This is a genomic window from Caulobacter radicis, assembly GCF_003094615.1.
Classification (GTDB): Bacteria; Pseudomonadota; Alphaproteobacteria; order Caulobacterales; family Caulobacteraceae; genus Caulobacter; species Caulobacter radicis.
Window position 1 is genome coordinate 447,345 of sequence record NZ_QDKO01000009.1, and the last position, 57,671, is coordinate 505,015.

The following is a 57,671-nucleotide window of genomic DNA, read 5'->3' on the forward strand; positions in this document are numbered from 1 at the left end:
AAGAAGACGGCCGGCAAGCAGCAGGTCGATACGCCGAAAGAGATGTTCGCCAGCGTGGTCAGCCTCAAGCGCGGACCGTTCTCGGCCTCGCTGCAGGGCAAGTACACCGGTCGCCGCTACTACACCTACACCAACGACCAGAGCTTCGGCGGCTACACGACCTTCGACCTGGGCGTCAGCTACGCCTTCGGCGAGGTCGGCTTCATGAAGGGGGCCAAGGCCTCGCTGAACGTCACCAACCTGACCGACAAGCGCTACGCCTCGAACTTCGACAGCAGCGTGTTCGCGCCCGACGACGCGGCGGGCTCGATCCTGGTGTTCCACTCGTCGGCGCCGCGGCAGATCTTCGCCACGATCGGCTTCGACTTCTAGGGAAGGCGATCGACGGTCACCCGGCCGCTCTACTCAAACCCGTCCTTCCCCGCGAAGGCGGGGACCCAAGCGGAGTCTGCGGTGGTTTCACCGCCGCGCCGACTCCTGAAAGGCAGCTTGGATCCCCGCCTTCGCGGGGAGGCTCGGTGAAAAAGGCCGATACTTCCGAGTGTCGATCTGTCTGGCGTGCGTGGAGAACCGGAGCGGGGCGGCGGACGTTGATGCCCCGCGACCGGCTCCGCTTGGGCCGGGCCCCCGGGAGCCCGCCGTGACATATGTGACCCGCGCCGTCTTCGCCGGCGCCAGCCTGCTGCTGATGCTGGCGGCCATGAGCCTGGTGGCCCTGGGGGTCAACGAGGCGATCGCCGGCCTGCGCAATCCCGAGCAGTCGGGCGCCGAGGCGGTGCTGGACGTGCTGGGCTACATCATCGTGGCGATCGCCGTGTTCGACGTGGCCAAGTACCTGTTCGAGGACGAGGTGCGGCGCGACAGCGAAAGGCGCAGCGCCGCCGAGGCCCGGCGCAGCCTGACCAAGTTCCTGTCGACCATCGTCATCGCCCTGTTCCTCGAGGCGCTGGTGGTGGTGTTCAAGACCGCGCGCGGCGATGTCTCCCAGCTTGTCTATCCGACCATGCTGCTGGCCGCCTCGGTGCTGGTCTTGGTGGGGCTGGGCGCCTACCAGCGCTTCTCGGCCGCGGTCGAGGAGAAGGTCGGCGAAGACGACGACGCCGAGGACCGCAAAGACAAAAGCCGCCGACGCGGAAGCGCCGGCGGCTGAAGGGAGGGGCCTTGCCGTCTTCTAGTTCACGTCCAGCCGGTCGGCGTTCATGACCTTGTTCCAGGCCGCCACGAAGTCGGTGACGAACTTGTCCTGGGCGTCGGCCGAGCCGTAGACCTCGGCCAGGGCCCGAAGTTCGGCGTGGGAGCCGAAGATCAGGTCGACGCGGGTGGCGGTCCAGCGGGGATCGCCGCCGGCCCGGGGGGCGCCGGCGAAGGCGTTGACCGCCGTCGGGTTCCAGGTCGTGCCCATGTCGAGCAGGTTGACGAAGAAGTCGGTGCTCAGCACGCCCGGATGCTCGGTGAACACCCCGGCCTTGGAGCCGCCGGCGTTGGCGCCGAGCACCCGCAGGCCGCCGACCAGGACGGTCATCTCGGGCGCGGACAGCCGCAGAAGTTGGGCGCGGTCGACCAGGGCCTCTTCGGGGGCCATGAACTGGGTCCCCTCGCGGCGATAGTTGCGGAAGCCGTCGGACAGCGGCTCCAGCGGGTCGAAGCTGTCGGCGTCGGTCTGTTCGGCCGAGGCGTCGGCGCGGCCGGGGACGAAGGGCACGCTGATCCGCGAGCCGGCGGCCTTGGCGCCTTCCTCGACGGCCGTGGCGCCGCCCAGCACGATCAGGTCGGCCAGCGAGATCTTCTTGCCGCCGTCAGCGCCGGCGTCGAACTTGGCCTTGATGCCTTCCAGTACGCCGAGGACCTTGGCCAGGGTGGGCGGGTCGTTGACCTCCCAGTCCTTCTGCGGGGCCAGGCGGATGCGGGCGCCGTTGGCCCCGCCGCGCTTGTCGGAGCCTCTGTAGGTCGAGGCCGAGGCCCAGGCGACCGAGACCAGCTCGGAGATCGACAGGCCCGAGGCCAGGATCTGGCGCTTGAGCTCGGCGACGTCGGCGCCGTCGACCAGCGGGTGGTCGACGTCCGGGATCGGGTCCTGCCAGATCAGGGTTTCTTCCGGCACGAGCGGACCCAGGTAGCGCTGCTTGGGACCCATGTCGCGGTGGGTGAGCTTGAACCAGGCGCGGGCGAAGGCGTCGGCGAACTGGTCGGGGTTCTCCAGGAAACGGCGCGAGATCTTCTCGTATTCGGGGTCGAAGCGCAGCGCGAGGTCGGTGGTCAGCATCCGCGGCACGTGCGTCTTGGACGCGTCATAGGCGTCGGGGATGTCGGCCGGGGCGTCCTTGGCCCGCCACTGCTTGGCGCCGGCGGGGCTTTCGTGCAGCTCCCACTCGAACTTGAAGAGGTTCTCGAAGAAGAGGTTGCTCCACTTGGTCGGGGTCTGGGTCCAGATCACTTCCGGCCCGCCGGTGATGGCGTCGGCGCCGATCCCGGTGCCGTGCTTGCTGGACCAGCCCAGGCCTTGCGCTTCGATCTCGCCGCCCTCGGGCTCGACGCCGACGAAGGACGGGTCGCCCGCGCCGTGGGTCTTGCCGAAGCTGTGGCCGCCGGCGATCAGGGCGACGGTCTCCTCGTCGTTCATGGCCATGCGGGCGAAGGTGTCGCGGATGTCGCGCGCGGCGGCCTTCGGGTCGGGATTGCCGTTGGGGCCTTCGGGATTGACGTAGATCAGGCCCATCTGCACCGCGCCCAGGGACGGATGCAGCTGGCGCTCGCCGCTGTAGCGCTCGTCGCCGAGCCAGCTGCCTTCAGGACCCCAGTAGAGCTCCTCGGGCTCCCACTGGTCGGCGCGGCCGCCGCCGAAGCCGAAGGTCTTGAAGCCCATGGACTCCAGGGCGACGTTGCCGACCAGCACGTAGAGGTCGGCCCACGAGAGCTTGGCGCCGTACTTCTGCTTGATCGGCCAGAGCAGGCGGCGGGCCTTGTCGAGATTGGCGTTGTCGGGCCAGCTGTTGAGCGGGGCGAAGCGCTGCTGGCCGCCGCCGGCGCCGCCGCGGCCGTCGCTGGTGCGATAGGTGCCGGCGCTGTGCCAGGCCAGGCGGATGAACAGGCCGCCATAGTGGCCGAAGTCGGCGGGCCACCAGTCCTGGCTGTCGGTCATCAGCGCGTGCAGGTCGGCGATCACCGCGTTGAGGTCGAGGCTGTGGAAGGCCTGCGCGTAGTCGAAGGACGCGCCGAGCGGATTGGAGCGTGGATTGTGCTGGTTCAGGCTTTCGAGGCTGAGGTGCTGGGGCCACCAGTCGCGGTTCGCTCGTCCGCGGCCATGGCCGACCGGGCACTGGCCCTGCGCTTTAGGATCGACGTTCCCATCCATTGTCGGCTTCCTCCGGTTGGCTTGTTGCGTTCGCCATTTCCCCCGTCGGGCCTAGTCAACGCGCCCTTGCCGCCATTGGTACAATTGATTGTTCCTATCGCTTCGATAGACGCGGCCAACCCTCCGCGATCGCTTCGTCCGCCGTCGGCCGATCTTCAGGCCGCGTCGGCGGCGGTGCTCTCGGTATATCCCCGCAGGCGGCGGGCGATGACCTCGCCCACGGCCTCGGCGGCGGGACGCTGGGGGAACTGGGCGCGCCAGACGATGCGGATGGTGCGGCCCGTCCAGGTGGAAAGCGGCCGCAGCACGATGCCGGCGTCCTGGGCCGCGCCGGCCGCCAGGCCCGGGATCAAGGTGGTGCCATAGCCGGCGGCGACCATGTTGAGCAGGGTGGTCAGGCTGGAGGCGCGCAGCGAGGCGCCCAGGGCCGTGGTCTGGCCGCAGGCCTCCAGCGCCTGGTCGCGCAGGCAGTGGCCGTCCGACAGGACGAGGATGTCGCGGGCCAGGTCGGTCTCGGCCACCGCCTCGCGGGCGGCCAGCGGATGGTCGGGCGGCAGGGCGGCCAGGAACGGCTCGGCGAACAGCGGCGCGCCCATCAGGTCGGGCGCGGTCTCGTCGGTGGCCAGCAGCACGGCGTCCAGCTCGTGGGCGCGCAGGCGTTCGAGCAGGGCGGCGGTCTGGTCTTCCCACGGCTCCAGCTCCAGCGCGGGCAGGGCCTCGCGCAGCGGGCCGAACACCAGCGGCAGCAGGTAAGGCGCGAGCGTGGGGATGACGCCCAGGCGGAAGCGGCCGGCCAGCGGGTCGCGCAGGCTGCGGGCGGTGGCCAGCACGGCCTCGGCCGCCGTCACCGCCGCACGGGCGTGGTCGAGCAGCTGTCGGCAGGCGGCGGTCGGGGTGGCGGTCTTGCCGCCGCGCTCGAAGAGCACGACGCCCAGCAGGTCTTCCAGCTTGCGGATCTGCACCGACAGGGTGGGCTGGCTGACGCCGCAGGCCCGGGCGGCGCGGCCGAAGTGCTCGTGCTCGGCCACGGCCAGCAGATAGCGGAGATCGCGCAGGTTCATGCCGCCGGTTCCCGGTTCTCGATAGTTGGAGCCTATCGCGATCATTGATCTTTGAAACTTCTTTTCCACGGCCCGTTGCGCCAAGCTCGCCGCGATACGGACGCGAGGAAGAGGTCGCGACGCGCAAACGATCGTGACCGTCCTTCGCCCCCGGGAGGACGCCTGTCGATGCCCCATGCCGTGGACGCCGTCCTGCAGGACGAGCTGCGTCGCGCGGGCCTGCCTTGCCGCGGCCCGACCTCGCGCCTGCTGGCGCTGCTGCGCGCCTCCGAGGAGACGCACCTGACCGCGCCCGAGATCGCCGAGCTGGCGGCCGAGGCGGGCCTGGCCATGCCGCCGGCCGAGATCGCCCGCCAGGTCGAGGCCTTCGCCGACCACGGCCTCCTGGGACGGCTGCCGACCACCACGGCCGAGCCGGTGTTCGACACGCAGCCCGAGCCGCACTTTCACCTGATCTACGAGGACACCGCGCGGATCGTCGACCTGCACGTCTCGCCCGAGACCCTGCTGGCCATGCTGCGCGACGCCCTGGCCAGGCGTCCGGGCGGGGTGGAGGTGGTGGTGGTCATGCGCCGCGAGAACGGGCCGGCGACCGGGGGATAAACCAGCGTATGGGTGTCGGGCGCGGGGGCGGTGGTCTAATCCAGTCCCCGTCAGCGTCCATGTACCGGGCGTGCTTAGAGAAACGCCATGTCCCGCCGGCGCGCCATCGCCGTCATCGACGACGACGCCCTTGTCCGCTCGGGCCTCGCGCGACTGATCCGCTCGTTCGGGCTGGAGGTCGGCGTCTTCGGCTCGGCGGCCAGCTTCCTGGCCTCGGGCCCGGAGGCCTGGGGCTGCGTGGTCACCGACATCCACATGCCGGAGATCTCGGGCCTGGACCTGCTGCGCCGCCTGCAGGCCAGCCACCCGGACCTGCCGGTGGTGGTGGTCACCGCCTTTCCGGACATGCGCGACCAGGCGATGGGCGCCGGGGCGCGGGATTTTCTCGAAAAGCCCTGTGCGCCCGACCGGATCGAGGCGACCCTGAGGCGGATGCTCGACGAGACGTGAAGCGCGGGGGGCGCGTCGCTGGTGGAAGGGGGAGTGGGTATGCCGGGCAAGGCCGAGAGCAGGAACGACGAGGCGGTGCAGACCGTGCTTATCGTCGACGACAACGAGATGTTCCGCGGCTCGATGGACAAGCTGTTCCGGTCGGTGGGCCTGCGCACGGCGCTCTACGGCTCGGCCGGAGAGCTGCTCGACGCGGCCCTGCCCGACACCCCGTGCTGCATCCTGGTGGACGTGCGCATGCCCAAGATGAGCGGCCTCGACCTGCAGGAGACCCTGGCCGCGCGTGGCGTGCGGGCCCCGGTGATCGTGATGACCGGCCATGCCGACGTGCCGATGACGGTGCGGGCGATGAAGGCCGGGGCGGTCGACTTTCTCGCCAAGCCCTTCCGCGACCAGGACATGATCGACGCGGTGACCGCCGCCCTCGCCAAGGACGGAAAGCGCCGCGCGCTGGCCCGCGACGTCGCGCAGGTGAAGGCCCGCTTCGACGGCCTGACCCCGCGCGAGCAGCAGGTCATGACCCTGGTCACCGCCGGCCTGCTCAACAAGCAGGTGGCCGGCGAGCTGGGCCTGCAGGAGATCACCGTCAAGCTGCACCGCGGCAGCCTGATGAAGAAGATGCGCGCGGGATCCTTCGCCGAACTGGTGCGCATGGCCGAGGCGCTGGAGCGGGATCGGGCGGGCGGTTAGGCCCCGCCCGTCGTCAGGTCTTGGGCGGGCCGGTCAGGTACTGGGCGTCGGTGACATGCTCCATCCAGGTCACGGGCGAGCCGTTCAGCGCCTCCTGGATGGCGATGTGTGTCATCGAGGTGGTCGGCGTGGCGCCGTGCCAGTGGCGGTGGCCGGGCGGGCAGACGACGACGTCGCCGGCGCGGATCTCGACGATGTCCTCACCCTCGCATTGGGTCCAGCCGCAGCCGGCGGTGACCACCAGGATCTGGCCCAGCGGGTGGGTGTGCCAGGCCGTGCGGGCGCCGGGCTCGAAGGTGACGCTGGCCGCCGAGACACGGGCCGGGGCCTGGGCGGTGTGCAGCGGGTCGAGGCGCACCTGGCCGGTGAACCAGTCGGCGGAGCCCTTCTGCGACGGCTGGCTGCCCGCGCGCTTGAGGATCATGGCTTTCTCCCTTGAGGATGTCGGGCCGCTCGATGCGCTCGCCAGGCCCGGCAGCAGGTTCCAGCACAGGGCGCCGAGGCCGAGGGCCGAAACGGTTCGCCTGTCCGGCATGAGGCTCTCCGAGCGGTGAAATCGTCCGGGTAATCTAGCAGTGGGTAGGCGGGGCGATTAGCGGCGCGGCGCTCCATGGGGTGATGAGCCAGGCTCATCGATGGCGAGCCGTCAGGTCACCGCCGGCAGGCGCACCTCGATCCGCGCGCCGCTCTCGCCCGCCGCCGGCGGCAGGAGCGCGATGCGGCCGTCGTGGGCGGCCACGGCCGAGCGGCAGATGGCCAGGCCCAGGCCCATGCCGCCGGGCTTGGTGGTGAAGAAGGTCTCGAAGGCGCGGTCGGCGGCGTCGGGCGGGAAGCCGGGGCCGGTGTCGGCGATCTCGATCACGGCCTCGCCGCCTTCGCGGCGCGAGCGGACGTGCAGGCGGCGGGTCTCGGCGGGGACGGCGCTCATGGCCTGGACGCCGTTGAGCATCAGGTTGACCAGCGCCTGTTGCAGCACGACGCGGTCGCCGTGGACCACGGTGTCGGGCGCCTGCGGGTCGAGGATCAGCTCGACGCCGTGCTCGGCGATCTCGCGCCGGACGAAACCGGCCGAGGCGGCCAGCAGGCCGTCGAGCGGCAGGGGCGCGCGGTCGGCGGGGGTCTGGGCGATCAGGCCGCGGATGCCGCGCACCACCTCGGCGGCGTGGGCGGCGGCGTGGACGACGTCGGCGACGGCCTCCTTGGCTTCGTCGAGGTCGGGCGTCTCGCGGTCGAGCCAGCGCTGGGCCGCGCCGGCGGCGTTGGAGATGGCGGCCAGCGGCTGGTTGACCTCGTGGGCGATCGAGGCCGACAGCACCCCCAGCGTGGCCGCGCGCAGGGCGTGCTCAAGCTCGGCGCGGGCGCGGTCGAGGCGCTCCTGCATCCGCCGCTGCTCGGTCAGGTCGACGATCGAGGCCTGGACGCGGTCGAGGCCCTGGGCGTCGGACGGAAAGTTCAGGGCGACCATGACCGGGATCATCTCGCCGGTGCGGCTGCGCACAGTGGTCTCGGTCTCGAAGCGCGGCGCGCCGGCTTCGAAGGCGATCAGGAACTGGGCGAAGCTGTCGTCGGTCTCGGGCAGGAGCTCGTCCAGGCGCTGGAAGAAGCCGGCCTTGTCGGCGACGCCCATCATCTTCAGGGCCGTGGCGTTGACGTCGGTGATGCCGACCCTGGTCTTGATCTCGCGGGCGACCTCGGGATTGCGGGCCAGGTGCTCGGCCAGATCCGTGACGCCCTGGGCGCGCAACTCGTCCAGCGCGGCCTTCACCGGCCGGAAGTCGTGCTCCCAGATCGACACCGCCAGGGTGTTGAAGATGGTGCGGTAGCGGGCCTCGCTGCGGCGCAGGGCCTCGTCGACGCGGCGCAGGTCGGAGATGTCGGTGTTGCTCTCCAGCAGGGCGTGGGCGCCGGTCTCGTCACGCTCCAGGATCCACTCGCTGAGCACCACCAGGGGCGCGCCGTCCTTGCGACGCTGGCTGACCTCGCCCTGCCAGGCGCCGTCGCGGGCCACCAGGGCGGCGATGTCCTCGGAGGGGGCGGGGAGGGCGGTCGCCAGCAGGCGGTGGGCGTCCTGGCCCAGCGCCTCGTCGCGGCTCCAGCCGTAGAGCCGTTCGGCGCCCCGGTTCCAGAAGGTGACGCGGCCCTGCGCGTCGCGGATGAAGATGGCGTCGGAGGTGACGTCGAGCAGCCGGGCCTGGGCTTGAAGGATCTCGCGGGCCGCCAGGTTGCGGCTGGTCAGGAAGGCGGCCACGCCCAGCGCAGCCAGGCTGACCATCAGGCGCAGGGTGGGGGCCAGCTCGACGTCTTCCCCATGCGCGAAAGCGAAGCTGGTGGTGGCCATGGCCGCGCAGGCCAGGGTGACGACCCAGAGCCGGCGGCCGGGCAGCTCCTCGCCGACCAGCAGCAGCACCAGCACGTAGAGCACCGCCACCGCGCTGGAGAGCGGGGTGAAGGTATCGATGACGAACACGGCCGCCGCGATCAGGGCCGCGCCGGCCAGGCGCAGGCGACGGCCGACCGCCGAGGGGCGCGACGAGGGGAAGGGCGAAAAGCGCATCAGGCGATTCATAGCGCAAGCCTGGCCCTGGCCGGGACCCCCTACCAAGGTCTGGGGCGGGCCAACCAAGTCGATACGCCCGGTCAACGTCCGTTCGGTGTGTCGGATGGGCGACCCTCGCTAGGGTTGCGGTCATTCGAGGCGGCAGGAGGCCGGAGCCATGTTGCAATCCATCGACACCCAGGCGGCCCGTCCGCTTCCCAACGCGCCCCAGGCGATCTGGCTGGTCGAGCAGGCCCGCGCCGCCCTCGAGGCCGACCTTGGCTCGGCCCGCGAGATGCTCGACCGGCTGGCGGTGGTGCTGAACACCGCCGTCCAGCGCGAGGAGCGCAGTTTCCTGCCCGGCTCGCGGGTGCGGTCCTCGGGCCCGGCGCGCGGCGGCCTGGCCGGCTGGCAGATCCGGGCCGTGGCGGCCCATGTCGAGGCCCATATCGGCTCGACCGTCTCGGTCGCCGTGCTGGCCGGCCGCGTGGGCCTTTCGGCCAGCTATTTCTGCCGCGCCTTCAAGGTCAGCACCGACGAGACGCCGCACGCCTACATCATGCGCCGCCGTCTGGAGCACGCCCAGGCGATGATGCTGGAGACCGACGAGAGCCTGGCCCACATCGCCGCCGTCTGCGGCCTGGCCGACCAGGCCCACCTGACGCGCCTGTTCCGCCGCCACACCGGCCAGACCCCCAATGTCTGGCGGCGCGAGAACCGCCCCTGGGGCCGGGCCCTGGTGATGGGCTCGCTTCGCCGGGCCTGAGCCGAGCGTGACGGCGCCGACGTTCAAGCCGGCGCGCCTCGCGCCAAGAGCGTTCGCCCTTTCCGGCGCAAGGATGATCTCAACGGCGCGGCGCTGGCCCCGCCTTCGAAGGAGACGACCATGGACATCGAAACCGCCCGCGCCCGCCGCCTCGCCCCGCTGACCACGCCCACGGGCCTGGGCGAGGCCGCCGCCAAGGATATTTCCTCGGCCCTGACCGCGCTGCTGGCCGACGTCTTCGCGCTCTACATCAAGACCAAGAACTTCCACTGGCACGTCTCGGGCCCGCACTTCCGCGACTACCACCTGATGTTCGACGAGCAGGGCGACGAGCTCTACGCCATGACCGACCCGATCGCCGAGCGCGTGCGCAAGCTGGGCGGTACGACCCTGCGCTCGATCGGCCACATCGCCCGCGCCCAGCGGGTGCTCGACAACGACGCCGACTACGTGGAGCCGCACGACATGCTGGCCGAGCTGCGCGACGACAACGGCGGCCTGGCCGCGGCCATGCGGGCCGTGCACGCGGCCTGCGACGAGCACGGCGACATCGCCACCGCCAGCCTGCTGGAGAACTGGATCGACGAGACCGAAAAGCGCGTCTGGTTCCTGTTCGAGGCCGGTCGCCGCGACCGCGCCTGACGCCCCTCGGGGTCTTGGAACCTCTCCCCCCAGGCCAAGACCCTGAAAAGGCCCCGCCCGCCGCACCTCCCCCCGGCGGCCGGCGGGGCCGCCTCCTTTTCCGACCAAGGGGCGTTGCTCGTGAACGGCTTCCAGAAACTGGCGCTCAGCGCCGCGACCGCCGCGCTCCTGGCGCTGACGGCCTTCGCCGCGGTGGCGCCGCGCGGCGCGCCTGATCGCGCCGCGGCTTCCGTTCAAGACATCGCCTCGCGGCGTTCCGTGAACTAGGGTTCGAAGGACCGCCAGGAGGCCCGCCGTGACCGATATCATCGCCACCAAGCCGCTCGCCCCCGACGACCCCTACGCCCGCACCGCCCAGATCTTTCCCGTGCTGTCGCCCGAGATGGCCGAGCGCCTCGCCGGCTACGGCGTCGAGGAGCCGATCGCGAAAGGCCAGGTGCTGTTCCGGCGCGGCGACCGGCGCGCCGACTTCTTCCTGGTGCTGGACGGGCAGGTGGGCATCACCCGCACCGGCGAGGAGGGCGACGACGAGATCCTGACCATCCACCGGGCCGGCCAGTTCAGCGGCGAGCTGGACCAGATCAACGCCCGCGCCCTGCTGGTCGGGGCCCGGGCCCTGACCGACGGCCGGGTGGTGCGGGTGGCCAACAGGGACGTGCCGCGGATGATGGCGGCCGAGCCCGACATCGGCGAGATCGTCATGCGGGCCTTCATCCTGCGACGGATGGGCTTCCTGCATCACGGCGAGGCGGGGATCGTGCTGATCGGCCGGCCCGATGATCCCGAAACCCTGCGCATCGAGCGCTTCGCCGTGCGCAACGGCTATCCGCTGCGGCTGGTCGACGTGGAGAGCGACGAGGCCGCCTCCGGCTGCATGGGCCGCCATGGCCTGGACGTCGCCGACCTGCCGGCGGTGGTGCTGCCCGACCGCAGCCTGCTGCTCAATCCCGACACCATGGCCCTGGCCGACCGCCTGGGCATGACCGAGCGTTTCGACCCGCAGGCGGTGTTCGACGTGGCGGTGGTGGGGGCTGGGCCGGCGGGCCTGTCGGCGGCGACCTATGCCGCGTCCGAGGGGCTGGCGACGGTGATCCTGGAGGGCTTGGCGCCCGGCGGCCAGGCCGGCGCCAGCTCGAAGATCGAGAACTATCTGGGCTTTCCCACCGGCATATCGGGCCAGGCCCTGGCCGGCCGCGCCCAGGTGCAGGCCCAGAAGTTCGGCGCGCGGCTGGCGGTGTCGCGGGCCGTGGTCGGGGTCGAGTGCGACAAGCGCCCCTACCGCCTGAAGCTGGAGGACGGCCAGACCCTGCTGGCGCGGGTGGTGGTGATCGCCTCGGGCGCCCGCTATCGCAAGCTGGACGTCGAGGGCTACGACCGCTTCGACGGCCAGGCCATCCACTACGCCGCCACGGCCATGGAGTCTGATCTCTGCCGGGGCCAGGCGGTGGTGGTGGTCGGCGGCGGCAACTCGGCCGGCCAGGCGGCGATGTTCCTGTCGCGCACCGTCGGCCACGTGCACATGCTGGTGCGCGGCGAGGGGCTGGCGGCGACCATGTCGGACTATCTGGTCCAGCGCATCGAGGGCTCGGCCCGCATCACCCTCTATCCATTCAGCGAGGTCTCGCGCCTGGAGGGCGAGCGCACCCTGAGGCGGATCGGCTGGACCGACCATCGCAGCGGCGAGGAGACCGTGGTCGACGCCGGGGCGCTGTTCGTGATGATCGGCGCCGAGCCCAACACCGACTGGCTGCGCGGCTGCATCGACCTGGACGAGCGCGGCTTCGTGCTGACCGGCGAGAGCGGCCAGGTCCCCGGCGCCCGCTCGGCCTACGAGACCGAACGGCAGGGCGTCTATGCGGTCGGCGACGTGCGCTCGGGCTCGATCAAGCGGGTGGCGGCCGGGGTCGGCGAGGGCTCGGTGGTGGTCTCGGCCATTCACCGCGACCTGGAGGCGCTGCGGGCGGTGTAGAGCTTTCGTTTTGACGCATTTTCTGACGGTGAACCGGAATCCGCTTCGTCGGAAAACGCTCTAGAACCGTGCGATCAGGGTAGCTTCGAGCCGGCGCTTCAGCGGGTCGTCGTCCGACCACCGGTCGAGCAGGTTGCGCACGCCCAGCCGCAGCTCGGTCTCGGACGCGCCGGGCGCACGGGGAAGCTCGAAGGCCAGGGACAGGTCGATCGTGGTGTTGTCGGGCAGCGCCATCGCGAGGTCGGCGTCGACATAGCGGACGGTGGCCGAGGCGGCGAAGCGCCGGCTCGACCAGCGGGCTCCGATCGCGCCGCGCCATTTCGGCGGTGCGCCATGGGGCGCGCGCTTGTAGGCGGTGCTGGCCGGCGGAATATAGTTCAGCAGGGTCGGCTGCCAGGTCAGGGCGGCGCTGAGCCCGAGGCGTCCGCCCGCCAGGTCCAGGTCGTGCTCGGCGACCATGTCCACCGACTGCATCAGGCTGGAGCCGGTGTTCTCGTTGAGGTCGCGCACCTGGATGATCCGGCCGCCCGTATAGCCCTTGGCGCGGTCGGAGTCGGTGAGCGGCGCGCGGACGACGGCGCCGGGATAGAGATCCTCGTTGAGGATGTAGAGGTCGACGCCCCTCTGCACGGTGACCATCAGGTCGTAGCCCTCGATGCGGGTGTAGTCGATCGACAGGCGCGTGCGCGGGATCAGCGGCGAGGTCAGCACGGCGCCCGCCGAGTAGGTCCGCGTCTGGTCCGGGCGCAGGTCGGCCGGGGCGCCCCAGACGATGGGAAACCATCCTTCGGCATAGACGGGCTGGCGGGGATCGCGCTTGGGGTCGATCACGCCGCTGGTGGTCAGGCTGGTGGTGGCCGTGAGCAGGTAGGGCTCGGGCAGTTGCGCGCCCTGGGCGTAGGACGCGCGCAGGATCAGGCCGGGTCTGGGCTCGGCCTTGGCGCCGAGCAGGAACAGATCGGCGGACTTCTCTATCGGCTTGGCGGGCGATCCCTCGGAGATCAGGATCCGGCCGACCTGGCGCCGCGCCGCCGCCTGCAGTTCGAGGCCCCTGACGCCGAGCACCCCTTCCAGCGGCGCGCGCAGTTCGGCGAAGACCGATCGCGTACGGCTCGAGAGGTGGTTGGTGCGGTTGGGCGGGAAGGTCGGCATGGCCTCCCACAACTGCTGGGCGGTCAGCGACAGCGTCAGGTCGCGGTCTCCGATGCGGGCGATCGGCCCGGAGGCGCGCACCGAGATGTCCTCGAGCCGCGAGGAGGCGTGGGGGTCGCTTCCCGCCCAGGGCGCCTTGTAGCGCGCGAGGTCGGCCAGGAATCCGGCCTGGCCGCCGAACGGGTTGGGGACCGGCCTGCCGTCGGCGGGCGCGACCCCGCTGGCGACGGTCGACCAGGCCAGGGCCTCGTAGCCCATGTCGTCGACGACCTGATTGGCGCGCACGCTGCCCACGGCGTAGTCGACGCCGCCCCGCCAGCGCGCGGGCAGGTCGAACACCAGGCCCCCGGTGAAACGGCGCGAGATCATCCGGGCGGACTGGGTTCCCAGGACGAAGGGGGTGGGCGCGACGAGTTCGATCGGGCTCGAGCCCGAGAGCATCCAAGCCGTCCCCTGGCCCGGCGTCAGCGTGGTGTAGAACGCGCCGGTGGCGGTAGGGAAAGTGTCGAGGCTGGCCAGGTAGATGTAGTCCAGATAGGCCTCGGCGCCGCGCCACAGCTTCTGGCGCAGATTGATCAGCACGGCGTCGGTGCGGCTGTCGTTGGACAGCGGGCGGGCGCTGTGGGCCGGGGCCAGCCCCGGGGCCGCCTTGCCGGCGTTCTGGATCAGCACCGTCTCGATCGGCGTCGAGCCGTCGTAGTCGGCCGGGATGTAGGTCTGCGACATCGAGACGCCGCCGACCGTGAACGGACCGTTGACCCCGAACAGGGTGATGCCGTTCCCCGGCGACCGGCTGTAGCTCTGGCCGACCTTGAGCGACGATCCGTCGAGCGGCGCGTAGGCTTCCGGCCGGTCGCCGATCGCGACGCCGTTGAAGCGCTTCTGGCCGTAGCGGACCATCACCGCCGTGTTTCCGTCGTCAGTGCTGTAGCCGAGGCGGGCGTCGAAGCGGCCATACCCGCCGTCGCCGCCCTTGCTGGCGCCGGCGGTGACGGCGACCTCGGCGCCGCGATAGTCGCGGTCGAGCACCAGGTTGACCACGCCGTTGACCGCGCCCAGGCCGTAGAGGGCGCCGCTGCTGGAGGCCAGGGTCTCGATACGGCCGATCGCCGCCAGCGGGATCGGTCCTACGTCGGCCTGCGCCAGCCGGTTGTAGTTGGGGATGGCGGGCATCCGCCGCCCGTCGACCAGCACCAGGGTCTTTTCCTGGGCGCTGGAGTCGCGAAAGGCGAAGTTGGAGCGCGACGGCGGAATGCCGCGGCCGGGGCGCGGGATGGATTGGCGACTGTCGCCGTTGCTGGTCAGCCAGGTTTGCAGGAAGTCGTCGGCCGAGAGGGCCTGGGCGGTGCGCAGCGTGCTGCGCTCGAAGACGCGATAGGGTTGGATGTCGTCGGGATCGCGCCGCTGGTCGACATTCTGGGTGCGTACGCCCACCACCAGCAGTTCGGGCAGGGCGACGGGCCCCTCGGCTTCGGGCGGCGCGCCGCGCCGGGCGCGCACGACATAGGCGCCGGACTCGACGGCCTGGTATTCGAGGCCCGATCCCGCCAGCAGCCGGTCCAGGGCCTCGCTGGGCGTCAGGCGGCCGCGCAGCGGCGGGGCGCGCCGGTCGCCGACCACGGCGGCCGAGACCAGGATGTCGACCCGCGCCTGGCGGCCAAGCTCGGCCAGGGCCTGGTTCAGCGGCTGGGCGGGCAAGGCCAGGGTGGCCATGCGCTCGGCCGCCACGGCCGGCGCGGCCAGCGCCCAGGCGCAGGCGGCGGCCGTCAGGCCACGGAGCAGGTCTTGTCGTTCTCTAGAGGTCACCCCGACCCGCCCTGATGTCTCCCGCCGGCCCATGGACGAGAGTCGTGAAGATCATTCGGGCAGTAGAGCGAACGGCGTTTTACGGACAACACCCGATCGGGTAGCGTTACCCCTCGACCCACCGCTTGATCGGGCGCGGGTGGGGCGTCTTGTAGGCGGTAAGGTCGAACATCACCTCGTCGACATAGCACCAGCCCCAGCCCTCGGGCGGGTCGTAGCCTTCGATGATCGGGTGCTGGGTGGCGGCGAAATGGGCGCTGGCGTGGCGGCTGGGCGACTGGTCGCAGCAGCCGACGTGGCCGCAGGCGCGGCACAGGCGCAGGTGCACCCACCAGCCGCCGGTCTTGAGGCATTCCTCGCAGCCGTCGGCGCTGGGCGTCACGACGACGATGGTCGAGAGGTGGCTGCAGCTCATCGGGTGGGCCTTCCTCCTGGCGTCCGGACAGTCTGGGCGATCATGCCGCCAAACCGTCCGGAGCGCTTGCGCGTCTCGACCCTTTCTTGGTCGGCCGGGGCTACTTCTTCGGCTTGCGGGCGGCCTGGACCTCGATCTCGACCAGCATGCCGTCGGCGACCAGGGCGGTGACCTGGCTCGTGATGCGCGAGGGCTTGTTGGGCTGCTCGGCCGTGCCGAAGAAGGTCTTGTAGCCCTCCATCATGCCGGCGAAGTCCATCTTGCCGTCCTTGGCCGGGTCGCCGACCAGCAGGACGCGCATCATCACCACGTCCGACAGGCTGGCGCCCTGGCTCTTGAGCGCGTCCTCCAGGCGCTTGATGACGCCGATGGTCTGGGTCTTGGTGTCGCCGAACTTGGCCACGCCCGTGGCGTTGGCGTCGACCACCGGCGGGGTCATGCCGCTGACATAGATCGTGTCGTAGCCGGCCGGCACGGTGACGACGCTGGCGATCGCCGACTTGGGATCGCCGCCGCGGACGATCTCCTGGGCGAAGGCGGGGGCGGCGACGGCGGCGGTCGCCACGAGGGCGAGGGCGAGGCGTTTCATTGGGCGTTTCTCTCCTGGGGAACTCAACTTGGACCGAAACCCTCGTCCTTCGACAGGCTCGGGAAGAGGATTTCTACTGCGGCGTCGAAGTCGCCCTCATCCTGAGCTTGTCGAAGGACGAGGGCGTAGACCTAGTGGGCCTGCAGGCCGCGGGCCTTGGCCCCGGCCTTGGACTGGGCGCGGGCGCTGGAGACGTCGGCGAAGCTGACCGGCTTGCCCTTGTTGCCCCAGGCGGTGCGGACGTAGTTCAGCAGGCCCGTCAGCTCGGCGTCGGACAGGTCGTCCTTGAAGGCGGGCATGCCGGCCCGGCCGTTGAGCACGACGCCGGCCATGGTCTTGCCGTCGCCCTGCACCAGCGGCGAGCCGGCCAGGGCCGGGAAGGCGCCCTTGACGCCCTTGCCGGTGACCTGGTGGCAGGCCGAGCAGTTGTCGGCGTAGAGGGTCTGGCCGGGCGGGGCGGCGAGGGCGGACGAGGCGGCGGTCGAGGCGAGCGCGAGCGTGGCGAGCGCCGGGAAGGCGTGGCGAAGCATCAGGTCTCCGAGGGTCTGGATGGGGGTCGTCACGCGGCGCGGACGCGGGCGTGCAGCTTGGCGATCTGCTGCCAGGCGGACTCGATGGCCCCGGCCTGCCAGCCGCCGAGATAGCTGAGGTGCTCGCCGGCCAGGTAGAGGCGGCCGTCGGGTTCGCACAGCACCGGATAGGCGGTCTTGCGGCCTTCCTCGCCCCACTCGGCCCAGCCGCCCAGATTGTGCTCGGCCAGGTGCCAGCAGAACGAGAAGGCGTTCTCGTAACTGTCGGCGTATTCGGGGAACACCTTCTGGCCGCCGGCCACGGCGAAGGCGGCGCGCTCGGCCGGGCTCTTGGCGCTGATCCTCGCGGCCTCGCCGCCGAACGAGTAGTAGCCCAGCAGCACGCCCTTCTGGCTCTGCCAGCCGGTCGAGGGCAGGCTGATCGTGCCGATGCCGGGCATGTCGTTGTAGATGTGGCCGCCGTAGATGAAGTGGTCCTCTTCCCAGAAGCGGCGCTTCATCTGCAGGCCGATCTTGTTGACCGGGGCGTAGGCCACGCCCTCCATCGCCGCCTTGAACGGCTTGGAGGCCTGCAGGTCGACGTTGCGCAGCACGCTGAGCGGGATGGTGCAGATGCAGTAGTCGGCGACGACCTCGGCTTTCTTTCCGGCGGCGTCGCGGTAGCCGATCTTCACGCCCTTGGCGTCCTGGCCGATGGTCTCGACGACGCAGGAATAGCTGATCTTGTCAGCCACCTTGCGCTCGAAGGCCTTGGCCAGCTGGTCCATGCCGCCGATCGGCTGGAGCATGGTGCGCTGCTGCTCGTAGCCGGCGACCGAGGTCAGGGTGCGCCAGGCGCCCGAGTGCAGCACGTCGGCCATGCTGCGCGGGGTCGAAGGCTTGCCGGGGCCGGGCGAGACGCCGGCGCCGGGATGGACGTCGAAGCCGCGGCCGTCGGTGCCGGTATAGGCCAGGTCCGTCGGCGACAGGCGACCTTCATTGACCATGTAGGCGACGAAGAGGTCGCGGTCCTGCGTGGTGAAGGCGCCGTCGAGGCCGCCCTTGGACGCGACCTTGGCCATCAGCTCGGCGGCGTGGCCGCGGGCGTCGGCGGCGATCTCGCCCTTGCGCACGGGCTTGCCCTTCAGCGGGCCCTCGCCCTTCTCGAAATAGACATAGGCCGCGTCGTTGTCGTTGACGAAGCTCTCCAGCGGCACGCCCAGGAGCTTGGTGTAGTGCAGGGTCGAGCGGTGGTGGTACGGGATCCGCCAGGGGCCGTGGTTGATGTAGAGGCCTTCGTCGAACTGGCAGGTCTGGTCGTTGCCCAGGAGGTCGACGTGGCGGAAGCCCTTGCGGGCGGTCTGGCAGCGGCCGCCAGCGAAGTCGCGGGCTTCCAGCACCTGCACCTCGTAGCCGTGCTTGGTCAGCTCATAGGCGGCGGTCAGGCCCGCCAGGCCGGCGCCCAGCACCACCACCTTGACGCCCTTGCCGCCGCCTTCCAGCGGGGGCGGGGCGGCCTGGGCCGAGGCGAAGCCGTAGCCCAGGGCGTCCATGCCGGCCATGGCCAGCGACACCCCGCCATAGGCCGCAAGGCTTTCGAAAAACCGTCGGCGCGTCAGAACCGCGCCAGATGCCGAAGTCGCTCGACCGTCCATACGCCACCCCGTGTTCTTGTCCGCCTGCCGGATGTTTCGGCGGCGCGACCATCTCGAAATCCCCGTCTCGGCGGGGCAATCCCTTTAAGCCGGGCAGGGCGGCCAGCCCGTCGCGGAACGGCGTTGTGCCGCCTGCTTGGGCGCCCTGATCGCGGCTTGTGCGAAGTTGGGGCGCGGCGAGCGCGTCCCGTTGAATCGCCTTCGGAAAAGGGAGCCGGACGGACGCCCGACTCCCTGGTTGCCGATGCGGTGGAAGGGCGGCCTAGAAGCTGTAGGTCAGGCGCCCGTAGTAGTAGCCGCCGTTGATCCCGAACGGCGAGAACGCCGGGTACTGGGTCACGCAGCCGCCGCCGGAGGCGACGCAGGCCGACTGGAACGCCGCCGAGAACTTGTCCGGATACTCGTTGAACAGGTTGTTGGCGCCGATCGCGGCGACCACCCCGACCGGGAACTTGTAGGAGATCTCCAGGTCGGTGAGGGCGGTGGCGCTGACCACGGTGTCGAGCAGCGGACCGGTGCCCGGGTCGGCCAGGGCCGAGGCCTTGCCATAGAAGGTTTCGGTCAGGCTGACCGTGACCGGGCCGAAGCTGTAGAGGCCGTTGATGCCGATCTTGTACTTGGGCGCGGCGGTCTCGAGCAGCGAGGCGGCGTTGCCGGCGAACAGCACCTGGCCGGTCGGGAAGGCGGTGCTGGTCACGCCCAGCGCCGCCGGGGCCGACTTCACCCTGGTGATCTTGGTCTTGTTGTAGTTGCCGCTCAGCGTCCAGTCGATGCGGCCCCAGTCGCCCAGGTCGGTCGGGTAGGAGACCACCACGTCGACGCCCGTGGTGCGGGTGTCCAGGCCGTTGGAGAAGATGTTGATGCCGGTGCTGGTGACGGTGTTGTCGAGGATGTTGCCGTTGGCGGCGATGGCGGCGTTGACGTTCGGGTTCACCACCACGCCGTTGCGCAGGCCGTAGACCGAGCTGGAGCCGAAGATGCGGTCTTCCAGCTTGATGCGGTAGGCGTCGATCGTGGCCGTCAGTTTCGGGATCGGGTGGGCCACGACGCCGAAGCTGTAGTTGGTCGACTTCTCGGGCTTCAGCTTCTCGATGCCCAGCAGGGCGGCGGCCGCCGAGTTCGGGGCCAGCTGCACGAAGGCCGAGGTCGGCGAGACGTTGGTGGCCGAGTAGAACGACTCCGCCAGGGTCGGAGCGCGGAAGCCGGTGCTGACCGTGCCGCGGATGGCGAACATCTCGTTGAAGTCGTAGCGGCTGGTCAGCTTGCCGACGGTCGTGTCGCCGAAGTCGCTGAAGTCCTCGTAGCGCAGGGCCACGTCGACCTTCCAGGGCGTGACCGGCGAGACGGCCAGATCGGTGTAGAGCGCCCAGCTGGTGCGGCTGTGGCCGCCGGCGTCGGTCTTGGAGAAGCCTGGATAGGACTGCGAGCCTTCCTTGTAGGTCGAGGCCGCGTCGCCCGCGCCGATCGCGTAGGTGTCACGGCGCTGCTCGATCCCCAGGGCGACATCCAGCGGCGTGGCCAGGCCCACGTCGAAGCCGCGGGAGAGATCCAGGTTGTTGGTCCACTGGGTGGTCTGCCAGCTGCCGGCGTGGAACGAGGTGGGGGTGAAGCCCTTGGTCGTGAGCGTCGAGGTGTCGGTGTAGAGGCTGGCGTTGGCCGAGTCCTCGACGCGGACCTCGATGTCGTCCTTGCCGTAGGTTGCGCTGAGGTCGAGGTTCCAGCCGGCGACCACGCCCGACAGGCCCAGGGTCAGGGCGTAGTCGTCCTCGATGATCCGTTCGCGCGGGCTGAAGCCGTTGGGGAAGGGCCGGTCGGCCGCGCCCATCCTGCCCTGGATGCGGTTGTAGCGGCGGTAGTTCTCGTAGGCCGAGGCGTCCTTGTGGCCGTAGGTGCCGAACGAATAGACCTCGAAGTCGCCGGGCAGCTCGACCCCGCCGTTGAAGGCCAGGACGTGCATCCGGTACTCGGCGTCGCCCGAGATCAGGTTCAGGTTCGGATAACCCTTGATCTGGCTCTCGACGGCGTTGTTGGCGGCCGAGTAGCTGGGGCTGGCGGGGTTGTAGACCCGCTGGTCGGGCAGGCCGCGGTTGGAGAAGCCGTGATATTTGCTCTCGACCGTGAAGTTCAGATAGCTGTTCTCGGTCGGGGCCGTGCCCAGGTTGGCCGAGAACGAGGCGGTCTTGCCGCCGCCGTCGAAATACTCGCCGCCGGTGACCGAGACCGCGCCGCCCGACTCCGACTTCTTGAGGATGATGTTGACGACGCCGGCGATGGCGTCGGTGCCGTACTGGGCCGCGGCGCCGTCGGTCAGCACCTCGATGCGGCCGATCGAGGCCATCGGGATGAAGCCGAGGTCGGCGGCGGCGGCGCCCTGGTAGGGGCCCGACAGCACGGCGAAGTTGCCGGTGGTGTGGCGGCGCTTGCCGTTGATCAGCACCAGGGCCTGGTTCGGCGACAGGCCGCGCAGGCGCGCCGACAGGGTCAGGTTGGCGGTGTCGCCGCCGAAGGCCTGGGCGTTGAACGACGGGACCAGGTTGGCCAGGCCCAGGCGCAGGTCGACCTGGCCGGTGCGCTCGAGGGTGGCGGTGTCGACCACCTGGACGGGGGCCGGGCTGTCGGCGACCCGCAGGCCGGTCTGGCGCGTGCCGGTGACGATGACGGTGTCGAGTTCGACGGAAGGATCAGGCGCGGGCTCGGCCGCATGTGCGATGGTCGAAGTACCGATGGCGATCGACAGAGTCGAAATGCTCGCGGTCAAGATTTTTTTGAGATTATTGTTCACTAGTGCCCCTCTCCGCATAGTCAATGCATGACTGATGGCTCCTTCGTGGGGTCCGCCCTAATCGTGTTCTTATTGTTGGAACGCGAATACTAGACTGAACAGCGGTTTTGGCCGCGGTTCAGCGTTGATCAGGTGGGCGGGTTCGGCAATGGGGGAGGGGGCGAGGAAGGGCTTTGCGGGCCTTCTTCGTATACGGCCGCCACATTTCAGGGCGCCGACCGGAGGTTTCCCGATTGTGCTGATCATCACACCGGCAACTCGGATAACGCCGTTTGATTTTACGCGCACGGCGACGCCGACAGACGGTTCCCCGGTCCGGGCGCCAAGGCCGCCGCGACGGTGAAATCGCGGCGGAGCCCTGTCGGCGCTGGATTTCGGCCTGAACGGCGTGTGGTGAAAATTGCCGTTCCAACCCATTTTTTGACGCGTCGGCGGCAAACTTGGTCGCAAGCGGTTCAGAAAAACTCGAATTCAATTCCCATCGATTCAGTGGGAATTGACCGGGGCCGGCAATGATCCGGCACGACCTGTTCGTTTCGTCAGCATCGGGACGACGCGCCGGCATTTCCTGAAATGTGGATTGCGGGCGCGCTCGTGCGGCGGGGAGCGTCGGGTCGCAGTTCTGGAGGGGATACCATGAACACTCGCCTACGCGTCGCCCTGTTGGCGACCACGACTCTCTGCGCCGCCGTCCTGGCCGCGCACGCCAACGCCCAGGAGGGCCAGGCCGCGACCGTCGAGGAGATCACCGTCGTCGGCTCGCAGATCAAGGGCGCCAAGGTCACCGCCGCCCTGCCGGTGACGGTGGTCGGGGAGGACCAGATCCAGGCCACCGCCGCCGTCTCGGGCGACGACCTGTTCCGCGCCATCCCGCAGATGGGCGACGTCAACTTCAACTCGCAGTACCTGCCGGGGACCAGCAACAGCGCCCGCGGCGACGTCGGCTCGGTGAACCTGCGCAACCTGGGCATCGGCAACACCCTGGTGCTGCTGAACGGCCGCCGGGTGGTGACCCACCCTACCAGCCAGGCCAACGACAACCTGGTGCCGGTGCTGACCTACAACTCCAACGCCATTCCGGTGACGGGTCTGCGCCGGCTGGAAGTGCTGCGCGACGGCGCGGCGGCCATCTACGGCGCCGACGCGGTGGCCGGCGTGGTCAACACCGTGCTGCGCGACGACCTGGAGGGGCTGAACGTCGCGGCCCAGTACGGCTTCGCCGAGGGCACGAACCTCAAGGAGTACAATTTCAACGCCTATGGCGGCCACAACTTCGCCGAGGGCCGCGGCAACATCAGCGCCTTCTTCTCCTATGACGCGCGCACGCACCTGCGCTCGCACGAGCAGGCCTTCACCGCCTCGGCCGACCGCCGCTCGCTGTTCGCCGACACCCGCTTCGCCGGCGCCACCAGCCTGGACGGCCGCAGCACGACCACGCCCTGGGCCTATCTGCAGACGCCGGCGAGCTTCGGCACGGTGCGCCAGGGGACGACGGCCCTGACCAGCAGCGCCGGCTATTTCCACATCCAGCCGACGACCTTCTCGGGCTGCCAGCTGAACATCGGCAACGGGCTGTGCATCGACGACGGGGCGCTGGCGACCGCGGGCGTCGACCGCGACCTGCGCTTCGACGCGGCCTCGCTGGGCACGGCGGTGGTTCCGTCGGTCAAGCGCGCCAACCTGTTCGCCACCGGCAAGTACGAGATCAACGACAGCGTCACGGCCTTCGGCGAGCTCGGCGTCTACCACGCCAAGACCAACGCCGGTCAGGCGCCGATCCAGACCCTGTCGTCGGGGGTGATCACCATCCCGGCCAGCAACTACTGGAACCCGTTCGGCCCGACCGTCTTCGCCAACGGCTCGGTCAATCCCAACCGGCTGCCCAACCTGAACGTCCCGGCCTCGGGCCTGGCGGTCACGCTGCGCGGCTACACCTTCGCCGATCTCGGCCTCACCCAGGTGGACGTCACCAACAAGCAGTACCGCGTGCTGGGCGGTCTGCGCGGCGAGAAGTTCGGCTTCGACTGGGAGTCGGCGGTCGTCTACTCCGAGGCCACCGCCGAGGACGTGGCCGACAACATCTCGACCACCAAGCTCTACGCCCAGCTCGCCCTGTCGACGCCCGACGCCTACAACGTCTTCAACGGCTCGGACCTCGCCTACACCAGCGGCCCCGACAGCACCCGCAACAGCCAGGCGGCCATCGACGCCATCCGGGTCAAGACCATCCGGCGCACCAAGAGCACCCTGGCCCTGTGGGACTTCAAGGTCTCGCGCCCGGATCTCCTGACCCTGCCGAGCGGCGACCTGGGCATCGCCTCGGGCGTGGAGTTCCGCCGCGAGACGCAGCTGGACGACCGCGACAGCCGCATCGACGGCACGACCACCTTCACCGACCCGGTCAGCGGGGCGGTGCTGAGCGACCTGATCAACTCCAGCATCAACCCCGACACCAAGGGTCACCGCACGGTGGGCTCGGCCTATCTGGAACTGGCCGTGCCGCTGGTCTCGCCGGAGATGTCGATCCCGCTGGTCCACCGCCTGGAAGGCCAGCTGGCCGGCCGCTACGAGCGCTACAGCGACTTCGGCGACACCGCCAAACCCAAGGTCGCCCTGGCCTGGGACGTGATCGACGGCGTGCGCTTCCGCGGCTCGTGGGCCCAGGGCTTCCGCGCCCCGAACCTGGAGCAGATCAACGCCTCGATCATCTCGCGCTCGAACACCCGCACCGACTACGCCTTCTGCGAGGCCGACCTGCGGGCGGGGCGGATCGGCGCCTTCTCGTCGTGCTCGCGCTCGCAGCTGACGACGGCGCGGCGGGCGGGCAATCCCGACCTGGAGCCCGAGGAGTCCGAAACCCTGTCGTACGGCGTGGTCTTCGAGCCGAAGTTCGTGCCCGAGGCCTTCGGCCGCCTGACCTTCACCGCCGACTACTGGAAGGTGAAGCAGACGGGCCTGATCGGCGTGTTCGGCGAGGGCAACGCCCTGATCCTCGACTACCTTCTGCGCCAGCAGGGCTCGAGCAATCCGAACGTGGTGCGCGCCGCGCCGACGGCCGACGACGTCGCCGCCTTCGCCGGCACCGGCCTGACGGCCGCCGGCCAGGTGCTGTACGTCAATGACAGGTACACCAACCTCCAGCCGCAGGTGGTCGAGGGGCTGGACTTCGGCTTCCTGTGGAAGCTGGGCACCGACCGGTTCGGCGACTTCGACCTGAACGTCAACGTCGCCCACCTGCTGAAATACTACCAGTCGCCGTCGCCGGGCATCGCCGAACTCTTGAAGGCGCGCTCGGACGGGGTGATCAACGCCGGCACCACCATCACCGGCGGCGGTGATTTGCTGCGCCAGAACGGCAAGCCGGAATGGAAGTGGTCGGCGGCCCTGACCTGGCGCTACGACCGCTTCACGGTCGGCGGCTTCACCCAGTACATCGGCGACTACGACGACACCGCGCTGATCGACTCCTCGGGCCAGCCCTGGGTGGTCGACTCGACCCTGACCGGCAACCTCTACGGCGAGGTCGACGTCGCCGAGATCGGGACCAAGGTGCGGCTGGGCGTGCGCAACATCTCCGACGAGCAGCCGCCGCTGAGCGCGGCCGGCTACGACGGCACGGTCTACACGCCGTACGGCCGCTACTGGTACTTCAACGTCAAGAAGCGGTTCTAGCCGCGCGAGCAAGCCCCGGGCCGCCGCGCGCGGCCCGGGCGTCTTTCTTCCATCAGTTAGGGGAAATCCCATGACATCGCGTTCCGCCCGCATCCTGCTCGGCGGCCTGTGCGCCGCGGCGCTGTCCACCTCGATCGCCGTCGCCCAGACCAGGCCGCTGGCGGTGGTCGACGCAGAGATTTTCGACGCCACCGGCGCCGCGCCCTATCGCGGGACGCTGGTGGTCAAGGACGGGCGGATCGTGGCCGTCGGCCCCAAGGTCAAGGCCCCGAAGGGCGCCAGCATCGTCGACGCCAAGGGCGCGGCGCTGATCCCGGGCCTGTTCGACGTCCACACCCACTGGACCCCGGCCGGCGCCCCGGCGATCACGCCCAAGATCGCCGACGCCTATCTGGCCTCGGGCGTGACGACGGTGAACGACTTCCACCAGCAGCCGGAAAGCTTCGCGCCCCGCCGAGCGTGGCTGGGAACCCTGACCGCGCCGCACGTCAATTTCGTCGCCCGGATGAGCACGCCGGGCGGCCACGGCGCCGACTGGGCCGACCAGGCCACCACCCGCTGGGTCGACACCCCCGAGAGCGCGCGCCTGGCGGTCGAGGAGATCGCCGCCTACAAGCCCGACGCCATCAAGGCCTTCACCGACGGCTGGCGCTACGGATCCGCGCCCGACAACACCAGCATGGACGCCTGGACGCTGAAGGCGCTGACCGAGGCGGCGCACAAGCACAACCTCAAGGTCCTGACCCACACCGTCACCGTCGAGCGCGGCAAGGTGGCGGCGACCAGCGGCGTCGACGTCATCGCCCACAGCCTGCAGGACGAGCCGGTCGACGCCGACACCATCGCGGCGATCAAGGCCTCGGGCCTGTTCTACGCCCCGACCCTGGCGGTCTATGAGCCGGTCAAGCCCGGCGCCAAGCCGCCGGTCGATCCCGACAGCCCCCGCAACGTGCAGGCGCGCCGCAAGTTCGGCTACGCCCTGGGCAATGTGAAGGCCCTGTTCGACGCCGGCGTGCCGGTGGCCTTGGGCACGGACGCCGGCATGCCCGGCACGCCGCACGGCCCCTCGACCCTGCGCGAGCTGGAACTGCTGGTGCAGGCCGGCCTGACGCCGAGCCAGGCCCTCGTGGCCGGCACCGCCACCAGCGCCAAGGCCATGAACCTGCTGGCCGACCGTGGCACGCTGGAGGTCGGCAAGCGGGCCGATTTCGTGCTGGTGTCGGGCAAGCCGTGGGAGACCATCACCGACGTGCGCAGGACCGAGCGGGTGTTCCTCGACGGCCAGGCGGTGTTCGGTCCCGGCGCCGTGCGCGCCCCGGCCAACGACAAGCCGACGCCGCCGGCGGTCAAGGCCACGGCGCTGATCGACGACTTCGAACGCGCCGACGGCCGCACGAGCCTGGACACCCTGCGCCTGGACGATTTCGACGGCGGCCGCGACCGCAGCCTGGAAGTCTCGCAGGTCATCACCCGCGAGGGCGGCGGCAAGGTGCTGAGCGTCGGCGCGCGCATGGCCACCAAGGACGACGCCTCGGCCGGGGTGCTGCTGCCCCTGACCCGGGGTTCGGTGGTTCCGGCCGACGCCACCGCGTTCAAGGGCCTGAAGTTCGCCGTGCGCGGCGACGGCGGCGCCTATGTCGTGACGCTGGTCGGCGCGGCCGGCCGCTGGACCACCAAGGTCGAGGCCGGTCCGCAGTGGAAGAGCGTCGAGCTGCCGTTCACCGCCTTCAAGCCGGTCGCCGCGCGCGGCGAGACCCCGGCCTTCACCGGGACCGACCTGCTGCAGGTCGGCGTCGAGGGCGAACGCGCGGCGGGGACCAGGCTGTGGTTCGAGCTGGACGACGTGGCGTTCTACTGAGGGGAGGGCCAAGGGCGGCTGTCGCCGGACCGTCATGGACGGGCGCTAGAGGGGCGGTTTTCCGATCCGCCAGCGCCCGGTTCCGCCATGATGAAGACGCGTCTTTCGCTCCTGCTCGCCGCTGGCGTCCTGGCCTTCGCCCTGCCGGCGGCGGCCGCGCCGCCGGTTCCGCCCCTGACCCAGAACGGCGGGACCTGGGCCTCGGGTCACGTGCAGGGCGTCGCCGTCGATCGCAAGGGCGGCTACGTCTACTACTCGTTCACCAACCTGCTGGCGAAGTACGACTTCGAGGGCAAGCTGGTGGGAACGCTGGTCGGCTGGACCGGGCACCTGGGCGACCTCGACTTCAACCCCGAGGACGGCCGGCTCTACGGCTCGCTGGAATACAAGAAGGACCAGGCCTTCTACATCGCCGTGATCGACGTTTCCCGGCTGGACCGGGTGGGCGTGGAGGCGGCCAAGAGCGATCTCTTCCGCACCGTCTACCTGCCCGAGGTGGCCAAGGACTACGCCGCCGACCTCAATGGCGACGGCCGGTTCGATGGCGACACCGCCAAGACGGCCGACCATCGCTACGGCTGCTCCGGCATCGATGGGGTCAGCTTCGGGCCGGCCTTCGGACGCAGCGACGGTCCGCGCTACCTGACCGTCGCCTACGGGGTCTATGGCGACGAGGGCCGGACCGACAACGACCACCAGGTGCTGCTGCAGTACGACGTTTCCGACTGGGCGAAGCTGGCCCGGCCGCTGTCGGAGGCCGCGCCGCACCACGAGGGCCCTGCCGCGCCGCGCGACAAGGTGTTCGTGCGCACCGGCAACACCCGCTTCGGCGTGCAGACCCTGGCCTATGACGAGACGCTCAAGCGCTGGTTCATGGGCGTCTACCAGGGCGCCAAGTCGGCCTTTCCCAACTACCTGCTGTTCGCCTTCGACGCGCAGGCCGGGCCGGCGACAGGCGATCTGGTCGGCGTGCCGGGACCTGGCGGCCAGGGCTGGGAGCAGGGCAGGGTGCTGCCGCTGGCCGCTGACGGCCTGAAGGACGAGGCCAGCGGCGTGCGCGGCTGGAACCAGAAGGCCGACGTCGGCTTCCAGCCGATCGGCGGCGGGCTGGTCTATGTGGCGGCCAATTCCAAGGTCGACGGCCGGCAGACCGCCGACCTGACCCTGATGCGCTGGACGGGCGACGCGGCGCGCCCGCTGGTTCCGGCGACAGCGGCGGACCTGCACTCGCCCGGAGCGAGCGCCCGGGACTGACTGTCACAAACCGCGTCTAGGCAAGGCGCCGACTCGCTGCGGGGAAAGTCCGGTCCCGGACCGCTCCCCGCGCCAGCGCAACGTCCAGCCAGCGGATCAGGATGACCGGCGCCGACAGGGAAAGACAGCGATGGTTCGTGCGCAACGTGCTGCCGCACGAGCCGGCCCTGCGCGGCTGGCTGTCGCGCAGCACGCCGGCGGGCGTCGATCCCGAGGACGTCATCCAGGAGGCCTACACCATCCTGGCCGAGCTGGAGACGGTGGAGACCATCCGCTATCCGAGGGCTTATCTCTTCCAGGTGGCGCGCTCGGTGATCATGCGCCACGTGCGGCGGGCCAGGATCGTCTCGATCCACGCGGTGGGCGACCTGGAGCGGCTGGACCATCCCGACGACGCCGCCTCGCCCGAGCAGCACGCGCTGGACCGGGACGAGCTGCGGCAGCTGGCCCGGGCGATCGCGGCCATGCCGGCCAAGGTTCGCGAGGCCTTCGTGCTGCGGCGGGTGGACGGGCTGTCACAGCGCCAGATCGCCGAGCGGATGCGGATTTCGGAGAATACGGTCGAGACGCATATATCGCGCGGCGTTTCGTTCTTGATTGATTGGTTCGGCCGTAGCGGAAACAAGCGGTCCCAAACCTCTAGTACAGTGGATGCGGAGATCGCCTCGCCAGATGGCCGAACGAGACACCAGTCGAGACATTGACGAAGCGGCGTCCAACTGGACGGCGCGGCTGGATCGTGGGCCGCTGACTCCGGAAGAAGACCAGGCGTTTCAGGGCTGGCTGAAGGGCGATCCCCGCAGCCGGGGCGCGCTGCTGCGCGCCCAGTCGCTGTTCATGATGAGCGAGTCCGCCCAGGCTCTCGGCGCGCATTACGACCCGGCCGACTTCCAGGAGCCGGCGGCGCCGAGGCCGCGCGGGCTGTCGCGGCGCGGGGCCCTGCTGTGGGCGGGCGGCGCGGGGGCGGCCGCCTCGCTGGCGGCCCTGGCCGTGGGCGTGCCGGCGGCGGGCGCGGTGACCAGCACCCGGCGCGGCGAGATCCGGCTCGTGCCGCTGAGGGACGGTTCGACCGTGCTGCTCAACACCGACAGCCGCATCCGCGTGCGCTATGGCCAGAACGAGCGGTTCGTCGCCCTGCTGAAGGGCGAGGCCTATTTCTCGGTGGCGCGCGACGAGCGGCCGTTCGTGGTCGAGGTCGACGGCCGGCGGCTGCGCACCAGCCAGGCCGGTTTCCGCGTGCGCAAGCTGGCGGCCGATCCCGTCGACCTGCTGGTGCAGCAGGGGCGGGTGGACGTGACGATCCCCAGGCTGGCCGAACCGACGACCCGCCTGGCCCTGGACGGCAATACGCGGCTGGTGATGGCCGACCTGGTTCCGCGCCCGCAGCCGATCACCCCGTCGGCGGTCACGCGCGAGCTGGCCTGGCGCGAGGGCAAGCTGGCCTTCGAGGGCGAAAGCCTGAAGGAGGCCGCCGAGGCCTTCGCCCGCTACAGCGACACCCGCATCGCGATCCCAGACCCGGCCCTGGCGCGCGAGCCGGTGGCGGGTCTGTTCGCCGCAAATGATCCGGTCGGCTTCAGCCGCGCCATCGCCCGGGTGTTCGACGCCCGCCTGGACCAGAAGGGCGACCTGGTCGTCCTGAGCCGCGCCTCAACCCGGACGAGCGCCTCGGACTGAGAATTTTTTGTGACCGGTCACGGAAGCCCGCGGCCGGCGGCTCTCAACCCGCGACGTCGCGATCTGGGCGACGATTGGGGGCTGACTGCCGATGACTTCCCGCTACTCCATCCTCGCCTGCGGCGTCGCCGCCGTGGCGCTCGCCGTCGCCTCGCAAGCCCAGGCGCAGGACCGAGACTTCGACATTCCGGCCCAGCCGGCCGTGCGCGCCATCCCCGAACTGGCCCGCCAGGGCCAGGTGCAGATCGTGGCGCCGGCCCGCCTGCTGGACGGCGTGCGCACCCCGGCCGTGAAGGGCCGCATGGACGTGCGCACGGCGCTGTCGCGCCTGATCGCCGGCACGCCGCTGCGCATCGACAGCGACGACGGCCAGGTGATCACCCTGAAGTCGGCCGGTCCGGCCGGCGCCCGTCCGTCGTCGGCGGCGGGCTCGGGCGTGGTGCGCGGCAAGGTGCTGAACACCGCCACCGGCCAGTACGTCCGCAACGCCGAGATCCGCGTCGAGGGCACGACCATCGTGGCCTTCTCCGAAGACGGCGGCGACTTTCGCCTGAACGGCGTGCCGGCCGGCGAGGTGACGGTGGCGGCCAAGTACGCGGGCCTGGAGACGGCCCGCACCGTCGTCACGGTCGAGCCCGGCCAGACCGCGGCGGTGACCTTCGATCTGACGGCCTACGCCGCGGCCGGCGGCGACGCGGTCGAGGCGGTGACGATCACCGCCGCCCGCGACGGCCAGGCCGCCGCCATCATGGAGCGCCGCGCCTCGACCAACGCCAAGAACGTGGTGGCCGCCGACAACTTCGGGGCCCTGACCATGGGCGACGTCGGCGAGTTCATGAAGAACATGCCCGGCGTGTCGCTGGACTACACCGAGGTCGACGCCACCGCCGTGCGCATCGGCGGCCTTGATCCCAAGTACTCGACCTTCACCACCGACGGCGCGCGCATGGCCACGGCCACGTCGAACAACAATTCGGGCCGCCAGAACTCGTTCGAACAGATGTCGATCACCGGCATCGACTCCATCGAGCTGAACAACACCCTGCAGGCCAGCATGGACGCCGACAGCCCCGGCGGCTCGATCAACCTGCGCAGCAAGTACGCCTTCCAGCGCAAGAGCCGCCTGCTGCGCTTCCAGATCGGCGGCGTGGGGACCTCGGACTCGACCCTGTCGCGGCAGTACCTGCCCGACGACAAGAAGCATATGACGATCTACCCCTCGGCGCAGATCGGCTATGGCGACGTGTTCCTGGATGGTCGTCTCGGGATCGCGTTCAACGCCAGCTACAACGCCAACTTCGTCCAGCAGGACCGGGTGCAGACCGACTGGTCCTACCTCGCCGACGGCCGCGTCATGCCCTACCAGGTGATGTGGCGTCCGGGTCCGAAGCTGACCAGCCGCAAGGCCGCCAACCTCAGCGTCGACTACAAGATCACCGACAAGCTGGCGCTTAGCCTGCGCAGCACCTACTCGTTCTACGACGTCGAATACTTCAACCAGTACACCTACCTGATCTTCGGCACGACGACGGTGTCGCGGGCGACGGCCGATTCCACGCCGACCCACATCGTCGTGAACCCCAGCACGACCAACACCCGCCTGCACACCCAGTATTCGCACCGCTACGCCGGCACCCCGGCCTGGGTGTTCGCGCCGAAGCTGGAATATCGCGGCGACACCTTCGAGGCCCTGCTGCGCGCGAACTATTCCAGCTCGCAGTTCAATTTCGAGGACAACGACCAGGGCTTCTTCGCCCGCACCGACAGCTACCTGACCCGCATCGGCTTCACGCTGGATCGCGCGTCGGAGGACAGCAACGCCTGGACCATCAAGCAGACGGCCGGCCGCTCGTGGAGCGATCCGGCCAACTTCAACCGCGACGACGACATCGGCAACAACATCCGCACCTCGCAGTCGAACGCCAACAACCAGATGTATGGCGTCAACCTCGACCTGAAGAAGCAGCTGGCCATCGGCGACGTGCAGCTGAAGCTGCTGGGCGGGGCCGCCTTCCGCACCAACATGTGGAAGACCAACGAAGGCTCGTTCAAGCAGTTCCAGTACGTGGGTCCCACCGGCGACCTGACCCAGAAGGCTCCCGAGGCCGTCATCCCCTGGACGCAGAACTACCAGTTCAAGATCCACGGCTTCGACGCCGGCAACATGAACGAGCAGGGCTGGCGCGCGGACAACAACTACGCCGTCTACGACATCTACCAGGCCCATCCCGAGTACTTCGTGCCCGACACCGTGGGCAACCTGAAGCGCCAGCTGGATAACAACAAGAAGATCGGCGAGGAGGTCAGCGCGGCTTATGTCGAGGCTCAGCCGCGTCTGGGCAAGGCCCAGTTCGACCTTGGCTTGCGCTACGAGAAGACCAAGACACAGGCGCGCGTCGCCGACATCCGCTCGGCCAAGGAAGTGACCGCCGCGGGCCTGTCGACCAGCACCGTCGAAGGCCTGATGTACCAGTACCGCAACGGGACCTACACGACCCGCGAGGGCGAGTATGACGACTGGTTCCTGAGCGGCGGGGTGAAGTACGACTTCAACAAGCGCCTGGTGGGCCAGGTGGCCTTCAGCCAGTCGATCCTGCGCCCCGACTACGGCAACCTGGGCGGCGTGGTGGCCGTCGACGACAACAACCTGATCGTCACCGTGCCCAACCCGCTGCTCAAGCCCGAGCACTCGACCAAATACTACGCCAGCCTGCTGTATTACCTGGAGCCGTCGGGCGTGGTCGGGATCTCGGCCTATCAGCTGGACGTCAAGGACATGCAGGTCACCGGCATCACGGTCGATCCCGAGGACGTCGGCTACAATCCGGGCGACTACGCCGGCTATACCTTCCGCAGCGCCCAGAACCTGCCGGGCACCAGCACCAACAAGGGGATCACGCTGGAGTACGACCAGCAGCTCAACTTCCTGCCGGGCGCCTGGCGCGGCCTGGGCCTGCGGGCCTCGGTCACCAAGATCGATCCGGACGGCGAGCGCGTGAACCTGCCCAAGACCTCGGCCAACTGGGGCCTGCGCTACAGCTACGGCAAGCTGGACCTGCAACTGACCGGCAACTGGCAGGACGCCTACCGGACCAGCGCGCTCAGCAACACGCCGACCACGGCCAACAACGGCATCCTCTACCGGGCCGAGCGGCAGCTGTGGAACGTCAGCGCCAGCTACAAGATCAACAAGCGCTTCGAGGTCATGCTGGCCGGCCGCAACATCTTCAACGAGCCGGACATCGTCTACTCGAACGTCCGCAGCCGGGTGCAGCAGTACAGCATCTACGGCTCGATGTGGAACGTGGGCCTGAAGGGCGTCTTCTAAGGCGCTTTCGGCTCTCCGGCGGCCGCGTTCCTCCCCTTCGCGCGGCCGCCCCCCTTTTTCTTTTCTCGTCACTCCGTCGTTCAGATCGAAGAGGTCTTTCGTGGTTCTGCACATCGATCGCCGCAGCCTGGTGCTGGGCGGCCTGGGCCTGGGGGCCATGGCCATGCCGGCCGGCCGCGCGGCCGCCCGGCAGCTGCTGGGCGCCAGCGGCTTCACCCACAACGTGGCCAGCGGCGAGCCGGGGCCGGACAGCATGCTGCTATGGACGCGCTTCGTCCCCGCCGGCGACGGCGGCGTCGTCACGCTGCAGGCCGAGGTGGCGCTGGACCAGGCCTTCGCCAAGGTCGTGGCCGGCGGCGTCGTGCGCACCGGGGCCTATCGCGACTGGACCGCCAAGCTGACCGTCGACGGGCTGAAGCCCGGCACGGTCTTCTGGTACCGCTTCGTGGCGCCGGACGGTTCGAAGTCGCCGGTCGGCCGCACCAAGACCCTGCCGGTCGGCCCCGTGTCGCGCTTCGGCCTGGCGGTGTTTTCGTGCTCGAACCTGCCCAACGGCTACTTCAACGCCTATGGCCACGCCGCCGCCCGCCAGGACCTGGACCTGTGGCTGCACACCGGCGACTACATCTACGAGTACGGCGTCGGCTCGACCCGCGAAGGCGACTGGGCGCAGGGCCGCAAGGAACAGCTGCTGCCGGTCACCGAGATCCTGGCCATCGCCGACTATCGCATGCGCTACGCCAGCTACCGCGCCGATCCCGACTTGCAGCGCCTGCACCAGATGGCCCCGATGGTGGCCCTGTGGGACGACCACGAGTCGGCCAACGACAGCTGGGAGGGCGGGGCCCAGAACCACCAGCCCGACAAGGAGGGCGACTGGAACGTCCGCCGCGCCGCGGCCATGCAGGTCTATCGCGAATGGATGCCGGTGTCGGACGAGCCGTGGAAGGCCTATCCGATCGGCGCCCTGGCCACGCTGTACCGCACCGAGTCCCGCCTGCTGGGCCGCACGCGTCCCGCCGACCTCGGCGCTGCGTTCAAGGCGGCCGATCCCGACGCGGCGCTGAAGGCGTTCCGCGACGGGGCCTGGCGCGATCCGTCGGCGACCATGCTGGGCTCGACCCAGGAAAGCTGGCTGGCCCATGAGTTCAAGGCTTCGTCGAAGGCCTGGCAGCTGGTCGGCATGGGCACCATCCTGGGCCGCACGGTGATGCCCAGGGACGCCGTCGACTGGCTGCGGCCCGAGGTCGCCGACAAGAAGGTCGCCGGCTATCGCAACAACGTCCGCGCCGCCCAGCAGGGCGTGCCGATGTGGATGGACCGCTGGGACGGCTATCCGGCCGCCCGCTCGCGCCTGCTGAAGGCCGCCCTGGCCGCTGACACAGACCTCGTCATGCTGTCGGGCGACAGCCACAACGCCTGGGCCTACGGCCTGGTGGAGGACAGCCGTCCCGCCGGGGTGGAGTTCGCCGGCCAGGCGGTGACCTCCAACGGCATGGAAGGCGACATGGGCGCCGACCCCAAGGTCGTGGCCCAGGGCTTCATGGCCGCCAATCCCGAACTGAAGTGGGCCGACACCAGCCGTCGCGGCTACATGATGATCGAGGTGACGCCCAGGAGCGTCGCCGGCGAATGGCTGTTCCTGAAGACCATCAAGGCCCGCTCGACCGAACTGGCCGGCAGCCATCGCATGCGGGTCGACCGCGGCCGGCGGGTGTTCGCGGCCTAGAGGAGCGTGCGCATCATCCGGTCGACCCGGGCGGCCAGGTCCGACACCGCGAACGGCTTGGTCAGCACCTCCATGCCCGGCTGGATGTGGCCGTGGTTGAGGGCGGCGTTCTCGGCGTAGCCGGTGATGAACATCACCTTCAGCCCGGGCCGCAGCGCCCGGGCGGCGTCGGCGACCTGGCGGCCGTTGAGGCCGCCGGGCAGGCCGACGTCGGTGATCAGCAGGTCGAAGCGGGCGTTGGACTGCAGCAGGCGCAGGCCCGCCGGGCCGTCGGCGGCCTCGGCGCAGGCGTAGCCCAGCTCCTGCAACGCATCGACGATCAGCATGCGGACGGTCGGCTCGTCGTCGACCACCAGCACGGTCTCGCCGGCGGCCGCCGGGGCGGGCTGTACGGCATGGGCGTCGGTCTCGGGCGCGGCCTCCTCGCCGAAATGGCGCGGCAGGTAGATGCAGACCATCGTGCCCTGGCCGACCTCGGAATAGATCCGCACGTGGCCGTGCGACTGGCGGGCGAAGCCGTAGACCATCGAGAGGCCAAGGCCCGTGCCTTCGCCCATCGGCTTGGTGGTGAAGAACGGGTCGAACACCCGGTCCTGGATCGACTTGTCCATGCCCACGCCGGTGTCGCTGACGCAGACGGTGACGTATTGGCCAGGCTCCATGCCGCGCTCGTCGGCCGAGCGGCGGTCGAGCCACTTGTTGCCGGTCTCGATGGTGATGCGGCCGCCGTCGGGCATGGCGTCGCGGGCGTTGATGCAGAGGTTGAGGAGGGCGTTCTCCAGCTGGTTGTCGTCGACCAGGGTGGCCCACAGCCCGGCCGCGGCCACGGTCTCGACCTTGATCGACGGGCCGACCGTGCGGCGCACCAGTTCGACGAAGTCGGCCATCAGCCGGTTGATGACGATCGGCTTGGGCGACAGGGTCTGGCGGCGCGAGAAGGCCAGCAGGCGGTGGGTGAGGGCGGCCGCCCGCCGGGCCGCGCCCTGGCCGGCGGACAGGTACTTCTCGACGTCGCGCGAGCGGCCCTGCGACAGCCGCGTGCCGATCATCTCGAACGAGCCGGAAATGCCCGACAGCAGGTTGTTGAAGTCGTGGGCCAGGCCCCCGGTCAACTGGCCGACGGCCTCCATCTTCTGGGCCTGGCGCAGGGCCTCTTCGGCCTCGCGCAGGCGCTCCTGCTCCTCCAGCCGCGCGGTGACGTCGTAGACGAACTGGTAGGCGCCGGCTTGCAGGCCCATGTCGTCGCGCAGCACGCCGAACCGCATCTCGTAGAAGCGTCGGTAGCCGCCCGGAGCGCCGTAGGCCTCGACCTTGACGAACTCCTCGCCGGCCAGGGCCCGCGACCAGACCGACCGCACCTGGGCCTGGTTCTCGGGCTGGTCGGACAGAAGGTCGAGCATGCGCTCGCCGACGCGGGGCGTGACGCCGAACACCTGCTCGAACTCGCGCACGGCCGCGCCGTTGACGGCCAGCCAGCGGAAGTCGTTGTCGACCACCTGCACCAGGGCGGCCGTGCCCTCCACGATGTCGGCCAGCACCCGGCGCTCGGCCAGGGCCGCGGCGACGCGCTGTTCCAGCGTCTCGTTCAGCCGGCGCAGGGCCAGCTCGGCGCGGCGGCGCTCGGTGATGTCCTGGAACAGCACGGCCACCTGCTTGCGCTCGGGCGGCTCGATGCGGAACGACGACAGCGACAGATAGCGGCCGGTGGCCACCAGCTCCTGCTCGAAGCGGATCGGCTCGCCGGTACGCAGCACGTGGCCGTAGCGGGCCACCCAGGCGTCGGCCTCGTTCGGCACCATCTCGCGCAGCTTCTGGCCAACCACGTTGGGGATGCCGGCGTGGCGGGCGTAGGCGGCGTTGGCGTCGATGTGGACGTAGTCGCTGTCGGGACCATGCGGGCCGTCGAGGAACTCGATGATGCAGAAGCCCTCGTCCATCGAGTCGAAGAGGGTGCGGTACTTGCGCTCGCTGTCGGCGCTGGCCTGCAGCGACAGGCGCAGGTCGAGCTGGCTCATCACCTGGCGGGCCAGCACCTGCAAGGTGCGCTGCTGGAGGGGCGACAGGTCCTTGGGCGCGGTGTCGAGCACGCACAGCGTGCCGATCGGCAGGCCGTCGGCGGTCTTCAGCAGGGCGCCGGCGTAGAAGCGCAGGTGCGGATCGCCGGTGACCAGGGGATTGCAGTCGAACCGGTGGTCGCGCGTGGCGTCGGGGACCAGCAGGAAGTCGTCCTCGAGGATCGCCTTGGCGCAGAACGAGCTCTCCAGCGGCGTCTCGCGCACCCCCAGGCCGACCTCGGCCTTGAAGAACTGCCGGTGCTCGTCGATCAGGTTGACGACCGCGATGGGCGCGCCGCAGATCTCGGCGGCGAGGGCGACGATCTCGTCGAAGGCGGCCTCGCGCGGGGTGTCCAGGATGTCGTAACGGCGGAGCGCCGCGAGGCGGCGAGCCTCGCGTTCCGACGCGGCAGCGGCGTTCATGCTGGTTGCGGCCCCCCGGTCCCCGCGTGTCGACTCGCCGACGACGAAGGCCGGCGCGGTCCCTTAGACGCTTGGCGCGGCCAAGGGTTCCACGCAAGTATGGTGAAGCTGTCTAGCCCCAGCCTTCCGACACGCCGGCGCGGCGGGCCATGGGGGTGATGGCCGACGGTTTCTGCGAGGGCTGCGGCTGGTCGGCCGGCTTGCCGTAGAGCCAGCCCTGGGCGAAGTCGACGCCGGCCTTGCGGACCACTTCTTCCACCTCGGCGGTCTCGACCATCTCGGCCACGGTGCGGACGTTGAGGTCGCGGCACAGCTCGACAAGCCGGCGGACCATGGCCCCGTCGCGGCTGTTGCCGGCCAGTTCGCGCACGTAGCGGCCGTCGATCTTGACGATGTCGAGCGTCAGCTCCTGCAGGTAGGCGAACGAGGCCGCGCCGGCCCCGAAGTCGTCCAGGCAGACCAGCGAGCCCAGGCCGCGCAGGGCCTGGATGTGGCGGTTGGCGCGCGGCAGGTCGTCGATGGCGCTGGTCTCGGTGACCTCGAAGATCAGCTTGCCCTTGGCCGCCGGGGTGGCGGCCAGCAGGCGGCCGATGTGGTCGACGAAGGTCTCGCTGACGATGGTGCGGCCCGAGACGTTGACGGCCAGGCGGACATTGCCGGCGCGGTCGGCGGCGATCCGGCGCACCGCCTGCTCGGCGATGGCGTGGTCCAGCTCCTCGATGATGTCGAACTCCTCGGCCATGCGGATCAGGGCGAAGGGGCTGGCGCCGTCCTCGAAGCGCACCAGCGCCTCGTGGTGGTGGGCCTGGCCGCTGGAGAGGTCGACCACGGGCTGGTAGGCGAGGGTGAAGCGGCGCTGGCTGACGGCCGCGCCCAGGGCGCCGGCGCGGGCCAGGGTGCGCTTGACCGAGCGGTTCATCGCCTCCGACAGGGTCATCGGCGGGGTGTCCTTCAGGCCCTCGCGCAGGAAGTCGTCGAGGGCGTAGCGCAGGGCCCGCAGGCCGCGCGACGAGGTTCCGCCGTCCAGCGGCACCACGTGGGCGCTGGCGTCGAGGGCGGCGATCTTGGTCAGGCGGGCGGCGAGCGCCTCGGGCCGGTCGTCCTTGGCCCGCAGCAGGGCGAAGCGCTCGGGCGAGACCTGGGTGGCCATGGCCCCGGCGTGGGATTCGGCGCGCACGGCGCCGGCGATCTTCATGTCGAGGGCCAGGGCCTCGGGCGGGGCCAGGCCGTCGCGCAGGGCGGTCAGGCCCGCGAACTCGACCATAGCCAGTTCGAGCTCGAGCCCGGTGACCCTTGCGGCTTCGAAGAGGCCCTTGGCGATTTCCTCGAAGTTCTCGCGCGGGCGCAGGCCGGAGGCGTCCAGGCCCCCCGCCGGGGCGCGGGCGGCGGTGATCGCCACCGAGGTCCGTCCGAAATTGTCGGGGAGGGCGCGCAGAGTGACTCCGACGAAACGTTCCGGCTCGCCGGCGACGCGGACGGTGACCGGACCCCGGCGCTGGCCTTCGTCGAGAGCGTAGAGCGTCGCGTCCATCAGCGGGCGGTCGGCGGCGGTGAACAGGTCGCGCCAGACGCGGCCCATCAGGGAGACTTCGGACTTGCCCATGATCTTCTGCGCCGCGCCCAGGGCGAGGCTGACGCGATCGCCCTCGAGTTCGAGAAGCAGGTCGGCGCTGGCGAAGGCCAGACCGAGGAGACGGCGCGGATCGATAGACAAGGACGAAGGCTCCCCCTGAGGGGGCCATCTTGCGCCCCCTTAGCTTAAGGAGCCGTGCATGGGGCGCGGCAAGGGGCGTGCGGCGAGCGGGTGCGGCGGCCGGTCGCGGAATGGACCGGGCGAAGCGAAAAGAACATCTTGCGAACATAGAACAAAATGTGTACGCATTAATCATTCCACAGGCGGTGGGCGTAGCGGCGCCCGAACTTCCGGCCCAGCGGTCGGAATCATGGAATAAGGCGATCATCCAATGACCAGTCAGGCGGCTTTGAAACTCGTGGGCAAAGAAGAAGGCGACAAGGCGCGGGCGCTAGAAGCGGCTCTGGCGCAGATCGATCGGGCCTTCGGCAAGGGCTCGGTGATGAAGCTCGGCGAAAAGGGCAAGGTCGAGATCGAGTCGGTCTCCACCGGCTCGCTCGGGCTCGACATCGCGCTCGGCATCGGCGGCCTGCCCAAGGGGCGCGTCGTCGAGGTCTATGGTCCGGAAAGCTCGGGCAAGACCACCCTGGCCCTGCACGTCGTGGCCGAGGTCCAGAAGGCCGGCGGCACCGCCGCCTTCGTCGACGCCGAGCACGCGCTTGATCCGTCCTACGCCCACAAGCTGGGCGTCAATCTCGACAACCTGCTGGTCTCCCAGCCGGACAACGGCGAACAGGCCCTCGAGATCACCGACACCCTGGTGCGCTCGGGCGCCGTCGACATCGTCGTGGTCGACTCCGTGGCCGCCCTGACCCCCAAGGCCGAGATCGAGGGCGAGATGGGCGACAGCCTGCCCGGCCTGCAGGCCCGCCTGATGAGCCAGGCGCTGCGCAAGCTGACCGGCTCGATCAACAAGGCCAACACCATCGTCATCTTCATCAACCAGATCCGTCACAAGATCGGGGTGATGTACGGCAGCCCGGAAACCACCACGGGCGGCAACGCCCTGAAGTTCTACGCCTCGGTGCGCCTGGACATCCGCCGCACCGGCTCGGTCAAGAACCGCGACGAGATCATCGGCAACAACGTCCGCGTCAAGGTGGTGAAGAACAAGGTGGCCCCGCCGTTCCGCGAGGTCGAGTTCGACATCATGTACGGCGAGGGCATCTCCAAGCTCGGCGAGATCATCGACCTGGGCGTCAAGGGCGGCATCATCGACAAGGCCGGCTCCTGGTTCTCCTACAACAGCCAGCGCATCGGCCAGGGTCGCGACAACGTCCGTGAGTTCCTCAAGAACAACAAGGACCTGGCCAACGAGATCGAAACGGCCGTGCGCAAGGCCTCGCAGAAGATCGAGGAAGAACTGCTGGTCGGCGGCCCCGAGGAGGGCGACGAAGACTAGGACTTGAGTTTCGGCGCGCGCCTGCGCCGAACGTCGCGGCCGCCGCCCGCCGAGGGCGACCCCGCCTTATAGCCCGCGGCGGCACGACACCGCCGTCGACGGCCGCGATCCCCGGACGCCTGGACCCCATGCCAGGCGTCCGATTTCGTTTGTCCTCCCCCGTGCAACGAGGGAGGCAGCGCGGCGCAGAGCACCGTGACGGACGGGGCGACCGCCGCAGGGCCGATCGGCCGATGGCGGGGCTGGGGCTTGTCCAGGGCCGGCCGGGACCGGGCCGTTGCAAGCGCAGGAACAGCAGAGCGGGCGGAGCGCCGATGCCAAAGATCCTCCCCCTCTGGGGGAGGTGGCGCGAAGCGCCGGAGGGGGGACGTTCTCAGCTCTCGAGGCGTCCGCCGTTCAGACCGTCCGCCCGTCGGCTGTCCGCCGAGCAGCCCGTCCCCGCCCGGCGACCGTCCCAGGACGACCGCCGCGCCCGCCTATTCCCCCATCCGGAACCGCGCCCGCTGCACGCAGCGCGGCTGGCCGTCGAAGATCGCCACCCGGGCGGCGGCGAGCGGCGCCCAGTAGGCCAAGGCCTTGGGCGTCTCCACCGCCAGGGCGCCGGGGCCGGTGAAGTCGCAGACCTGGGCCTCGCGCTTGCGGCCGTCCAGGCGATAGACGTGGCGCGAGCATTGCGCGTGGCCGATCCGGCGCGACAGGCGCGCGTCGTCGAACTCGGTGGTCATCGGCGCCCTGCGGGAGACGGCCGCGAAGTCGGCCGCCGAGATGACGGGGCAGGGGTCTCCGTCCAGGCTCCAGCGGACGGCTTCCTCCGCCTGGGCCTCGACGCCGGCCTTGTGTTCGGCGCGGTACCAGGAGCTGGCCAGCGGCGAGACGACGGCCGCCGCGAACAACAGGCGCAGCGGCCAGGGCGGCGGGCGCCTGCCCTCCACGCGGACCTCGCCGACATGGCGTGGAGGACGCCGGCGCTGCGGGCCAAGATTCCGTTCGAACATCCCCGCTCCCCCGGCCGTGATCCCGATTCAATAGCCTCGCAGTGCCGATCATCGCCAGGGCGGAGCTTTGGAAAGCCGGCCATTCCCGAGGTTGGATTTCCACAAAGCTTGAAACCGCGCTATGCAGCGCCGACCTCCGGCAGCCACCGGACCTTTCGAGATTCCCGAGACGACGATGCCTAGCCTCAACGAGATCCGCAGCACCTTCCTCGACTACTTCGGCAAGGCCGACCACGCCGTCACGCCGTCGGCGCCGCTGGTGCCGCAGAACGATCCGACCCTGCTGTTCGTCAACGCGGGCATGGTGCCGTTCAAGAACGTCTTCACCGGCGCCGAGACGCCCGCCCATCCGCGTGCGGCCAGCTCGCAGAAGTGCGTCCGCGCCGGCGGCAAGCACAACGACCTGGACAACGTCGGCTACACCGCCCGCCACCACACCTTCTTCGAGATGCTGGGCAACTTCTCGTTCGGCGACTACTTCAAGGAACAGGCGATCACCCACGCCTGGACCCTGCTGACCGGCGAGTTCAAGCTGCCTAAGGACAAGCTGCTGGTCACGGTGTACCACACCGACGACGAGGCGGCCGATCTGTGGAAGAAGATCGCCGGCCTGTCCGACGACAAGATCATCCGCATCCCGACCAGCGACAACTTCTGGTCCATGGGCGACACCGGCCCGTGCGGCCCGTGCTCGGAAATCTTCTACGACCACGGCGAAGGCATCTTCGGCGGCCCTCCGGGTAGCCCGGATGAAGACGGCGACCGCTTCATCGAGATCTGGAACCTGGTGTTCATGCAGTTCGAGCAGATCGCCGGCGGCGAGCGCGTGGCGCTGCCCAAGCCCTCGATCGACACCGGCATGGGCCTGGAGCGCATCGCCGCCGTGCTGCAAGGCCAGCACGACAACTACGACATCGATCTCTTCAAGGCGCTGATCGCCGCCTCGGTCGAGCTGACCGGCGTCAAGGCCGAGGGCGACCAGGCCCCGTCGCACCGCGTTATCGCCGACCACCTGCGCTCGTCGTCGTTCCTGCTGGCCGACGGCGTCACCCCGTCGAACGAGGGCCGCGGCTACGTGCTGCGCCGGATCATGCGCCGGGCCATGCGCCACGCCTACCTGCTGGGCGCCAACGAGCCCCTGATGCACCGCCTGGCGCCGACCCTGGTCGCCGAGATGGGCCAGGCCTATCCGGAGCTGCGCCGCGCCGAGGCCTCGATCGTCGAGACCCTGCGCCAGGAGGAAGAGCGCTTCCGCACCACGCTGGGTCGCGGCATGGGCCTGCTCGACGAGGCCACCGCGGGCCTGTCGACCGGCGACGTGCTGGACGGCGAGACCGCCTTCAAGCTCTACGACACCTACGGCTTCCCGCTCGACCTGACCCAGGACGCCGTGCGCGCCAAGGGCCTGACCGTCGACACCGACGGCTTCGACGTCGCCATGCAGAAGCAGCGCGAGATGGCGCGCGCCAACTGGGCCGGCTCGGGCCAGCAGGGCGCGGCGGCCGCCTGGTTCTCGATCAAGGAGAAGGCCGGCGCCACCGACTTCGTCGGCTATGAGACCACCGAGACCACGGGCGTCGTGAAGGCCATCGTCGCCGACGGCGCCGAGGTCGAGTCCGCTGAAGCGGGGCAGACCGTCGACGTGCTGCTCGACCGCACCAGCTTCTACGCCGAAAGCGGCGGCCAGGCCGGCGACACCGGCGTGATCGAAGCCAATGGCGCCGAAAGCCGCGTGCTCGACACCCAGAAGCAGGCCGGCGAGCTGCACGTGCACCGCGTCGAGCTGACCGGTCCGCTGAAGGTCGGCGACCAGGTCGTGGCCTCGGTCGACGCCGAGCGCCGCCACACCACCCGCTCGAACCACTCCGCCGCCCACCTGGTGCATGCGGCCCTGCACCATGTGCTGGGTCCGCACGTGGCCCAGAAGGGCCAGATGGTCGACGGCGAGCGCATGCGCTTCGACTTCAGCCACGGGGGACCCCTGAGCGCCGACGAGATCGAGCGCATCGAGGCCGAGGTCAACGCGGTCATCCGCCAGAACGTGGCGGCCCGCACCGAGGAGATGGCTCCGGAAGCGGCCATCGAGGCCGGCGCCGTGGCGCTGTTCGGCGAGAAGTACGGCGACAGCGTGCGCGTGCTGACCCTGGGTGACTCGCTGACCGACGCCGGCAAGGCCTATTCGGTGGAACTGTGCGGCGGCACCCACGTGGCCCGCACCGGCGACATCGCCCTGTTCAAGATCGTCTCCGAGCAGGGCGTCGCCGCCGGCGTGCGCCGCATCGAGGCCCTGACCGGCGAGGCGGCTCGCCGCTTCCTGCTTGACCAGGCCGGCGTCGCCAAGGCCCTGGCCGACCAGTTCAAGACCCCGGTCGCCGAGGTCCTGGCCCGCGTCGACGCCCTGGTCGCCGAGCGCAAGAAGCTGGAAAAGGAACTGGCCGAGGCCAAGAAGCAGCTGGCCCTGGGCGGCGGCGGCGCGGCCTCCGGTCCGGAAGACGTGAATGGAACGGCCCTGATCGCCCGCGTCCTCGACGGCGTCGGTGGCAAGGAGCTGCGCGGCGTGGCCGAGGAGTTCAAGAAGCAGCTGACCTCGGGCGTCGTGGCCCTGGTCGGCACGACCGACGGCAAGGCCGCCGTCACCGTGGCCGTGACCGCCGATCTCGTCGGCAAGTTCAGCGCCGCGGACCTGGCCAAGGCCGCCGTGATCGCCATGGGCGGCCAGGGCGCGGGCGGCAAGCCCGACTTCGCCCAAGGCGGCGCGCCCGACGCCAGCAAGGCCGACGACGGCCTGGCGGCCATCAAGGCCGTGCTGGCCGGCTGATACCGTCAAGGACCGAGGGCGGCGCCGCCGCCCTGGGTCCTTGACCGGATAGCGCGCGGCCGGGGCATGGGGCTATCGGCGGCGAGCCCATGCATTGTGGACGTCAACCATTTCCTGATACTCCCGAAGGGTCTCGTCATGGGTGAGGCCAAGCGCGTCCATCTGCCGAGCCATCAGCACCTTCAGGTCGTTCGTGCGGATCTCATCGTTGTCGAGCGGGCACAACGTCGCCGTTACGGCGACGACGCCATCGACAAGCGCGCCAAGGATCGGGTTCGCGCGTAGATCCATGCTCCAGACGATCAGGTCGAAACGAACATTTTCGCCGTTCAGCGTGGCGAGGACGTATTGGCTGCTCTGCTCGTGACTCGGCCCAGCCACGACCTTGCGGACCAGGGCTCGGGAAACCCAGGGGTGGGTTTCGAACAGGTGCTTGGCCAGGGCGTCGGCCACGGCCTGGTGCGCGGCTCTCAGACAATACAGGCCGCCTTCCTGATGATCGCACCGATCATCATCAGGCTCTTCGACCGTCTCATCGACCAGATCCTTGAAAACGAAGGCGTCGGCGGCGAGGCGCCCCATCCCCAGGGTCGGCGCGGGGTTCCATTTCTGGCTTGGCTTGTCGATCTCGACCTGCTGCAGCTCCAGGCGGGCTTTCACCACCTCGTCCAGAAGAGACAGCGCGCCGCCCTCGACAGAACTCCGCCGGACGCGTTCGGCCCGGTAATCCTTCAAGCTGACAAACAGAGTCATCGCGTTTCCCTGAAGCGACGGGCCGAAGGCCCGGAAGGCTCGCGCGCGGCAGGCGCGGCGAGACCTTCCCGCATAGGAGTGTCCGACAGTTTAACCGGACCGCTCAGCCTTTACGGCTCCAGCTGGACCTGGCCCTTGCCCAGTTCCAGCCAGTCGGTGAACGGCCGGTGATAGTAGAGGTCGAAGACCTCGGCCTGCAGCTTGAAGGGCAGGCTGCTTTCGCTGTTCCACAGCATCACGACGCCGGTCTTTTTCTGCGGGTCGAACATCATGGTGGCGCGATAGCCGTCGACGGCGCCGCTGTGGCCGGCCAGACGGTGGCCCTGGTAGCCGAAGCTGCGCATGGCCAGGCCATAGCCCGGCTTTTCCAGCGTGCGGCCCAGCGGCGAGTTGCCATAGGGCTTGCCGGTGTTGACGCGCGGGCGCTGGATTTCCTCGAGCACGCCGGCGGGCAGCACGGCCGGCGCCAGGCCCATCTGGGCCTGCATCCAGCGGGCCAGGTCGACGATGTTGGAGTTCACGCCGGCGGCGGCGGGGGTCAGGTAATAGGCCTCGGCCAGGGTCAGGCGGCGGCCGTAGCGCGACGGGCGCGCCCAGTGCTTGGCGTCGCTGAGCTCGCCCATGCCGATCGTGGCGCTGCTCATGCCCAGGGGCAGGAACAGGCGCTGGCGCACCTCTTCGGCGTAGGGGCGGTGGGTGGTGGTCTCGACGACCTCGCGGATCGTGTCGAAGGCGACGTTCTGGTAGGTGTGGCAGGTGGCCGGCGGGCACTGGGGCGGTACGTCGCCCAGGGCCTGGCGGATCATCTTGGGCGCGCGGCCGCCCTCCAGCCAGCCGTCATAGGCGTTGCGCGGCAGGCCCGTGCGCTGCGACAGCAGTTGCTCGATCGTCAGGGTTTCCTGGGCGTTGGCGGGCAGGCGCAGCGTGGTGTGGAACTTGCCCAGCGGGTCGGCCAGCGCGAAGGCGCCGTCCTGGGCCAGGCGCGCGCTCAGCGAGCCGGCCACGGTCTTGGACAGCGACGCCCAGCGGAACACCGTGTCGGCGCCCACCGCCTCGCCGTCGTCGGGCGCGGTGACGCCATAGCCCTTCACGAACGACAGCCGGCCGCCCTCGACCACGGCCACGGCCAGCCCGGTCATCGAGCGGTCGTGCATCATCGCCTGGATGCGGGCGTCGAGGGCGCGGTAGTCGATCTCGCCGCGCCAGTCCTGCGGCTTCAGCGGCAGGACGACGGGCGTGGCCGCGGAGGCGATCGCCTTGTCGTCGACGGCGCGCGGCGCGCGGGTGCAGCGCGAGACGCCGAACACCACGCCGCCCAGCAGGGCGACGCCGACGGCGGCGGCCGTCGCTATCCGCCCGACCGTCCAGCGACGGCGACGGAAGGTGAACTGCGAGGTCTTGAGGAACTTGGTCAGGCTGGCCGTCCGTACGCAGGAAAGCAGCGGCCAGACGCCGGCAGCCCCCCGGCGTCACGTCCGCGACACATGAAACACGAAGCGTCCGTCCTAGCGTTTTGACGCGAGGCGACAACCCCATTTGAGCCGCAGGTCCGGGATTGTCGGGCCGCCGCCGCGCGAGCGTCTTGCCGGGCGCCACCGGGGCGATAACATCGCCGCATGAAACGCATCGCCGCTGTCGTCACCGCCGCGCTCCTGGTCTTCGGTCCCGTCGCGACTTGGCAGGCCAGGGCGCAGATTCACGAGCGGGTCTATCCGGCCCCGAAGGCGCCGCTGGACCTGGCCGGCCTTCCTTCCGCCGCGGCGATGACCACGGTCACGACCGCCGACGGTCTGCCCCTGCGGGGCGTCGAGGTGGCGCCGCGCGACGGCAAGCCGACCTTCCTGATGTTTCACGGCAACGGGTCGAGCGCCACGGACTCGGTGCGCTGGCTTTCTCCCCTGGTGGCCGAGGGCTATGGCGTGGTGGCGGCCGAATACCGCGAATACAGCGGCAATCCCGGCCGGGCCAGCGAGAAGGGCCTGGCGGCCGACGCCGACGCCTTCTTCGACAGGGCGCGGACCGTCGCGGGAGCCGGTCCCCTGATCGTCGTCGGCCACAGCCTGGGCGGCGGCGTCGCCTTCGGCCTGGCCAGCCGGCGCAAGCTGGACGGCCTGGTCACGATTGGAACCTTCACGCGGCTGTCGGCCATGGCCCCGGCCATCGCCCGTCCGCTGCTGACCGACCGCTACGACAACAAGGGCGCGATCGCCGCGCTGGATGAGCCCCTGTTCCTGATCCACGGCGACGCCGACGAGGTCATTCCCTACGCCCACGGCGAGGCGCTGCGGGCGCAGGCGGCCGCCGCCCACCGCCAGGGCGCGTTGTTCACGGTGCGGGGCGCCGGCCATGGCCCGGATTCGGCGACGCTGGCGATGGTGCTGAGGGCGATCGTCGCCAAGGTCGAGAGCGGCGAGGCGACGGCGAAGGTCACCCTGCCCGCCCATGTGCGGCTGGCGCCGTTCTAGACGCTCCGATGGCCCGCTTGGCCAAAACGCAGGGGGACTGAACAAGACTGTTTTTGTCGGCGTCGACACATTCCGCGGACTTCTTCCACTCCGCATCCAAGGACAAAGTCGATGCCGATCAAGGCCACCCCGACCCCCGGCCCGCAGCTGCTGACGCCGACCGACCACACCCTGATCATGATCGACTTCCAGTCGCAGATGGCGTTCGCGACCCACTCGATCGACGCGATCACCCTGCGCAACAACGCCGGCCTGGTGGCCGCCGCCGCCGCCGGCTTCGGCGTCTCGACCATCCTGACCACGGTCGCCGAGAAGAGCTTCTCGGGCCCGATGTTCGCCGAGGTCACCGCGCCGTTCCCGGGCAAGACCCTGCTGGACCGCACCTCGATGAACACCTGGGAAGACGCCCCGGTGGTCGAGGAGATCAACAAGATCGGCAAGGACCGCATCGTTCTGGCCGGCCTTTGGACCAGCGTCTGCATCGTCGGTCCGGCGCTGTCGGCCCTGGCCCAGGGCTATGAGGTCTATGTGATCACCGACGCCTGCGGCGATGTCTCGGCCGAGGCCCACGAACGCGCCGTCGAGCGCATGATCCAGGCCGGCGCCCGTCCGATCACCGCGCTTCAGTACCTGCTGGAGATGCAGCGCGACTGGGCCCGCACCGAGACCTACGACATGACCACGGGCATCGCCAAGACGCACGGCGGCGGCTACGGCCTGGGCATCATCTACGCCAAGTCGATGTTCAACGCCCACGAAGGCTAACCAGCCCGCGCAGCGCCGGCTCGTTGCCGGGCCGGCGCGGCGCGTCCCTGCAAGGCGTCCCCCATGATGAAGATCTATATCCTGTCGCTCGCCGCGGGCCTCGCGGTCGGCGTGTTCTACGGCCTGCTGCAGGTGCGTTCGCCCGCGCCGCCGGTGGTGGCCCTGGTCGGCCTGTTCGGCATATTGGTCGGCGAGCAGATCCCCCCGCTGGTCAAGGGCTGGATGGCCCGCAAGCCGGCCGCCGTCTCGTGGCTGAAGCATCAGGTGGGGCCGCACATGTTCGGCCCGCTGCCCTGCGGCCAGAAGCCGACCGAACTGGCCGACAACGATACGCCGGCCGCCCCCAAGGCCTGAAGGCTCGTCCCGCCAGCGCGCTGGCCCCCAAGTTTCCCCCGGAGTTCCGCCCATGACCTCGCCCGACCTGATCCTGCGCAACGGCCGCTTCACCACGCTGGACCGCGGCAATCCGAACGCCGAGGCCGTCGCCGTCACCGAGGGGCGCTTTTCCGCCGTCGGGACCGAGACCGAGGTCATGGCCCTGGCCGGCCCGGACACCCGGGTCGTCGACCTGAAGGGCCGCCGCGTGCTGCCGGGCCTGATCGACAACCACCTGCACATCATCCGCGGCGGGCTGAACTTCAACATGGAGCTGCGCTGGGACGGCGTGCGCTCGCTGGCCGACGCCATGAACATGCTCAAGCATCAGGTGGCCGTCACCCCGCCGCCGCAGTGGGTGCGGGTCGTGGGCGGCTTCACCGAGCACCAGTTCGTCGAAAAGCGCCTGCCGACCATCGAGGAGCTGAACGCCGTGGCGCCCGACACGCCGGTGTTCATCTTGCACCTCTATGACCGCGCGCTGCTGAACGCGGCGGCCCTGCGTGTCATCGGCTACGACCGCGACACCCCCGAACCGCCCGGCGGCCAGATCATCCGCGACAGCCAGGGCAACCCCACGGGCCTGCTGCTGGCCAAGCCCAACGCCCAGATCCTCTACGCCACCCTGGCCAAGGGGCCCAAGCTGCCGTTCGACTACCAGGTCAACTCGACCCGCCACTTCATGCGCGAGCTGAACCGGCTGGGCGTGACCGGGGCGATCGACGCCGGCGGCGGCTTCCAGAACTATCCGGACGACTACGAGGTGATCCAGAAGCTGGCCGACGAGAACCAGCTGACCATCCGCCTCGCCTACAACCTCTTCACCCAGAAGCCCAAGGGCGAGAAGGACGACTTCCTGAACTGGACGAAGACGTCGAAATACAAGCAGGGCGACGACTATTTCCGCCACAACGGCGCCGGCGAGATGCTGGTGTTCTCGGCCGCCGACTTCGAGGACTTCCGCCAGCCGCGCCCCGACATGCCGCCGCAGATGGAGGGCGAGCTGGAAGAGGTGGTCACCATCCTGGCCCAGAACCGCTGGCCCTGGCGGATGCACGCCACCTATGACGAGACCATCGACCGGGCGCTGGACGTCTTCGAGAAGGTCAACAAGGACGTGCCCCTCGAAGGCCTGAACTGGTTCTTCGACCACGCCGAGACGATCTCGGAGAAATCGATCGACCGCATCGCCGCCCTGGGCGGGGGCGTCGCCGTGCAGCATCGCATGGCCTACCAGGGCGAATACTTCCTCGAGCGCTACGGCCCGGCCGCCGCCGAGGCGACGCCGCCGATCGCCAAGATGCTGGAGAAGGGCCTGAAGGTCTCGGCCGGCACCGATGCGACGCGCGTGGCCTCCTACAATCCCTGGGTCTCGCTGGCCTGGATGATCACCGGCAAGACCGTCGGCGGCACGCGCCTCTACTCGCAGCGCAACTGCCTGGACCGCGAGAGCGCGCTTCGCATGTGGACCGAGAACGTCACCTGGTTCTCCAACGAGGAGGGCAAGAAGGGCCGCATCGTCGAGGGCCAGCTGGCCGACCTGATCGTGCCCGACCGCGACTTCTTCGGCGTGCCGGAAGACGAGATCGCCGACATGAGCTCGGACCTGACCATGGTCGGCGGCAAGATCGTCTACGGCGCCGGCGACTTCTCCAAGCTGGACGAGAACGAGGTGCCTCCGGCCATGCCCGACTGGTCGCCGGTGCGCACCTTCGGCGGCTATGCCGCTTGGGCCGAGCCCGAGACGGACAAGACCCTGCGCCGCCAGGCGGCCGCCTCGTGCGGTTGCGCCAGCAGCTGCGGCGTCCACGGCCACGACCACGCCACGGCCTGGACCAAGAGCCTGCCGATCGCCGACCTGAAGTCGTTCTGGGGCGCGCTGGGCTGCGCTTGCTGGGCGGTCTGATGAGCACGTCCGTCCAACGCCTGCGCGGGGTCTTCCTCGCGCCGGCGGTGCGCTGGATCGCGCTGCTTGGCCTGTGCGCCGCCTACATCCAGGGCGGCCTGACCAAGGCCTTCGACTTCCCCGGCGCTCTGGCCGAGATGACCCATTTCGGCCTGTCGCCGGCCGTGTTCTTCGCCGTGCTGGTCATCGTTCTGGAGATCGTGGCATCGCTGATGATCCTCTCCGGCCGGCTGCGCTGGCTGGGGGCTCTGGCCCTGGCGGCCTTCACCCTGGGCGCGACCTTCATGGCCAACCGCTTCTGGGAGATGGCGCCGCCCGAACGTTTCGGCGCGACCAACAGCTTCTTCGAGCACCTGGGCCTGATCGGCGGCTTCCTGCTGGTGGCCTGGCACGACCTGCAACCAAAGGACCATGCTTCGGAGACGGGGGCATGAGGACGCTGGCGGCCGCGGCGCTCGTTCTCGTCGCGGCGGCCCCGGCCATGGCGGCCGAGCGTCCCGCGATCAAGGTCAACCGCTGGCAGGAGGACCGGCCGGATACGTCGCTGACCCTGGGCCTCACCCTGCGCGAGCGGATCGAGACGGGCGACGCGGCCAGCTTCGGCGGCGAGCCGTCCGACACCAGCCTGTCGCAGCGCTTTCAGGTCCACGCCGACGCCCGCAGGGGCGGCTGGCAGGGTTTCGTCCAGATCGAGGACGTGCGCGCCTTCGGCCGCCGAGACATCGGCCCGCCCGACCAGAACCGCCTGGACCTGCGCCTGGCCTTCGTCGGCTACGCGGGCGAGGTCTGGGGCGGCAAGGCCAATGTGCGTGTCGGTCGCCAGGACTTTCCGATCGACCAGCAGCGGTTCCTGTCGGCCCGCGACGGCCCCGGCGTGCGCCAGTCGTTCGACGCGGTGTGGGCCGACTGGTCGCGCGGCGACTGGAAGCTGGCCGGCTTCGTCAGCCAGCCGGTGCAGTATCACGACGGCGAAGCCTTCGACGACACCTCCAGCGGCAATGTTCGCCTCGACCTTATCCGGGTCGAGCGCAAGGCGCCCGGAGGCGCGGTCTTGGCCTATGCCGCCCGGTTCGCCCGCTCGACCGCCCGCTATGTCGACGCGGTCGGCGAGGAGGATCGCCAGGCCTACGACCTGCGCTATCTGGGCGCGGCCGGGGCGCTGGACTGGGACCTGGAGGCCATGGTCCAGCGCGGCGAGGTCGGGGCCAGCGACGCCCGCGCCTGGGCCGCCGGCGGCCGGATCGGCTGGACGCTGAAAAGCGTCGGCTGGAAGCCGCGCCTGGGTTTCCAGGTCGACACCGCCAGCGGCGATGCGCGTCCGGGCGACGGGCGGGTGGGGACCTTCGACCCGCTCTATCCCAACGCCGCCTATTTCACCCGCGCGGCCTACACCGGCTACGCCAACCTCGTGCACGTCAAGCCGTCGGTGACCGTGACGCCCGCCAAGGGTCTGGCGGTCACCGCCGCCCTGGCGGGCCAATGGCGACGCGAGACGACCGACGCGATCTACGCCCAGCCCTTCATCCCCCTGTCCGGCACGGCCGGGCGCGGCGGACGCTGGACCGGGGCCTACGCCCATCTGCGGGCCGACTACGCTTTCAACCCGAGCCTGACCGGGACCATCGAGGCCGTCCACTACGAGGCCGGGAGCGCCCTGCGCGCTTCTGGCCGGGACGACAGCGACTATCTCGGCGTCGAGCTCAAGTACGGATGGTGACCATGAGATTCCCGAGCCTTTCCCAGCTGATGAGCTTCAACGGCGGCTATCTCGACACGGTCGGCTTCCTGGCCTTGCAGGGCGTGTTCGTCGCCCACGTGACCGGCAACTTCGTCACCTTCGGCGCGGCCATGATCCATGGCGCGGACGGGGCGATCGCCAAGCTCCTGGTGCTGCCGGTGTTCTGCGCGGCGGTGGTGATCAGCCGGCTGGTAACCTTCAAGCTGGCGGCGGCCAATCTGCCGACGTTGCGGATCATGCTGGCGGTCAAGACCGTGCTGCTGATCGCCGGTTCGGTCGCGGCCGTCGTGCTGGCGCCGTTCGCCAAGGGCGACAGCTGGCAGCTGATCCTGGTGGCGGTGCTGTTCGTCTGCGCCATGGCCATCCAGAACGCCGCCCACCGGGTGCACATCCCGAACGCCCCGCCTACCACCCTGATGACCGGTTCGACCACCCAGATCATGCTCGACGTGGCCGAACTGATCCGGGGCGGCGGTCCCGACCGGGCGGCCTCGGTGGCGCGGATCCGGAAGCTGTCGGCGGCCGTCGGCCTGTTCGCGGCCGGCTGCGGCCTGGGCGCGCTGGCCTTCGCGTTCGGCGGAACGTGGGCGTTCTCGGTCTCGGCCGTGCTGGCCTTCCTGTCGCTGTTCTCGGCCGAGGCCCGCAGCCAGCGCGGATAACGCTCCCATTCGAGCCGCGGGCTTCACCCGCCTGGGTAGGCGAGGTTCACCCGGGCGGGAATGGCGGCGGGGCTCTCCTTGGTCGAGTTTCGCTACACGCCGTCCCCGCGCCGGCGCGCCGAAGCCCAGCCGAAGAGAGCGACGATGCAAGTCCTGACCGTGTCGAGCCGCGTTCCCGAACCGGCCCTGGACCCCGCCCCGGAGCCCGCCAGGGACCAGATCCGCCTGCTGCTGATGCAGGCCCGCCACGCCCTGGCCACCGATCCGGCCGACGCCGAGCGCTGCATCGCCGTGGCCGTGCGCCTGCTGCCGCAGATCGAAGCCTCGCCGGCGTCCGAGCCCAAGGCCTTCGCCGCGCCGGTCATGCAGCGCGGGGGGCTGGCCCCCTGGCAGGTGCTGCGGATCAAGGCCCTGGTCGAGGCGCGCCTGGCCGGCCGGATCTCCAGCGCCGAGATGGCGGCCGCCGCCCGGCTCAGCCCCAGCCACTTCTCGCGCGCCTTCCGCATCAGCTTCGGCGACGCGCCCAAGGCCTATGTGAACCGCCGCCGCATCGCCCGATCCAAGGCCATGATGCTGGAGAGCGGCGATTCCCTGGCCGCCATCGCCCTGGCCTGCGGCCTGTCGGACCAGGCGCACTTCTGCCGGATGTTCCGCCGCTTCGAAGGGATGTCGCCCAGCGTCTGGCGTCGCTTGAGCGGCGGGGCGTCCGAGCCCGTCGAGACCGAGGCCGAATGGCCGACGGCCGCGGTCGGCTGAACGGAGAGACAAGACCAGTGACCGCCGCCGTCATGCTTATCCACGGCGCCTGGCTGACGCCGCGCGCCTGGGATCGCTTCAAGGCCCGATACGAGGGCAGGGGGCTGACGGTGGTCGCGCCGGCCTGGCCGCTGCTGGACGCGCCGGTCGAGGAGGTGCGCGGCCTTTCGCCCCGCCTGTTGGGCCGGCTGACGCTCGACGCGGTGGTCGAGGCCCATGCCGCCCACGCGGTGGCCATGGTCGAGCCGCCGATCCTGATCGGCCACGGGCTGGGTGGGCTGATCGTGCAGCGCCTGCTCGACGGCGGCTGCGGCGCCTGCGGGGTGGCCATCGCCTCGACGCCGCCGTTGGGCCTGCTGGCCCGCCCGCGCGCGGCCTGGGCGCTGCGGCGTCTGTTGGCGCGCTGGAGCGGCGCGACGCCGCTGTCGCCCGAGGGCTTCGCCGAGCTCTTCGCCCAGACCCTGTCCGAGGACGAGCGCCGCCTGGCCTATGCCGAACACGTGGTTCCCGCGCCCGCCCGCGTGGTGCGCCAGGCCCTGCTGGGACCTGGCGGCGGCGCGGCGAGGGCGACCCGCCGCCGTCCGCCGCTGCTGCTGATCGCCGGCGACGAGGACCGCATGGCCCCGCCGGCCATGGTCGCCGCCGCCGCCCGCCACCAGCGCCGGGCCGCCTCGCGCACCGACCTGCAATGCTTCTCGGGGCGCTCCCACTGGCTGTGCAACGAGCCGGGCTGGGAGGACGTCGCCGACTTCGCCCTCGACTGGGCCCTGGCCAACGGACGGGCGGCCCTTTCGGGTCAAGCCCCGAAAGGGTAATCGTGCGCCGCTTTCGTGTATGGTCGTGGCTTGCGGAACAGGCCAACTGTACGAGTCCCATGCGCAAGGACCGGTCCCCGGACGTCGCCGAATGAACCAACACCCCGCCAGCATCGAGGCCGGCGACGACCGTATCCGCGTGCTGATCGCCGATGACCACCCCATGCTGCGCGAGGGGGTGATCGCGGTGCTCGAGACCCAGTCCGACATGGTGGTGGTGGGCGAGGCGGCCACCGGCGACGAGGCGATCGCCGGCTGGGAGCGGCTGCGTCCCGACATCACGCTGATGGACCTGCAGATGCCCGGCAACGGCGTGGTGGCCATCGAGACCATCCGCCGCTCGCATCCCGAGGCGCGCATCATCGTGCTGACCACCTTCACCGGCGACGCCCAGGCCCTGCACGCCCTGCGCGCCGGGGCGGCGGGCTATCTGCTGAAGAGCAGCCTGCGCCGTGACCTGCTGGACGCCATCCGTGGCGTCCACGCCGGCCGCCGGCACCTGCAGGCCGAGGTCGCCGAGCGGATCGCCATCCACGCCATCGACGAACCGCTGAACGCCCGCGAGATCATCGTCCTGCAGCTGATCGCCAACGGCAATTCCAACAAGCACATCGCCCGCGAATTGAACCTGTCGGAAGACACCATCAAGTCGAACATCAAGAGCATCTTCGCCAAGCTCTATGTGAACGACCGGACCCACGCGGTGACCGTCGCCGCCAAGCGCGGCATCATCGACCTTTGAGCCGGGCGGGGGGGCTTTGGAGCGGACTGGCGGGCGCGGCGCTCGCCCTGGCGCTGGCCGGCACGGCGGCGGCCGCGCCGGCGCTCGAGCCCCTGGCCGAATACAAGCGCGTCAGCTGGTCGATCGAGGGCGGCGCCCCCAGCCGGGTCAACACCATCGGCCAGTCGAAGGACGGCTATCTGTGGATCGGCAGCGTCGATGGCCTGTTCCGCTTCGACGGCGTGGGCTTCGAGCCGATCCAGCGCGACGGACCCAAGCCCGGGCGGCTGAACGTCTCGCAGGTGCTGGGCGCGCGCTCCGGCGCCTTGTGGGTGGGCCTGGGCCGCAGCGGCGGCGTGGCGGTCTATCGCGACGGTCGGTTGATCGACGCCCGCATGCCCGACCCCTCGCGCGAGGTCACCAGCCTGGCCGAGGATCGCGAGGGCGGGATCTGGGTCGCCCGGGGCGGCCGCAAGCGCGCCACCCTGGCCCGCTGGCATGACGGCCGCTGGCGGGAATTCGGACCCGACGCCGGCCTTCCCGAGCAGGAGGTCTGGCAGGTCTTCTTCGATCGCGACGGCGTGCAGTGGCTGGTGCTGACCAACACCGTGCTGCGCCGCGCGCCGGGCGAGACGCGCTTTTCGCCGACCGGCGCCAAGGTCGCCCGCCGGGCCAGCCTGGCCGAGGACGCCCTGGGGCGGCTGTGGCTGTCGGATTCCACCAGCACGCGCCTGCTGCGCGGCGAGGCTCCGGCGGCCTCGTCCCTGACCCGGGCCTATCCGCGCCGCGACGAGGTGGGCGCCTCGCGGATCCTGTTCGACCGCAAGGGCGACCTGTGGGGCGCCACCTGGACCGATGGCGTCGTCCATATTCCAGCGCCGGGCGTGGCGGCCCGCAGCGCCGACGCCGGCGCCCTGCGCATCCAGTCCTACAAGGCCGTGCACGGCCTGACCTCGGACCAGACCCACGCCGTGTTCGAGGACCGCGAGGGCAACATCTGGTTCGGCACGGAGCTGGGCCTGGACATGATGCGGCCGGCGGCGGTGACGGTCGAGCAGGCCATCCCGCCCAACTCCGCGCGCGGCTACCGGATGACCTCGACGGCCGACGGCAAGGTCTGGGTCGCCGACGCCCACACCCTCTACGCCATCGCGCCGGGCCAGGCGCCCAAGCCCGTCCTGAAGACCGACTGGTCGGCGGGCTCGCTGTGCGCGGGGGCGGGCGACGCCGTCTGGGTGACGCTGCGCGACACCGTGCTGCGGGTGCGCGGCGGCAAGGTCGAGACCTTCGCCAAGCCCGCCGAGACCAGCGCCTACGGCTGCGCCGAGGACGAGGACGGACGCCTGTGGATGGCCGCCCTCGACAAGGGCCTCTACTGGCGCGAGGGCGGCGCCTGGAGCCGCTGGCCGGGCGGCCTCGGCATCGCCTCCAACGCCGCGTCGCAGGCCGACGGCCGGGCGGCGATCCTGTTCCGCAACGCCCCGACGCTGCAGGGGCGTCCGCCGTTCGAGCCGATCCACAAGGCGCGCTTTCCGATCGGCGAGATCGAGGGCCTGCTGCCGGGACGCGAGGCGCTCTATCTCAGCGGCGGCCAGGGTTTCGCCCGTCTGCGCGGCGGGGCGACCGCCAGCCTCGACGCCGAGCGCTATCCGTGGCTGGCCTCGGTCAACGGCCTGGTCCAGACCCCGGCCGGCGACACCTGGACGATCGGCGACGCGGGCGTGGTGCGCATGCGCTCGTCCGATCTCGACCGGGCCCTGGACAGGCCGGGAGCGCCCCTGCCAAGGCGGGTGTTCGACTTCCGTGACGGTCTCAACAGCTTCGTCCAGAAGTCGCCGGGCCAGCAGATCGCGGCTGGCGGCGACGGCCGGATCTGGATCCTGACCCGCCGCAATGTCGTCGTCGTCGATCCCGCCCGGCTGAGCGTCAACACCCTGCCGCCGCCGGTGGCGATCCGCGCGGTCATGGTCGGCGACCAGCATTTCCGCGATCCCAGCGCCCTGCGCCTGCCGGCGGGCACGCGCGGCCTGCGCATCCACTACACCGCCCTGAGCTTCCCCGCGCCCGACCGCGTGCGCTTCCAGTACCGGCTGGAGGGCGTCGACAAGGAATGGATCGAGGCGGGCGACCGGCGCGAGGTGATCTACGACAACCTGCACCCCGGGACCTTCCACTTCCGGGTGAAGGCGGCCAACAGCGACGGCGTGTGGAACGAGCAGGGCGCGACCCTGATCGTCGAGATTCCGCCGACCCTGGTGGAAACCTGGTGGTTCCGCGCCGCCTGCGTGCTGGCCGTGGCGCTGGCGCTGTGGGGCGTCTACGCCCTGCGCCTGCGGCGGGTCGCGGCCCAGATCAAGGACCGGCTGGAGCAGCGCGCCGCCGAGCGCGAGCGGATCGCCCGCGAGCTGCACGACACCCTTTTGCAGAGCGTGCAGGGGCTGATCATGCGGTTCCAGTCGGTGGCCTACCAGATCCCCGACGACCTGCCGGCCAAGGACGTGATCAACCAGGCGCTCGATCGCGCCGACCAGATGCTGGTCGAGGGACGCGACCGCGTGCGCGACCTGCGCGGAGCCGAGGTGCGGCGTCTCGACCTCGTACTGCGCGAGCTGATGGCCGAGCAGCCGTTCGAGGCCGGGGTGAAGGTCGAGCTGGTGGCGGAGGGGACGCCACGTCCGGTGCAGCCGCTGGTGCAGGAAGAGATCGTCCGCATCGCCGGCGAGGCGCTGTTCAACGCGGCGCGCCACGCCAAGGCGGGCCAGGTGCTGGTCAAGGTGTCGTACGGCGTGCGCCAGTTGCAGGTCACCATCCGCGACGACGGGGTGGGCATCGGCGCCAACCGCATGGCGTGGGCCAGCCGCGAGGGCCACTACGGCCTGATCGGCATGCACGAGCGGG

At 70.2% G+C, this 57,671-nt stretch carries 44 protein-coding genes and 1 pseudogene (2 of these 45 cut by a window edge); 29 read left to right on the forward strand and 16 right to left on the reverse strand.

Features of this window, described 5'->3' with window-relative positions:
* Together DDF62_RS04355 and DDF62_RS04360 are read left to right on the forward strand one after the other, a co-directional pair.
* Window positions 1-372, forward strand: the 3' end of a protein-coding gene (locus DDF62_RS04355; protein ID WP_116487964.1) for a TonB-dependent receptor. It extends 1,977 nt beyond the left edge of the window; 372 of the gene's 2,349 nt are visible here — the last part of the coding sequence; the start codon falls outside the window, past its left edge; it ends in the stop codon at window positions 370-372.
* Window positions 373-640: 268 nt separating this feature from the next.
* Window positions 641-1,150 carry a GNAT family acetyltransferase gene (locus tag DDF62_RS04360; RefSeq protein WP_116487965.1) on the forward strand — a complete coding sequence of 170 codons (510 nt, stop codon included), beginning with the start codon at window positions 641-643 and terminating at the stop codon, window positions 1,148-1,150.
* 21 nt (window positions 1,151-1,171) lie between these two features.
* On the opposite strand, the gene katG is transcribed toward DDF62_RS04360, so the two are convergent.
* Window positions 1,172-3,352 carry a catalase/peroxidase HPI gene (gene katG, locus DDF62_RS04365; protein WP_116487966.1) on the reverse strand — a complete coding sequence of 727 codons (2,181 nt, stop codon included), beginning with the start codon at window positions 3,350-3,352 and terminating at the stop codon, window positions 1,172-1,174.
* Window positions 3,353-3,507: 155 nt separating this feature from the next.
* Window positions 3,508-4,458: a LysR substrate-binding domain-containing protein gene (locus DDF62_RS04370; RefSeq protein ID WP_244286697.1), complete on the reverse strand. Its 951-nt coding sequence runs from the start codon at window positions 4,456-4,458 to the stop codon at window positions 3,508-3,510.
* 123 nt (window positions 4,459-4,581) lie between these two features.
* Between DDF62_RS04370 and DDF62_RS04375 the strand changes: the two genes are divergently transcribed.
* From DDF62_RS04375 to DDF62_RS04385, 3 genes are all read left to right on the forward strand, one after another.
* On the forward strand, window positions 4,582-5,016 hold the full coding sequence (locus DDF62_RS04375) for a transcriptional repressor (protein WP_116487967.1): 435 nt from the start codon (window positions 4,582-4,584) through the stop codon (window positions 5,014-5,016).
* An 87-nt stretch (window positions 5,017-5,103) separates the two neighbouring features.
* Entirely contained in the window at window positions 5,104-5,466 is a 363-nt protein-coding gene (locus DDF62_RS04380; protein ID WP_116487968.1) for a response regulator transcription factor, read from the forward strand.
* Between the two features lie 39 nt (window positions 5,467-5,505).
* The gene (locus DDF62_RS04385; RefSeq protein WP_116487969.1) at window positions 5,506-6,156 is read left to right on the forward strand and encodes a response regulator transcription factor; all 651 of its coding nucleotides are present in this window, start codon (window positions 5,506-5,508) and stop codon (window positions 6,154-6,156) included.
* Window positions 6,157-6,169: 13 nt separating this feature from the next.
* On the opposite strand, the gene DDF62_RS04390 is transcribed toward DDF62_RS04385, so the two are convergent.
* Window positions 6,170-6,580 carry a (R)-mandelonitrile lyase gene (locus DDF62_RS04390; RefSeq protein WP_116487970.1) on the reverse strand — a complete coding sequence of 137 codons (411 nt, stop codon included), beginning with the start codon at window positions 6,578-6,580 and terminating at the stop codon, window positions 6,170-6,172.
* Window positions 6,581-6,802: 222 nt separating this feature from the next.
* On the reverse strand, window positions 6,803-8,710 hold the full coding sequence (locus DDF62_RS04395; protein WP_133244889.1) for a PAS domain-containing sensor histidine kinase: 1,908 nt from the start codon (window positions 8,708-8,710) through the stop codon (window positions 6,803-6,805).
* Between the two features lie 160 nt (window positions 8,711-8,870).
* On the opposite strand from DDF62_RS04395, the gene DDF62_RS04400 reads away from it, so the two are divergent.
* The 4 genes from DDF62_RS04400 (at window position 8,871) to DDF62_RS04410 (ending at window position 12,069) form a co-directional block, all read left to right on the forward strand.
* On the forward strand, window positions 8,871-9,458 hold the full coding sequence (locus tag DDF62_RS04400; RefSeq protein WP_116487972.1) for a helix-turn-helix transcriptional regulator: 588 nt from the start codon (window positions 8,871-8,873) through the stop codon (window positions 9,456-9,458).
* 120 nt (window positions 9,459-9,578) lie between these two features.
* A complete protein-coding gene (locus DDF62_RS04405; protein ID WP_116487973.1) occupies window positions 9,579-10,100 on the forward strand; it encodes a Dps family protein in 522 nt (173 codons plus the stop codon).
* Between the two features lie 120 nt (window positions 10,101-10,220).
* The gene (locus DDF62_RS25500; RefSeq protein ID WP_165799331.1) at window positions 10,221-10,367 is read left to right on the forward strand and encodes a hypothetical protein; all 147 of its coding nucleotides are present in this window, start codon (window positions 10,221-10,223) and stop codon (window positions 10,365-10,367) included.
* A gap of 28 nt (window positions 10,368-10,395) precedes the next feature.
* Window positions 10,396-12,069, forward strand: a complete 1,674-nt coding sequence (locus tag DDF62_RS04410) for an FAD-dependent oxidoreductase (RefSeq protein ID WP_208866823.1) — start codon at window positions 10,396-10,398, stop codon at window positions 12,067-12,069.
* 60 nt (window positions 12,070-12,129) lie between these two features.
* Here DDF62_RS04410 and DDF62_RS04415 read toward each other — a convergent pair whose 3' ends face one another.
* The 6 genes from DDF62_RS04415 to DDF62_RS04440 form a co-directional block, all read right to left on the reverse strand.
* On the reverse strand, window positions 12,130-15,027 hold the full coding sequence (locus DDF62_RS04415; RefSeq protein ID WP_165832170.1) for a TonB-dependent receptor: 2,898 nt from the start codon (window positions 15,025-15,027) through the stop codon (window positions 12,130-12,132).
* A 106-nt stretch (window positions 15,028-15,133) separates the two neighbouring features.
* The gene (locus DDF62_RS04420; protein WP_116487975.1) at window positions 15,134-15,442 is read right to left on the reverse strand and encodes a UBP-type zinc finger domain-containing protein; all 309 of its coding nucleotides are present in this window, start codon (window positions 15,440-15,442) and stop codon (window positions 15,134-15,136) included.
* 100 nt (window positions 15,443-15,542) lie between these two features.
* A complete protein-coding gene (locus tag DDF62_RS04425; protein ID WP_116487976.1) occupies window positions 15,543-16,031 on the reverse strand; it encodes a RidA family protein in 489 nt (162 codons plus the stop codon).
* A 131-nt stretch (window positions 16,032-16,162) separates the two neighbouring features.
* Entirely contained in the window at window positions 16,163-16,561 is a 399-nt protein-coding gene (locus tag DDF62_RS04430) for a c-type cytochrome (protein ID WP_116488213.1), read from the reverse strand.
* A gap of 29 nt (window positions 16,562-16,590) precedes the next feature.
* On the reverse strand, window positions 16,591-18,195 hold the full coding sequence (locus DDF62_RS04435; RefSeq protein ID WP_116487977.1) for a flavin monoamine oxidase family protein: 1,605 nt from the start codon (window positions 18,193-18,195) through the stop codon (window positions 16,591-16,593).
* A 262-nt stretch (window positions 18,196-18,457) separates the two neighbouring features.
* Window positions 18,458-20,953: a TonB-dependent receptor plug domain-containing protein gene (locus tag DDF62_RS04440; protein ID WP_244286698.1), complete on the reverse strand. Its 2,496-nt coding sequence runs from the start codon at window positions 20,951-20,953 to the stop codon at window positions 18,458-18,460.
* Between the two features lie 660 nt (window positions 20,954-21,613).
* On the opposite strand from DDF62_RS04440, the gene DDF62_RS04445 reads away from it, so the two are divergent.
* The 7 genes from DDF62_RS04445 (at window position 21,614) to DDF62_RS04475 (ending at window position 34,495) form a co-directional block, all read left to right on the forward strand.
* Window positions 21,614-24,649, forward strand: coding sequence for a TonB-dependent receptor domain-containing protein (locus DDF62_RS04445; RefSeq protein WP_116487979.1), 3,036 nt, complete (start codon window positions 21,614-21,616; stop codon window positions 24,647-24,649).
* A 70-nt stretch (window positions 24,650-24,719) separates the two neighbouring features.
* On the forward strand, window positions 24,720-26,507 hold the full coding sequence (locus tag DDF62_RS04450; protein WP_116487980.1) for an amidohydrolase family protein: 1,788 nt from the start codon (window positions 24,720-24,722) through the stop codon (window positions 26,505-26,507).
* Window positions 26,508-26,594: 87 nt separating this feature from the next.
* The gene (locus tag DDF62_RS04455; RefSeq protein ID WP_208866824.1) at window positions 26,595-27,761 is read left to right on the forward strand and encodes a hypothetical protein; all 1,167 of its coding nucleotides are present in this window, start codon (window positions 26,595-26,597) and stop codon (window positions 27,759-27,761) included.
* A 101-nt stretch (window positions 27,762-27,862) separates the two neighbouring features.
* Window positions 27,863-28,465 carry an RNA polymerase sigma factor gene (locus DDF62_RS04460; protein ID WP_116487981.1) on the forward strand — a complete coding sequence of 201 codons (603 nt, stop codon included), beginning with the start codon at window positions 27,863-27,865 and terminating at the stop codon, window positions 28,463-28,465.
* Window positions 28,434-29,438 (forward strand): FecR family protein, encoded by a 1,005-nt coding sequence (locus DDF62_RS04465; protein ID WP_116487982.1) that lies wholly within the window; start codon window positions 28,434-28,436, stop codon window positions 29,436-29,438. The genes DDF62_RS04460 and DDF62_RS04465 overlap by 32 nt, the downstream gene beginning before the upstream one ends.
* 91 nt (window positions 29,439-29,529) lie before the next feature.
* On the forward strand, window positions 29,530-32,766 hold the full coding sequence (locus DDF62_RS04470; RefSeq protein ID WP_116487983.1) for an outer membrane beta-barrel protein: 3,237 nt from the start codon (window positions 29,530-29,532) through the stop codon (window positions 32,764-32,766).
* Between the two features lie 100 nt (window positions 32,767-32,866).
* Window positions 32,867-34,495 carry an alkaline phosphatase D family protein gene (locus DDF62_RS04475; RefSeq protein ID WP_116487984.1) on the forward strand — a complete coding sequence of 543 codons (1,629 nt, stop codon included), beginning with the start codon at window positions 32,867-32,869 and terminating at the stop codon, window positions 34,493-34,495.
* Here the strand turns inward: DDF62_RS04475 and DDF62_RS04480 are convergent.
* From DDF62_RS04480 to DDF62_RS04485, 3 genes and pseudogenes are all read right to left on the reverse strand, one after another.
* Window positions 34,492-36,144: a PAS domain-containing sensor histidine kinase gene (locus DDF62_RS04480; RefSeq protein ID WP_425267018.1), complete on the reverse strand. Its 1,653-nt coding sequence runs from the start codon at window positions 36,142-36,144 to the stop codon at window positions 34,492-34,494. The two genes, DDF62_RS04475 and DDF62_RS04480, sit on opposite strands and share 4 nt — an antisense overlap.
* Window positions 36,118-36,972: pseudogene (locus DDF62_RS26570) on the reverse strand (GAF domain-containing protein); the annotation flags it as partial. The pseudogene DDF62_RS26570 and the gene DDF62_RS04480, both read right to left, overlap by 27 nt.
* Before the next feature lie 112 nt (window positions 36,973-37,084).
* Window positions 37,085-38,686: an EAL domain-containing protein gene (locus DDF62_RS04485; protein WP_116487986.1), complete on the reverse strand. Its 1,602-nt coding sequence runs from the start codon at window positions 38,684-38,686 to the stop codon at window positions 37,085-37,087.
* Between the two features lie 250 nt (window positions 38,687-38,936).
* Between DDF62_RS04485 and recA the strand changes: the two genes are divergently transcribed.
* Entirely contained in the window at window positions 38,937-40,007 is a 1,071-nt protein-coding gene (gene recA / locus DDF62_RS04490; protein WP_116487987.1) for a recombinase RecA, read from the forward strand.
* Between the two features lie 476 nt (window positions 40,008-40,483).
* Here the strand turns inward: recA and DDF62_RS04495 are convergent, their stop codons facing one another.
* Complete coding sequence (locus tag DDF62_RS04495) at window positions 40,484-41,002, reverse strand: hypothetical protein (protein ID WP_116487988.1); 519 nt, start codon at window positions 41,000-41,002, stop codon at window positions 40,484-40,486.
* A gap of 175 nt (window positions 41,003-41,177) precedes the next feature.
* On the opposite strand from DDF62_RS04495, the gene alaS reads away from it, so the two are divergent.
* Window positions 41,178-43,820: an alanine--tRNA ligase gene (alaS, locus tag DDF62_RS04500; RefSeq protein WP_116487989.1), complete on the forward strand. Its 2,643-nt coding sequence runs from the start codon at window positions 41,178-41,180 to the stop codon at window positions 43,818-43,820.
* A gap of 72 nt (window positions 43,821-43,892) precedes the next feature.
* Here alaS and DDF62_RS04505 read toward each other — a convergent pair whose 3' ends face one another.
* Together DDF62_RS04505 and DDF62_RS04510 are read right to left on the reverse strand one after the other, a co-directional pair.
* Window positions 43,893-44,573: a hypothetical protein gene (locus DDF62_RS04505; RefSeq protein ID WP_116487990.1), complete on the reverse strand. Its 681-nt coding sequence runs from the start codon at window positions 44,571-44,573 to the stop codon at window positions 43,893-43,895.
* A 110-nt stretch (window positions 44,574-44,683) separates the two neighbouring features.
* Window positions 44,684-45,880: a serine hydrolase domain-containing protein gene (locus DDF62_RS04510; protein WP_244286699.1), complete on the reverse strand. Its 1,197-nt coding sequence runs from the start codon at window positions 45,878-45,880 to the stop codon at window positions 44,684-44,686.
* A 309-nt stretch (window positions 45,881-46,189) separates the two neighbouring features.
* On the opposite strand from DDF62_RS04510, the gene DDF62_RS04515 reads away from it, so the two are divergent.
* The 11 genes from DDF62_RS04515 to DDF62_RS04565 form a co-directional block, all read left to right on the forward strand.
* Window positions 46,190-47,038, forward strand: coding sequence for an alpha/beta hydrolase (locus tag DDF62_RS04515; protein WP_116487992.1), 849 nt, complete (start codon window positions 46,190-46,192; stop codon window positions 47,036-47,038).
* 111 nt (window positions 47,039-47,149) lie between these two features.
* Window positions 47,150-47,803, forward strand: a complete 654-nt coding sequence (locus DDF62_RS04520; RefSeq protein ID WP_116487993.1) for a hydrolase — start codon at window positions 47,150-47,152, stop codon at window positions 47,801-47,803.
* A 63-nt stretch (window positions 47,804-47,866) separates the two neighbouring features.
* Window positions 47,867-48,157 carry a XapX domain-containing protein gene (locus DDF62_RS04525; protein WP_244286700.1) on the forward strand — a complete coding sequence of 97 codons (291 nt, stop codon included), beginning with the start codon at window positions 47,867-47,869 and terminating at the stop codon, window positions 48,155-48,157.
* A 52-nt stretch (window positions 48,158-48,209) separates the two neighbouring features.
* Window positions 48,210-50,084 carry an amidohydrolase gene (locus DDF62_RS04530; protein ID WP_116487994.1) on the forward strand — a complete coding sequence of 625 codons (1,875 nt, stop codon included), beginning with the start codon at window positions 48,210-48,212 and terminating at the stop codon, window positions 50,082-50,084.
* On the forward strand, window positions 50,084-50,518 hold the full coding sequence (locus DDF62_RS04535) for a DoxX family protein (protein WP_116488216.1): 435 nt from the start codon (window positions 50,084-50,086) through the stop codon (window positions 50,516-50,518). The genes DDF62_RS04530 and DDF62_RS04535 overlap by 1 nt, the downstream gene beginning before the upstream one ends.
* Window positions 50,515-51,801 carry an alginate export family protein gene (locus DDF62_RS04540; RefSeq protein ID WP_116487995.1) on the forward strand — a complete coding sequence of 429 codons (1,287 nt, stop codon included), beginning with the start codon at window positions 50,515-50,517 and terminating at the stop codon, window positions 51,799-51,801. The genes DDF62_RS04535 and DDF62_RS04540 overlap by 4 nt, the downstream gene beginning before the upstream one ends.
* Window positions 51,802-51,803: 2 nt before the next feature.
* Complete coding sequence (locus DDF62_RS04545) at window positions 51,804-52,481, forward strand: YoaK family protein (RefSeq protein ID WP_116488217.1); 678 nt, start codon at window positions 51,804-51,806, stop codon at window positions 52,479-52,481.
* A gap of 144 nt (window positions 52,482-52,625) precedes the next feature.
* Window positions 52,626-53,237: a helix-turn-helix domain-containing protein gene (locus tag DDF62_RS04550; protein ID WP_244286701.1), complete on the forward strand. Its 612-nt coding sequence runs from the start codon at window positions 52,626-52,628 to the stop codon at window positions 53,235-53,237.
* Window positions 53,238-53,254: 17 nt separating this feature from the next.
* On the forward strand, window positions 53,255-54,052 hold the full coding sequence (locus DDF62_RS04555) for an alpha/beta fold hydrolase (protein ID WP_165832171.1): 798 nt from the start codon (window positions 53,255-53,257) through the stop codon (window positions 54,050-54,052).
* 91 nt (window positions 54,053-54,143) lie between these two features.
* Window positions 54,144-54,794, forward strand: a complete 651-nt coding sequence (locus DDF62_RS04560) for a response regulator transcription factor (RefSeq protein WP_116487997.1) — start codon at window positions 54,144-54,146, stop codon at window positions 54,792-54,794.
* Window positions 54,791-57,671, forward strand: partial view of a sensor histidine kinase gene (locus DDF62_RS04565; RefSeq protein ID WP_116487998.1) — the 5' portion only. 131 nt of this gene lie beyond the right edge of the window; 2,881 of the gene's 3,012 nt are visible here — the first part of the coding sequence; its start codon is at window positions 54,791-54,793; its stop codon lies beyond the right edge, outside the window. Before DDF62_RS04560 ends, DDF62_RS04565 begins: the two co-directional genes overlap by 4 nt.

Bases quoted from the DNA above. Each gene is read 5' to 3' on its own strand.
- katG (WP_116487966.1), bottom strand. From the start codon at position 3,352: ATGGATGGGAACGTCGATCCTAAAGCGCAGGGCCAGTGCCCGGTCGGC.
- DDF62_RS04370 (WP_244286697.1), bottom strand. From the start codon at position 4,458: ATGATCGCGATAGGCTCCAACTATCGAGAACCGGGAACCGGCGGCATG.
- DDF62_RS04375 (WP_116487967.1), top strand. From the start codon at position 4,582: ATGCCCCATGCCGTGGACGCCGTCCTGCAGGACGAGCTGCGTCGCGCG.
- DDF62_RS04380 (WP_116487968.1), top strand. From the start codon at position 5,104: ATGTCCCGCCGGCGCGCCATCGCCGTCATCGACGACGACGCCCTTGTC.
- DDF62_RS04385 (WP_116487969.1), top strand. From the start codon at position 5,506: ATGCCGGGCAAGGCCGAGAGCAGGAACGACGAGGCGGTGCAGACCGTG.
- DDF62_RS04390 (WP_116487970.1), bottom strand. From the start codon at position 6,580: ATGATCCTCAAGCGCGCGGGCAGCCAGCCGTCGCAGAAGGGCTCCGCC.
- DDF62_RS04395 (WP_133244889.1), bottom strand. From the start codon at position 8,710: ATGCGCTTTTCGCCCTTCCCCTCGTCGCGCCCCTCGGCGGTCGGCCGT.
- DDF62_RS04400 (WP_116487972.1), top strand. From the start codon at position 8,871: ATGTTGCAATCCATCGACACCCAGGCGGCCCGTCCGCTTCCCAACGCG.
- DDF62_RS04405 (WP_116487973.1), top strand. From the start codon at position 9,579: ATGGACATCGAAACCGCCCGCGCCCGCCGCCTCGCCCCGCTGACCACG.
- DDF62_RS04420 (WP_116487975.1), bottom strand. From the start codon at position 15,442: ATGAGCTGCAGCCACCTCTCGACCATCGTCGTCGTGACGCCCAGCGCC.
- DDF62_RS04425 (WP_116487976.1), bottom strand. From the start codon at position 16,031: ATGAAACGCCTCGCCCTCGCCCTCGTGGCGACCGCCGCCGTCGCCGCC.
- DDF62_RS04430 (WP_116488213.1), bottom strand. From the start codon at position 16,561: ATGCTTCGCCACGCCTTCCCGGCGCTCGCCACGCTCGCGCTCGCCTCG.
- DDF62_RS04435 (WP_116487977.1), bottom strand. From the start codon at position 18,195: ATGGACGGTCGAGCGACTTCGGCATCTGGCGCGGTTCTGACGCGCCGA.
- DDF62_RS04445 (WP_116487979.1), top strand. From the start codon at position 21,614: ATGAACACTCGCCTACGCGTCGCCCTGTTGGCGACCACGACTCTCTGC.
- DDF62_RS04450 (WP_116487980.1), top strand. From the start codon at position 24,720: ATGACATCGCGTTCCGCCCGCATCCTGCTCGGCGGCCTGTGCGCCGCG.
- DDF62_RS04455 (WP_208866824.1), top strand. From the start codon at position 26,595: ATGATGAAGACGCGTCTTTCGCTCCTGCTCGCCGCTGGCGTCCTGGCC.
- DDF62_RS04460 (WP_116487981.1), top strand. From the start codon at position 27,863: ATGACCGGCGCCGACAGGGAAAGACAGCGATGGTTCGTGCGCAACGTG.
- DDF62_RS04465 (WP_116487982.1), top strand. From the start codon at position 28,434: ATGGCCGAACGAGACACCAGTCGAGACATTGACGAAGCGGCGTCCAAC.
- DDF62_RS04470 (WP_116487983.1), top strand. From the start codon at position 29,530: ATGACTTCCCGCTACTCCATCCTCGCCTGCGGCGTCGCCGCCGTGGCG.
- recA (WP_116487987.1), top strand. From the start codon at position 38,937: ATGACCAGTCAGGCGGCTTTGAAACTCGTGGGCAAAGAAGAAGGCGAC.
- DDF62_RS04495 (WP_116487988.1), bottom strand. From the start codon at position 41,002: ATGTTCGAACGGAATCTTGGCCCGCAGCGCCGGCGTCCTCCACGCCAT.
- alaS (WP_116487989.1), top strand. From the start codon at position 41,178: ATGCCTAGCCTCAACGAGATCCGCAGCACCTTCCTCGACTACTTCGGC.
- DDF62_RS04505 (WP_116487990.1), bottom strand. From the start codon at position 44,573: ATGACTCTGTTTGTCAGCTTGAAGGATTACCGGGCCGAACGCGTCCGG.
- DDF62_RS04515 (WP_116487992.1), top strand. From the start codon at position 46,190: ATGAAACGCATCGCCGCTGTCGTCACCGCCGCGCTCCTGGTCTTCGGT.
- DDF62_RS04520 (WP_116487993.1), top strand. From the start codon at position 47,150: ATGCCGATCAAGGCCACCCCGACCCCCGGCCCGCAGCTGCTGACGCCG.
- DDF62_RS04525 (WP_244286700.1), top strand. From the start codon at position 47,867: ATGATGAAGATCTATATCCTGTCGCTCGCCGCGGGCCTCGCGGTCGGC.
- DDF62_RS04530 (WP_116487994.1), top strand. From the start codon at position 48,210: ATGACCTCGCCCGACCTGATCCTGCGCAACGGCCGCTTCACCACGCTG.
- DDF62_RS04535 (WP_116488216.1), top strand. From the start codon at position 50,084: ATGAGCACGTCCGTCCAACGCCTGCGCGGGGTCTTCCTCGCGCCGGCG.
- DDF62_RS04540 (WP_116487995.1), top strand. From the start codon at position 50,515: ATGAGGACGCTGGCGGCCGCGGCGCTCGTTCTCGTCGCGGCGGCCCCG.
- DDF62_RS04545 (WP_116488217.1), top strand. From the start codon at position 51,804: ATGAGATTCCCGAGCCTTTCCCAGCTGATGAGCTTCAACGGCGGCTAT.
- DDF62_RS04550 (WP_244286701.1), top strand. From the start codon at position 52,626: ATGCAAGTCCTGACCGTGTCGAGCCGCGTTCCCGAACCGGCCCTGGAC.
- DDF62_RS04560 (WP_116487997.1), top strand. From the start codon at position 54,144: ATGAACCAACACCCCGCCAGCATCGAGGCCGGCGACGACCGTATCCGC.